This window comes from Sphingomonas sp. 1F27F7B, assembly GCF_005503355.1.
GTDB lineage: Bacteria > Pseudomonadota > Alphaproteobacteria > Sphingomonadales > Sphingomonadaceae > Sphingomonas.
The window spans coordinates 1-54873 of record NZ_SCMK01000002.1; the positions used below are offsets into that span (position 1 = coordinate 1).

Genomic DNA, 54873 nt, shown 5'->3' on the forward strand with positions numbered 1-54873 from the left:
CCGCAAAAGCCGCCGCGGCCGCCCCCGCCCGGGCCACCGCCGCCCGGGCCGCCGAAGCGGCGCGGACCGCCATCGCCGCCCGGACCCTGGCCCGGCCCGTCGGTCTGCACGCGTCCCTGGCCCTGGTCCTGCCCCGGCTGCGGCCCCTGGCCCTGCTGCCCCTCGGGGCGCGGGCCGCGGAACTGCTGGCTCAGCGTGCCGCCGAACAGGCTCGATTGCTGGCCCAGGCGGCGGAACTGGTCGAACATCGCCGTCATCTCGGCCGGCATCGGCTGGCCGGTGCGGCGCGATTCCTCGCGCGCCTTCATGAACGCCTCGCGGCGCTCGCGCATGCGCTTCTGCTGCGGCGAGGCGATCGGGATGAACAGGTTGAAGCCCCAGCGCAGCTCGGAATGCGCGGTCCGGTCATAGTTCACCGGGCGCGAATCGATGCTGAGCAGCCGTCCCGCGCCGTCGCGCACGAAGCGATCGGGGAAGGCCGCCTCGATCTCCTCCGAAGCGCCGGGGAAGGTCTGGATCGCATTGCGGTACCGCGTATTGGTATAGTTCACCACGATGCCGAGATTGGTCTCGGTGAACGGCCGGATGTTGAGCCCGAGGCGGAACACGTGGCGGCTGTCGGCACCGAGCAGCGGGTTGCCGCCGGTGATCTGGGTGATGTTCACGCTCTCGCCGCGCACGAAATCATAGACGGGCACGTTGGGCGTGGTGACCATGGGATTGCCGAGCTGGGCCGGCGTCGGCGCGTTGCTGTCGTTGATGAAGCTGACGATCGCCTGGACCTGCGTGATGGGCGACCAGTTGAAGCCATAGCCCGTGGTGGTCAGCCGGCCGAAGTCCGAAAGCTGCTCGATCTCGAAATTGGCGTTGATCGAGAAATCGCCGATCGCATCGAGCACCGCCCGGCGGCGGCTGGTGATCGGGATGCTGATATTGCCGCGCACCGCGCCGATGTCGCGCGAGATGTCGCTCGCGCTGTACAGGCCCGAGCGGAAGGACTTGCCCGAAAGATCGTTGGTGCGGCCCGCCACGCGGATGCTGGTGGTCACGTCGCCCGCCGGCAGCTTGAACAGCGGGCCGTTGGTGAGGAACTCGATATTGCCGACCTTGGTGGTCGACTGGGTCCGGTCGTCCGGACGGCTGCCGACCAGGCTGTAGGGGATCGGCGCGAACGGATTGAAACCGGGATCGCCGGCATTGAGCAGCGCCTGCATCAGCGACGGGTCGACGCCGCGCGTCGTGGTCGTGTCGCTGCCGGTCTGCTGGTAGTTGGCGTTGACCGACCAGCGCCAGCTGCCGATCCAGGGCGAGCTGTCGCCGTTGATCGTCACTTCGCCGCGCAGCGACTGGCTGCCGCTCGACCGCGTGAGCGGGTTGAGATTGTCGTAGTAGCGCAGCAGCTGCACGTCCTGCGCGAAGGGCGACCAGGGATTGCCCGCCGGCAGGCGCAGCGCCGCGCTGGGCAGGCCGAGCCAGGCCTCGCTCTGGTTCACGTCCAGGCTGACATTGGCAGTGGCACTCACCTTGGCCGAGAGCGCGCGGTTGTAGATGCCGCTGATCGTCAGGTTCTTCGCCGGGCCGACGAGCGTGCGATAGGGCGTGAGATCGGTGACGTTGGGATCGTTCGCATTGGCCGCATAGGCGGCTAGCGATTGCGGACCGCCCGCGGCACCCGCCGGCACCCCGGCGACCGTCACCGGCCTGCCGGCCAGCGCGCTCAACGCCGGGTCGATCTCCGCACCGCCGATGCCGGTGATGTTGCCGCGCGTGTCGAACAGTGCGTTCCCGACCCGGCTGACGCCGCGCTCGCTCTCGAGGATCGCGGAATTCTGGTTGTACTTGACGTCGAGCGTCACCCGCCCGTCGCGGTTGAGCTTGAGGATGTTGAGGTTGGCGCTCTCCGTCGCGTTGCCGCCGGCGGTGGGCATCTGCCCCTCCAGCACGGTGGTGACCGCGCGGAAGCGGTTGCGCAGCACGAAGTTGATCACCTTCTGCGTGGGGCCATAGCCATATTGCAGGGCGACTTCCTCGGGCAGGATGTCGATCCGGTCGATCGCCTCGGTCGGCAAGTCGCGGACTTCGTTCATGCTCGAACGGCGGCCGCTGATCAGGATCACCGGCTGCTCGTCGCCGCGCCCCGCGCTGCTGCCGAGCTGCGCCTGGAGCGCGGTGATCAGCTCCGAGACGTTCGAGGCGCCATAGGCGCGGATATCGGCCGGATTGAGCTGGACCTCGGGCTTGACGTCGGTCTTGACCGCGCCGGGCAGCACGCCGTTGACGACGATCGTGCCTTCGTCGCCCATGTCGTCCGGGCCCTGTTCCTGCGCAGGGGCGGGCTGCGGGGCGCGTTGCCGGGCGGGATGATCCTGAGTCGGCGAGGGCGCAGGCTGCTGCGCCTGAGCCAATGCGCCGCCCGGCGTCGCGCCGACAAGCAAACCGGCAACCGCGCAACCCAGCTTCAACGTCGAACGCATGAATTCCCCACCCTTTTCACAGGCCCCGCAATGCGCATCGCATCGCCGGCATGAACGCCGCGTGGCTACGCGCCACTTGTCGCAGAAGTTTGCCCGGGTCCCGAAAAAATTGCGGCACCGCGGCATGGGAGCCGGGTGCCTGCATTTTCACTGGTGCGGTCGAGAAGACTCGAACTTCCACGGCCTTTCGGCCACAACGACCTCAACGTTGCGCGTCTACCAGTTCCGCCACGACCGCACGTGAAATTCCGTCAGATGAAACCTGACGGCTGGTAAGGCAGCGGCCCCTAGCAACGCGTTCCGGACAATGCAAGCCATTGCCGCACGCTTTTCCAAACCGCGCGAAATCCGCTAAGCGCGCCCTCCCATGCGCCTCTCCCCCGATCTTTCCGCCGAGATGCGCCGAATCCTGTCGCTCGCCTGGCCGGTGGCGCTGACCAGCCTCAACTGGACGATCCTGCACGTCACCGACGTGATCGTCGTCGGCTTCACCGGCACCGAGGAAGTAGCCGCGCTGGGGGCAAGCCGCGCGCTCACTTTCCCCGGCATCGTGATGGGGCTGGGCGCGCTTTCGGGCGTGCTCGTCCATGTCTCGCGCGCCGATGGCGCGAAGGACCTGCCGGGCACCGGCCGCGCGCTGCACCAGGGGATGCTGCTGGCGATCGCGCTGGGCATGATCAGCGCGCTGCTGCTCTTCGCCTTCGCCGAGCCGATGCTGCGCGGGATCGGCGTGGCGGCGGAGATCACGCCGCTCGCCGCCGACGTCGTGCGGGTGATGGCGCTCGCCTATCCCTTCCAGCTGCTGATCGTCACCGCGAGCTTCTTCCTGGAAGGCGTGAGCCGGCCGCAGCGCGTGACCGTGGTCAACCTGTCGATCCTGCCGGTCAACGCACTGCTCGCCTGGGCGCTGTCGGCCGGGCATCTCGGGCTGCCGGCAATGGGCGCGACCGGCGCGGCGCTCGCTACTGCGATCGCATCGGCGATGGGCGCGGCAGGGATGATCGGCGCGGCCTGGACCCTGCCGCGGGCGAGACAGCGTGGCGTGCACGACCTGGCCGGCATCTTCAGCCGCGCCTCGCTGACGGGGGCGCTGGGCCTCGCCCTGTTCGGCCTGGTCCCCGCCATCGCCTCGGGCCTCGAGCTCGTCGGCTTCTCGATCCTGATCGCGCTCTCCACCGAGCTGGGCGAAGTCGCCACCCACGCCTTCCAGATCGTCTTCTCGATCCACAACGTCACCTTCTCGGTAGCGCTGGGCCTGGGGTCGGCGGCCGGCGTGCGCGCCGGGAACGCAGTGGGCGAGGGCGTGCCCCAGGCCGCCGCGCGCCGCGCCGCCATCGCCGCCGCGCTCGCAGCAGGCGCGACGGGCCTGCTCGCCGGCTTGCTGATCCTGGTTCCCCGCCCCTTTGTCGCGCTGTTCCCCGCGATACCCCAGGTGCACGATCTTGCGCTGGTAATGCTGCCCGTCTGGGCGCCCTTCATCCTGTTCGACGGGATACAGGTGGTATTCGTCTATGCCCTGCGCTCGCTGGGCGATCAGGTGGTGGCCGGGATCAACTCGGTGATCGCCTTCTTCCTCGTCACCGGCGGCGCGGGGCTGGCTTTCGTCCATCTCGCGGGCTGGGGCGCAACCGGCCTCGTCCTCGCCTCGGGCTTCGGCATGGTGGTGGCCGCGGCGCTGCACGGCACGCGGCTCTGGTGGGTCAGCCGCCGATTTCGGTAGCGAAGCTCAGCCGCACGGTGCTCGCGTTGCGCGGGGGATCGACCTGCGCCGAGTTGAAGTCGATCGCCTGTTTGGGGCCGATCTGGCGGACCTGCGGCGTCACGCGCCAGCTATAGACCAGCGCGCCCTGCGCATCGCGCAGCTCGATGCGGATGTCGGGCACGCGCTGCTTGTCCGAAGTGGGGTTGGCCACCTTGCCCGATATGATGACCAGCTCGCTGCCGTTGGTCTGGGTGCGCCGCTCGACGTTCCGATCGGTGAACAGCAGCGGCGTCTCGACTTCGCCGCCGATGCCGACACCGAACTGCGCGGCGAGCCCGGGCGCACCCGAATAGAGAATCGCGCCGGTGCCCAGCAGCATCGAGAAGCCCGCGACAAAGGCCGCGGCGGTCCAGCGCCGTGCCGGGTTGCGGCGCGGCTTGAACGGCGGCTGCGGCGCGAAGGGATCGTAATCCGGCGACGGCCCGCCGGCCGCAGCGCTGATCGAGGCATCGTCGAACACCCGCGGCGGCGCGGATGCCTCACGTTTCGGCGCCGAAGTGACCGGGCCGTCGGCCGTGGTGGCTCGCGTGGTCAGGTCGAGCGCGACAGGCGCCTGGAACCAGCTGTGCTTGCAGCTTGCGCAGCGCACGGTGCGGCCATCGGCGCCAATGGCGCTGTCGGGCACCAGATAGCGGGTACGGCACTGGCTGCATTCGAGGATCATTACGCGCGGCTCACGACACGGGCCCCTGTCGCCCCATTGTCACGATTCTAGACCCATCGATTCGCGCCCACAAGAGTCCCGTGCCCGAGTATCCCCAGCTTCTTGTGACCCGTCGGCGCCTGTGCGATGGCAGGTGCAGGGGAAGCGCCGGGAGCCCGATGGCCAGCATCGTTCAATTCGAGAATGTCGGCCTGCGCTATGGCTCGGGCGACGAGACTCTCTCGGACGTCAGCTTCTCGCTGAACACGGGCGCCTTCTATTTCCTCACCGGTCCCTCCGGCGCAGGCAAGACCTCGCTGCTCAAGCTCCTCTATCTCGCCCAGCGCCCGAGCCGCGGCACGGTGCGCCTGTTCGGCGAGGATGCGGGCGCCCTGCCCCGTGCCCGCCTGCCCGGCTTCCGCCGACGGATCGGCGTGGTGTTCCAGGATTTCCGCCTGGTTCCCCATCTCTCCGCCTATGACAATATCGCACTGCCCCTGCGCGTGGCGGGCGTGTCCGAAAGCGATATCGAGGCGCCGGTGCGCGAGATGCTCGCCTGGGTGGGATTGACCGATCGCGGCCGCGCCAGGCCACCGACGCTTTCCGGCGGGGAGCAGCAGCGCATCGCCATAGCCCGCGCCGTGATCGGCCGCCCCGAGCTGCTTGTCGCCGACGAGCCGACCGGGAACGTCGATCCGGACATGGCCGAGCGGCTGCTCCATCTGTTCGACAGCCTCAATCGCCTGGGCACCACGGTGGTCGTCGCAACGCACGACTTCCACCTGCTCAACCGCATTCCCAATGCACACATGATGCGGCTCGAAAAGGGCCGGCTCAACGATCCGACCGGCGCGCTGCGCAATCCGCCGGGGCGCGCATGAAGCTGAGCCTCAACCCGAATGCGCCCGATCGCCGCCTGCTCGACGAGAGCCGGCGCACCCGCGCCATGACCTGGATCATGGCGATCATGGTATTCCTCACCGTGCTCGCCGGCGCGCTGGGGCTCGGCATGTTCGCCGCCACCGCGCAGCTCGACCGCCAGCTCGCAGGCCGCCTCACCATCCAGATCGTCGAGCCCAATGCCGCGACGCGCGACGGCGAGGCGGCTGCGATCCGCACCGCAGTGGCCAGGATCCCGGGCGTGGTGCGCGCAGCCGAAGTCGATCGCCAGCGGCTCGCCGAGCTGCTCAGGCCCTGGCTGGGCGACACCGGGCTCGATCCCGATCTGCCGATGCCGGCCATGATCGACGTCGAGGTGCGCGGGAGCAATCTGGGCATTGTCGAGCGCACCGCCCGGGCCATCGCCCCCGGCGCCCGGATCGACCGGCATGCGCAATGGCTGTCGCCGGTGCGCAGCTTCATGACCACGATGAGCTGGCTGGCGGTGGGGCTGATGCTGCTCATCGCCAGCGCCACCGCCGCCGTGGTGCTGCTCGCCGCGCGTTCGGGGCTGGACACGCACCGCGACACCATCGATGTGCTGCACATGCTCGGCTCCACCGATGTCCAGATTGCCCGCCTGTTCCAGCGGCGGATCGCGTTCGACACGCTGCTGGGCGGCCTGCTCGGCACCGCGGCGGCGCTGGGGCTGGTCTGGTTCCTCCAGTCGCGCATGGCGCTGGTGGGCTCGGAGATGCTGAGCGGCGTGGCGCTGCAGCAGCGCGACTGGTTCCTGCTCCTGCTGCTGCCGCTGGGCTTTGCGCTGCTCGCCACCTTCGCGGCGCGGGGCACCGTGCTGCGCGCGCTGGGCCGAACGCTGTGATCCTGCGCCTCGTTGCCCTGGTGCTGATCGCCTGGCTGCTCGGCTTCGCAGCGTTCATGCTCTCGCTCGGCCATCCGCTGGAGAACCGCAAGACCGATGCGATCGTAGTGCTGACCGGCGGATCGAAGCGGATCGACCGCGGGCTCGAGGTGCTGCGCGCCGGCGATGCCCAGCGCATGCTCGTCAGCGGTGTCGATCCCGATGTGCGCCCCGGAGAATTCGCCGCGGAATACAAGATCGACCGCAAGCTGATGCGCTGCTGCGTCGACCTGGGCTGGCAGGCCGTCGACACCCGCTCCAATGCGGAAGAGACCGCCGAATGGGTGAAGGAGCACAAGTACAGGACCGTGCGCCTCGTCACGTCAGACTGGCACATGCCGCGTGCGCGGCTGGAACTCGCCCATGCTCTGAAGGGCGTGGAAGTGGTCGGCGATCCGGTGCGCAGCCAGCCGGGCTTCGCCATGCTCTTCCGCGAATATCACAAATATCTGGTGCGGCGGATCGCCCTCCTGCTGGGCGCGAACTGATGAACTTCCTCCGGACGCTGATCTTCTCGATCTTCTTCTATGGCCTGTCGCTGGTGCTGGTGCTGCTCGTGCCGCTGGTCGCGCTGCTCGGCGGCGACGCGCTGCGCACCTATGCGATGGCCTGGGTGGCGCTGATGACCTGGTCGGCGCGCTGGATCCTGGGCATCCGGGTGAAGATCGAAGGCGACATCCCCAAGGGGCCGGTGCTCTTCGCCGGCAAGCATGAATCGATCTTCGAAGCGCTGGAGCTGAGCCGGCTGCTGGGCTCGCCCGCCACGGTGATGAAGCGCGAGCTGGCACGCATCCCGCTCTGGGGCTGGGCGGCGCGGCGCTATGGCGTCATCATCGTCAACCGCACCGCCAATGCCACGGCACTGCGATCGATGATGAAGGACGCAAAGGCGGCGCTGGCGCAGGGTCGTTCCGTACTGATCTTCCCGGAGGGCACGCGCGTGAAGCCGGGCGAAGCGCCCGAGCTGCGCTCGGGCTTTGCCGGGCTCTATCGGATGCTCGACCTGCCGGTGGTGCCGATCGCGGTGCGCAGCGGCCATGTCTGGACCAAGCACGGCGTGAAGAAGCCGGGCGTGGTGACCTTCCGCTTCATGGGGCATATCCCGCCGGGCCTGCCGCGTGCAGAGGCCGAGGCGCGGGTTCATGCCGGGATCAACGCGCTGAACGGCTGAGCCCCGCCGCCGCGACTCGCGCCTTGCAATATGGGATTCTGACCGGCCGGGCTGGCCGGCCGCGCAAGGATGCTGCGAGATACGGCGCATTACCGGGGAAAATGGGAAAACAGGGCTTCCCCAGGGCCCCGCTTCCGGCACGAACCTGGCGAACTTGCGCGCGCCGCCCTCGTGCCGACGTAGCAAGCTCGTCAGTCGTGGCTGCGCCCGAAATCGGGGGCGGCATCGTCCTGCCCCTGCTCGATGATCGAGCGGCGGATCGTGCGGGTACGGCTGAACAGCTCGAACAGCTCGTCGCCCTTGCCCCAGCGGATCGCGCGCTGGAGCGCGGTCAGGTCCTCGGAGAAGCGCTGGAGCATGTCGAGCACCGCTTCCTTGTTCGCCAGGAACACGTCGCGCCACATGGTCGGGTCCGAGGCGGCGATGCGCGTGAAGTCGCGGAAGCCGCCGGCGGAGTATTTGATCACTTCGGACTGGGTGACTTCCTCCATGTCCGATGCAGTGCCCACGATCGTATAGGCGATCAGGTGCGGCAAATGGCTGGTCACCGCGAGCACGCGGTCATGATGGTCAGGCGCCATCGTCTCGACCTCGGCGCCCAGCCGCTTCCAGAATTCGCGCACCCGCTCGACCGCGAGCCCGTCCGTCCCCTCCACCGGCGTGACGATGCACCAGCGGCCGTGGAACAGCGAGGCGAAGCCGGCCTCGGGGCCGCTATTCTCGGTTCCCGCGACCGGATGGGCGGGGACGAAGACGGCACCCGGCAATGCCGCGCGCACTGCCTCGACCACGCTTTCCTTGCACGAGCCGACATCGCTGACGATCGCATCGGCGGGCAGGTCGGCGGCCAGGTCCGCCGCCGCCGCGCCCATCGCGCCGACGGGGACGCAGAGGATGACGAGATCGGCGTCGATCGCCGCGGTGCCGGCGGTATCGGCGATGTCGTCGCACAGGGCGAGGCGAACCGCGGTCTCGCGCACCGCCGGATCGGCGTCATGGCCGGTCACCCGCACGCTCGGCATGTGCTGCTTCACCGCGCGCGCGATCGACGAGCCGATCAGGCCCAGACCGATGATCGTCACCCGGGCGAAGGGCAGCATCAGGCCTCGCCCGCCAGCTTCCGCAGCGCCGCGATCACGCCGCGCGTCTCGTCCTCGGTGCCGATGGTGATGCGCAGGCCGTGCGGGAGCCCCTGCCCCGGCAGCCAGCGGACGATATAGCCGGCGTCCATCAGCCCCCTGTACGCCGCCTCGGCGGTGAGCTGGCCCTCGAACAGCACCAGCACGAAATTGGCCTGGCTCGGCACCGCGCGCAGGCCCTTGTTGCCCAGCTTGGCGATCTCGTCGGCGAACCAGCGGCGCCACTCGGCATTGTGCGCCTTGGTGTGCGCGACGAAATCGGTGTCGCCGAGCGCCGCGACTGCTGCCGCGGTGCCCGCGATGGTGATCGAGAAAGGCAGACGGATGCGGTGCATCGCCTCGATGATCGGCGCCGCGGCATAGCCCCAGCCGATCCGCTCGGCGGCGAGGCCGTACATCTTGGAGAAGGTGCGCGTCACCAGCACGTTGGGCGCGGTGCGGGCCAGTTCCATGCCGCCGTCATCGTCGTCGCCCTCGATATATTCGGCATAGGCGTGGTCGAGGACGAGCAGGACATGGCCCGGCAGGCCGGCATGGAGGCGCAGGATCTCGTTGCGCGGCGCATAGGTGCCGGTGGGATTGTTGGGATTGGCCACGAAGACGATCCTGGTCTTCTCGGTCACCGAGGCCAGGATCGCGTCGACATCGGTCGCATAGTCCTTGTCCGGCGCCACCACCGGCGTCGCGCCGACCCGGCGGGTGGCGATCGGGTACACGGTGAAGCCGTAATGGACGTAGATGATCTCGTCGCCCGGGCCGGCAAAGGCGCCGGCGGCGAGATGGAGCACTTCGTCCGAGCCGTTGCCATAGATGATCCGCCCAGGATCGAGGCCGTATCTGGCGGCGATCGTCTCGCGGAGTTCGACCGCGCTGGCGTCGGGATAGCGCTCGAGGCTGGTCGCGGCGGTGAGGAACGCCTCGCGCGCCCTGGGCGAAGTGCCGAGCGGATTCTCGTTGGACGAGAGCTTCGACACCTTGCGGCCGTCATCGGTGGTGGAACGCCCCGGTACATAGGGGGCGATTTCCATGATCCAGGGCTTGGGCCGAGGGCTATCGGAGTGTGCGGTCATGGCCGCGCGGCTTGGCGGAATGGTTACCGGATGGCAAGGGTCAGGCTCTAGGGCTTCATGGTTAAAGGGAGCCGGGGAGGGGCAATGCGGGGGAACGGCATCGTCTGGCGCGCACTGGAAGCGGCGCGGCGACGCAATCTGGAAGCGGCCGGCGAGCCGATGCCGGTCAAGGGCGCGAGCGGCGCGACGCGGCGCGCGGTGCTGCGGGCGATCACCGCGGCCGGCATGGCCGGCGCCCTGCCTCGTCCGGCCGCGGCGCAGCCCGCCGGACGCGTGGCGATCATCGGCGGCGGCATTGCCGGCCTGAGCGCGCTTCACCATCTGCGCCGGGCAGGCGTCGATGCCCATCTCTACGAAGGCCGTGCCCGCACCGGCGGGCGGATGTACACGCACAGGGCAGGCGACTGGACGTTCGAGGCCGGCGGCCAGCTGGTCAACACCGACCATTACGACATGCACGCGCTGCTCAAGCGCTTCGGCGTGGCGCTGATCGACCGCAAGAACGCGCCGCACGATACGCTGATCCTGGCGAATGGCCGGCTCGTCACCGACGCAGAGCTGGCCACCGCGCTGCGCCCGATCGCCGCGCAGATCGCCAGCGACGCCGACCGGCTCGACCGGGACCATGCCCGTGTCGCGCCCGACCTCGATCGCCTGTCGATCCACGACTATCTCGAAAGCCACGCCGCGCGGATTGGCGAGCCCTGGGTCCGCCAGCTGCTGGAGGCGACCAGCCGCACCGAATATGGCGTCGAGCCGAAGCGCGCCTCGGCCATCGAGCTGATCTTCAACTTGCCGACGGTGGACGGCCGGCGCGCCGAAGTGCTGGGCGGCGCCGACGAACGCTATGTGATCGAGGGCGGCAGTTCGGCACTGATCGAGGCGATGACCGCATTCCATGCCGACCGGATCACCACCGGCAAGCGCCTGCACCGCGTCGAGCCGGGACTGAAGCTTCATTTCCTCGACGGTTCGATCGCGCATGCCGACACGCTGATCGTCGCGGTGCCCGGGCCGCTCACGCGCCAGATCGATTTCCGGGTGCCCCTTCCCGCCGCGTGGCGCGCCTTCATCGGCGAGATGGAGCTGGGCTTCAACGAAAAGGTCCAGTCGGGCACCGACGCGACGCCGTGGCGCCATCCGATGGGCGTGGGCGGCGAGCTGTGGCAGACCGACCCGCAGGCCGGCTGGGCGCTGGGCTGGGACGGCAGCGTCCACCGCAAGGACGGGCTCTCGCCGGTGTGGACCTGGTTCCTGGGCGGCGACGAAGTGCGCCGCGCCGAAGCCGAAACGCCTTCGGCGCTGGCGGCACGCTTCGCCGCCAGCGCCGCCCCCGCCATCCCCGGGTTGATCGAGGCGGCCACCGGCCCCTTTACCCGCACCAACTGGCATGCCCAGGCACTCACGCTCGGCGCCTATTGCAACTATGCCCCGGGCCAGCTCACGCGGTTCTCGAACCTGCTGTGCGTGGAGGGCAAGGGCGGCAACCAGGTGCCGCATGCGGGGCGCATCTGGTTCGCGGGCGAACATCTCTCGGACGCCTTTCCGGGGTATATGAACGGCGCCGCGCAGACCGGGCGGATGGCCGCCGCCGCCATCCTCGGCAGCCCCATCGATGCCAAGGCCGCTTGAACCGCAGCGCGCAGCCTCCTAACGACCGCGGGATGTCCGAAGATCCGCGTTACGGCACTGGCCGCTCGGTGACGCTGCCGGGGCCGCTGCGCCTCGATGGCGGCGGACTGCTGTCGCCGCTCGACATCGGCTACGAGACCTATGGCACCCTCGCGCCCGATGGCGGCAACGCGATCCTGGTCTGTCACGCGCTGACCGGCGACCAGCATGTCGCTTCCGAACACCCGCGCACCGGCAAGCCCGGCTGGTGGATGCGCATGGTGGGACCGGGCAAGCCGATCGACACCGACCGCTATTTCGTCGTCTGCTCGAATGTGCTCGGCAGCTGCCTGGGCAGTTCGGGCCCGGCGACGGTCAATCCCGCTACCGGCAAGCCCTGGGGGATGGGCTTCCCGGTGATCACCATCCGCGACATGGTCCGCGCCCAGGCGATGCTGCTCGATCACCTGGGCGTGGGAAAGCTGTTCGCCGTGGTCGGCGGCTCGATGGGCGGCATGCAGGCGCTGAGCTGGGCGGCGACCTTTCCGGAGCGCGTCGCCTCGGCCGTGGTCATCGCCAGTGCGGCGCGGCACTCCGCACAGAACATCGCGTTCCACGAAGTCGGCCGCCAGGCGGTGATGGCCGATCCCAAATGGCGCGGCGGCGACTATTATGGCGACAATGATCCTCCCGCCGCCGGGCTGGCGGTGGCGCGGATGGCGGCGCACATCACTTATCTCTCCGAAGCCGGGCTCACTGCCAAGTTCGGGCGCAAGCTGCAGAGCCGCCCAGAGAAACCGGACGGCGCCAAGACCTTCGGCTTCGATGCCGATTTCCAGGTCGAAAGCTATCTGCGCCACCAGGGCCTGGCATTCGTCGACCGGTTCGACGCCAATTCCTATCTCTACATCACGCGCGCGCTCGACTATTTCGACCTGGCCGAGGAGCATGGCGGGCTGCTCGCCGATGCCTTCAGGGGCAATGGCACGCGTTTCTGCGTGGTGAGCTTCGACACCGACTGGCTCTATCCGACGAGCGAATCGCGCACCATCGTCCATGCGCTCAACGCCGCGGGCGCGCGGGCGAGCTTCGTCGAGTTGAAATCGCCGTTCGGCCACGACGCCTTCCTGCTCGACAGTCCGGAGCTCGACCGCGTGGTGCGCGGCTTTCTGGAAGCGGGGGCAGCATGAGCGACTATCGCATCTCGTTCGACAAGGCCGAGCTCGACCTCGACCTGATCCATGCATTCCTGAGCGGTTCCTATTGGGCCAAGGGCATCCCGCGCCACATCGTCGAGAACGCGATCCGCCATTCCTTCTGCGCCGCAGCCTTCGCCAAGGACGAGGCGGGCCAGGACGAGCAGGTCGGCTTTGCCCGGGTCATCACGGATCATGCCACCTTCGCCTATCTGGCCGATGTCTTCGTGCTGCCGGCGCACCGCGGCAAGGGCGTCGCCATGCAGATGCTCGAGGCGGTGCAGGCACATCCCGAGCTTGCGGGCCTGCGCCGCTGGCTGCTGTTCACGCGCGACATGCAGCCGCTCTACGCCAAGCTCGGCTGGACCCAGATCCCGCATCCCGAACGCTGCATGGAGCGGCACGAGGTGGACCTCTACACGCGATGACGATGGTCAGCGGCTCCCAGATTCCGACCCCGGCAGCGCTGCGCCCGGACCTCGCGATCATCGCGGGCAATGTCGAGCGCGGCAGCAAGGTGCTCGACATCGGCTGTGGCGACGGAGCGCTGATGGCGGCGCTGCGCGACACGCGCCAGGTCGATGCCCGCGGGCTGGAACTCGACGCGGGCGACGTGGCGGCGGCGGTGAGCCGCGGGCTCTCGGTGGTGCAGGGCGACGCGGATACCGACCTGGCCGATTATCCCGACGACAGCTTCGACTATGCCATCCTCAGCCAGACGCTGCAGACCACCCGCCACCCGGACATGGTGCTGGAGAACCTGCTGCGCATCGGCAAGCGCGCCTTCGTCTCCTTCCCCAATTTCGCCCATTGGCGCGTGCGCGCCTCGCTGCTGTTCGGCGGGCGGATGCCGGTGACGCGGCTGCTGCCGGTCGAATGGTATGCCACGCCCAACATCCATCACGTGACCGTCGACGATTTCCGCGCATTCGTGCACGGCCGCGGGATCGCATTGGAAGGCAGCTGGTTCCTCTCGGGCGACCAGCGCACGGGATCGGCGATGGCCAATCTGTTCGCCGAACATGCGGTGTTCCTGCTGAGGAGGTGATGCGATGCGGACGGTGAAGCGGGTGCATCCGGCCTTTCGCGACGACATCGGCGACCTGATCACGCGACGGCCGGTGCCGGGCCCGGCGATCGGGCATGTCGGCGCCTTCCTGTTCCTCAATCATCACGGCCCGCAGACCTATCCGCCGGACAATCGCGGCCTGCCCTTTGGCCCGCACCCGCATCGTGGCTTCGAGACGGTGACGTTCATCCTGGCAGGCGAGCTGGCGCATACCGACAGCGCCGGCCATGCCAGCGTCATTCGGGCCGGCGGCATCCAGTGGATGACCGCGGGCAGCGGCATCGTCCATGCCGAAGTCTCGCCGAGCGGCTTCAAGCGCGCCGGCGGACCAATGGAGATCCTCCAGCTCTGGGTAAATCTGCCCGCCCGGCTCAAGATGACTGCGCCGCGCTATATCGGCGCCCAGGCCGAGGCGATTCCGGCGATCGCTGCGGGCGGCGCCACCGTCCATCTGGTCGCCGGCAGGTTCGGCGGGGCCGAGGGCGTGGTCGCTTCGCTGACCGGCGTCTTCCTGACCTGGGTCGAGATCGCGACCGGCGGCAGCGTGACGTTCGACCGTCTCGAGGGGCGCGACGTGTTCCTCTATGGCGTGCGGGGAGCGTTCCACGTGGAAGAGACGCGTGTCGAGCACTTCCATCTCGCCGAGCTGACCCCGGGCGATGCAGTGACCATCACCGCTTCCGAGCCGGCGCTGCTCCTGTTCGGCCATGCCGCGCCGATCGACGAGCCGATCGTGGCGCACGGGCCTTTCGTGATGAACAGCGAAGCCGAGATCCGCCAGGCTTTCGCCGATTACCAGGCGGGCAGGTTCGGCGTCGCCGAGATCGTCGAAGCCTGAACTTCCGGACCTTAGCGCTTCACGCCCCAGTTGACGGTGACGTTGGTGACCGCAGTGCCCGATTCGGCCATCACGCGCAGCGTGCGCCGGTCGCCCTCCACCGCGCTGAACGACTTGCCGTCCTCGACTCCGAGCGACATTCCGGAGGCGAGCGCCCGCTGCTTCGACCAGGCCAGGATCGTCGAGGGCGAAGCGAAATCGGTGTAGATCACCGTGCCGCTGCGCTTCCCCGTCACTGCGACTTCGCCACTGGTGCAGCTGATGATCTTGGCTTCCTTGTAGACCGGCACGAAATCGGGCTTGTCGTTGCAGGTGCCGGCGGCGACCTTGGCGGGCACGCCCTTCGAGGTCGCCTCGATCACATTCTGCGCGGCGGGATCGTTGGTCGTCTTGGGGCCGCCACAGGCCGCCGCCAGCAAGGCCAATCCAGTCACCGCGCCACGCATGGAGATCCTTTCGCAGTTCAGAACGGAACGTCGTCGTCCAGATCGTCCGGGAAGCCGCCGCCGAAGCTGCCGCTGCCGCCACCGCCCGAACGCTGGCCGCCGCTGTTGAAATTGCCGCCGCCGCGACTGGAGGACTGACCGGCAAACTCGTCGCCGCCGCCCGAGTTCCAATCGTCACCGCCCGAGGAACGGCCGCCACCACCACCGCCACCGCCGGGCGCGCCGTCGAGCATGGTGAGCACCGAGTTGAAGCCCTGGAGCACGATCTCGGTCGAATAGCGGTCCTGGCCGTTCTGGTCCTGCCATTTGCGGGTGGTCAGCGCGCCTTCGATATAGACCTTGCTGCCCTTGCGCAGATAGCGCTCGGCGACATTCGCCAGGCCTTCGTTGAAGACCTTGACCGTGTGCCACTCGGTCTTTTCCTTGCGCTCGCCCGAGTTGCGATCCTTCCAGCTTTCCGAGGTGGCGATGCGCAGCTCGACCACCTTGCCGCCATTCTGGAAGCTGCGGCTCTCCGGATCGCGCCCGAGATTGCCCACCAGGATCACTTTGTTGACGCTGCCCGCCATGGAAACTCCGCTTCGAAAATCGTATCGGCGGCAATGCGTGCTGCACTCCGCCCGTGAACGAATGGGGTACTATCCTTGGCCGAGATCATCAACCTGAACCGGGCGCGGAAAGCCAAGGCACGTGTGGACAAGTCCGCCCGCGCCGACGAAAATCGCGCGCGCTTCGGCCGGACCAAGGCCGAGAAGCAGGCCGATGCCGCCGAAAAGGCGCGGATCGCCAGGACATTGGACGACGCCCGACGCGACTGACCCGGCCATTCCGCCTCTCCTCCAGGGGGAGAGGACAACGGACGAAGTCCTGCATTGCAAGGCCGGCGATGCCCGACGGGGACGGCCATGGGAAATTCGCGTACCGCGCCTAGAGCCCCAGCGCCACCGCGCTCCAATAGGTGAGCCCGGCCGCGACATAGGCGAGCGTGAAGAGATAGCCGATCATGAACATCGGCCATTTCCAGCCATTGGTCTCGCGCCGCGTCACCGCGATCGTCGAGATGCACTGGGGGGCGAAGACGAACCACATCAGGAAGGCGAGCGCGGTCGGCAGGCTCCAGCGCTTGCGCAGATTCTCGGTGATCGTCGCCTCACCCTTGGCATCCTCGGGATTGTCGACGGCATAGACGGTGCCGATCGCCGCCACCGCCGCCTCGCGCGCGGCCATCGCCGGAAGCAGCGCCAGCGAAATGTCGTGGTTGAAGCCGATCGGCTTCACCACCATTTCGATCCCGCTCGCGATGCGGCCGGCGATGGAATATTCGCTCTGCTTCACGCCCGCCGGCGCCTGGGGGAAAGTGGCGAGCACCCACAGGATCGCCACCGTGGCGGCGATGGTGGTGCCGGCCCGCTTCAGGAAGATCTCCGCGCGCTGCCACAGGCCGAGCGCGATGTCGCGCAGGCGGGGCAGCTGATATTTGGGCATCTCCATCATGAAACCCGAAGTCGCGCCCTTGGTCACCGTGCGGCGGAGCAGCAGCGCCGCGCAGAAGGCCCCGGCGATGCCAAGGATGTAGAGCCCGAACAGCACCAGTCCCTGCAGCCCGATGCCGGGGAGCACGGCACGATCGGGAATCAGCGCACCGATGATGATCGCATAAACCGGCAGGCGCGCCGAGCAGGTCATCAGCGGCGCGATCAGGATGGTGGTGAGCCGATCCTTGTCGTCGGCGATGGTGCGCGTCGCCATGATGCCTGGCACGGCGCAGGCGAAGCTGGAGAGCAGCGGGATGAAGGCCCGGCCGGAAAGGCCGACGCCGGCCATCACCCGGTCCATCAGCATCGCCGCGCGCACCATGTAGCCGGTCGCCTCCAGCACCAGGATGAAGGCGAACAGGATCAGGATCTGCGGCAGGAAGACCACGACCGCGCCGACGCCGGCAATCAGGCCCTGGACCAGGAAGTCGCGCAGGAAACCATCGGGCAGCGCGCCGGCGACGGCGCTCTCGATCCATGCCATGCCCGCCTCGATCCAGCCCATCGGCGCCTCGGCCCAGGCGAAGACCGACTGGAACATGACGAACATCAGCGCGAGCAGGATGATCGGGCCGGCGACCGGGTGGAGCACGACGGCGTCGATCCGGTGCGTCCAGCGGCGCGCCGCCGTCTCCGAGACGGTGACCGCCGCGGCGATCTGGCGGGCGCGGCGCTGGAGGAGAACGATGTCGTGCTGGACGCCGGCGCCCTCGCGCAGCCTGTGGCTGCCCCTGACCGCCTCGCCCAGCCGCTCCTTGAGCATGTCGATCCCGCGCTTGCGCACCGCGACGGTGGCGACCACGGGCACGCCGAGCTCGCGCTCCAGCGCCTCGGCATCGAGGATCAGGCCGTCGCGCTCGGCCATGTCGACCATGTTGAGCGCGACCACCATCGGCAGGCCCAGCGCGGCCAGCTGGAGCGTGAAGCGCAGGTGATTGTCGAGATTGGTGGCATCGACCACCACGATGATCGCATCGGGCAGCTTCTCGCCTGCCTGCTTGCCGAACAGCACGTCGCGCGTCACCGCCTCATCGGGCGAGGAGGGGTCGAGGCTGTAGGTGCCCGGCAGATCGAGCAGCTCGACCGGGCGGCCATCGGGCAGCGACAGCCGGCCGGCATGACGCTCGACGGTGACGCCCGGATAATTGCCGACCTTCTGCCGCGCGCCGGTCAGCGCGTTGAACAGGGCGCTCTTGCCGGCATTGGGATTGCCGACGAGCGCAACCAGCGGCGCCGCGTTCATGGCCGCGGGCTGACATGTATCGCCGAAGCGACGTGACGCCGCAGCGCCACGATCATCCGGCCGATGCGGCAGGCGATCGGCCCACCTCCAAGCAGGCCCGACTTGTGGAGCAGCTCCACCTCGACGCCCTCGTCCAGCCCCAGCTCGCGCAGGCGCCGGCCCTCGGGCTCGCTCAGCTTGCTCCAGTCGATCGTGGCGACGGCAGCGGGCTTGTGGCGGGGCAGGCTGGCGAGCGGTACGGGCACAGGAATCGCAGCGGGGGCATTCATGCTGCGAGTCATTATCAATTGCGGAAGGCTGGCGCCAGTGGGATATGTCCCGCCCTTCCCCTCTCCGCCATTCCGGCCCTGTGCCGGACAGGAAGTTCACGGGCATCGGGCACGGCGCGATACTCCCCGGAACCGGGGGATGGTCGGTGATTGCGAGCGTCCGCGCTCAGACCGCGGGGTAGCGCAGCCGGCCGACGAAGCGGGAGAGGCTGAAGCGATGCTCGGGCGGCGTCAGCCACTTCGCCTTGGCGCGCTCGAACTGCATGATGTTCTCGATCCGGCGGGCGAGAAAGGCGCGCGTATCGGCATGGCCTTCGCTCTCGTCGTCGAGGAACACCGCGATCGTCGCGGCATAGACGGCGCCGAGCGTCATGCGCTTGGAATAATGGTTGTAGTCGGTCGCCGTGTCGCCGGCGGCGCGCCACATCGCGTCCGCGGCGCGCCAGCCGAGCCTGGCCCCCCGCGCCGCGTTCTGCGGCATGGCGAGAATGGCAAGCGCGCGGCGCAGTGCCTCGCGGTGCGGGGCGGCAAGCTCGAGCCGCGCCTCGACCAGCGCCGTGATGCGCGCGCGGATCTTCATGCCGCCAAGCTGCTGCGGCGTGAAGCGGGCGAGCATCGCGGCATCGATCGCGGCGAACCAGGCATCGATCATCGCCACGGGCCCGTCGGTGAAGGCGAGGCGGGCGACGTCGCGATCGACACCGAGGCCGTCGGCCGCCGCATCGAGCGCGCGGTTGTTCCAGCCGTCGAACGCCGCATTGGCCGCCACTTCCGGCGCGAGCGCGGCGCGCAGTTCGTCGAGAGTCGCGTCCTTCAGGTCCATCATGCCGGTTTAGCCCCCTCAGCTTCCGGCGCAACCCGCGCGCCGCCGCCGCGCACCAGCACCAGCGCGATCGCGACCAGCACCGCGCCGATGAAATCGGCGAGGCCGAGCCGCTCGCCATAGACGATCCAGCCCACCGCGCCCGCGACGATCGGCTGCGTGAGCAGGGCGATGCCGACGACGAGGGGCGAGAGATGGCCGATCGCATAGATCATCAGCCCCTGCCCGATCACCTGGCTCGCCAGGGCCAGGCCGATCAGGATACCCCAATGTTCCGGCCAGAATTTCTCGCCGAACAACAGCGCCGCGAGCAGGAGGGGGAGCAGACTGGCGAGCGTGGAGAGCGCGAGCGCGGGGAGCGGCGCCATCGCTTCGCGCACCTTGCTCATCAGCACGAAATAGACGGTGTAGAGCGTGCCCGCGAGCAGGCACAGCAAGTCGCCGACCAGGTGCTCGGGCGAAAGCTGGTAGGAGCGGCCGAGCAGCAGCCCGGCCCCGGCCGCCGCGAGCGCCAGCGCGATTCCCTGGGTCTGCGTCGGCCACATGCGCGCGACGAGGAAGCCGTAGATCGGGTACATCAGCGTTGCCGAGTTGCCGAACAGCGTCGCATTGGCCAGCGTGGTCTGGAGGATGCCGACATGCCAACTCGCCAGGTCCGCGGCAAAGGCGATGCCGCCGAGCGCGATCGGCAGCCACAGCCCGCGCGCCGGCGCGAAGGGACGTCTCTGCCCGGCAAAGGCCAGCGCGACCAGGATCGGCGCGGCAAGCGCGATCCGCCAGAAACCTGCCGCCACCGGCCCGACATCGGCCAGCCGCACGAACCACGGCCCGAAGGCAAGCGCGACGTTGCCGGTGAGCAGCGCCGCAATCGGCAACGCAGAGCCGATCTGCGGTGCGGTAGCTTTTCTTGGGGACCCGGGCCGATGCATGCGCCCCCTTAGCCACCTATTTGGCCGCCGTCACAGTCGTTAGGAGTTCGCGACGATGCCGAGCCTGTTCGATCCAATCCAGCTGGGCGCGATCCCCGCGCCGAACCGCATGCTGATGGCCCCGCTGACGCGCGGTCGCGCAACGCGCGCGCACGTGCCGACGCCGATCATGGCCGAATATTATGCGCAGCGGGCAAGCGCCGGGCTGATCATCTCCGAGGCCACCGGCATCAGCCGGCAGGGCCTGGGCTGGGCCTATGCGCCCGGCCTGTGGAGCGACGCGCAGACCGACGCCTGGAAGCCGATCGTGGAAGCGGTGCACCAGGCCGGCGGGCGCATCGTCGCGCAACTCTGGCACATGGGCCGGCTGGTCCATTCCGATTTCCTGGACGGTGCGCAGCCCGTCTCGGCTTCCGCCACCACTGCGCCGGGCACCGTCCGCACCTATCCGGCGGAGGAGAGCGGCGAGATCAAGCGCCCCTATGGCGCGGCGCGAGTGCTGCACACCGACGAGATCCCCGGCATCCTGGACGACTATGCCATCGCCGCCCGCAATGCGATCCGCGCAGGCTTTGACGGCGTGCAGATCCACGCCGCGAACGGCTATCTGATCGACCAGTTCCTGCGCGACAATGCCAACTTCCGCGACGACGATTATGGCGGCTCGGTGGCCAACCGGGTGCGGCTGCTGCGCGAAGTGACGCAGCGGGTGGTCGACACGGTCGGCGGTGACCGCACCGCCGTGCGGCTTTCCCCCAACGGCGAAGTGCAGGGTGTCAACGACAGCAGCCCGCATGCGCTGTTCGAGGCGGCGGCGGCGACGCTCGACGAGATCGGCATCGCCTTTCTCGAGATGCGCGAGCCGCGCCCGGGCGGCACCCGCGGGTTGCCCGATCATCCGCCGGTGCATCCGGTGATGCGCAAGGTGTTCAAGCGCCCGCTCGTGCTCAATGCGGACTATCGCTTCGACGACGCCCAGGCCGCGCTGGATGCGGGCGAGGCCGATGCGATCGCCTATGGCCGCACCTTCCTAGCCAATCCGGACCTGCCACGGCGGCTGCGCGAGGGACTGCCGCTCAATCCGCAGCGCGAGGACCTGTTCTATATCGGCGGGGCCGAGGGCTATACCGACTATCCGGCGGCGGCCTAGGCAGTGAACCCAAACAAATATCTGATGTTCCTTCGTCATCCCCGCGCAGGCGGGGATCCAGAGTTATGCGTGGAGCGGGCGCGGCACGTCCTGCCCTCTTCGGACAGCGTTCGCATGATGGCGCCGGTATCCCCTGCTACCCTGGATCCCCGCCTGCGCGGGGATGACGGAGTTAGCTGAATGAGTCCCCAACCTAGCCTTCGTCCGCGTTCAGCGCGGTGAGCCAGGTGGTGGCGGCGGTGCGGAGGCCGCCACGCGTCTTGGGATTGAGCGCGAGAAAGCCCAGCACGAACATGACCGGCCAGCCGATGATCGCGATGCAGACGATCGCCACCACCAGCAGGATCGCGGCGACGATGGCGATCTGGCCCTGACCCTCCTGGTCGATGCGGATCGTGCGCGGGCCTTCATCGTCGAACCAGCGCGCGGTGGTGAAGCCCAGCCCGTCCCCATTTGCATGAGGGCCGCGCGGCTCGGGTTTCCGGAGCCGCGGCGCGACCCGATCCCGCGGGCGCGGCGCTTCCATGCGCCGCCGCCGCTCGCCCGGCATTTCCGGGGCGCCGGGAACCGGGCGGACCGGCCCGCCCGCCAGCGTGTCGATCACGACGAGCCGGCGCCCCTGCTCCACTACGCGGTAGCGGGTCGGGGGCATGTCCATGGGATCAGCCGAACCTGCCCTTGAGCGCGAGCATCGCCAGCGCGGTCTTGGCGGCCTCGCCGCCCTTGTCCTTCTCGTCCGGCCTGGCGCGGGTGAGCGCCTGCGCCTCGTTTTCGACCGTGAGGATGCCGTTGCCGATCGGCAGCGAATCCATCGCCAGCGCCATCAGGCCGCGCGCGCTTTCGTTCGAGACGACTTCGAAATGATAGGTCTCGCCGCGGATCACCACGCCGAGCGCCACGAACGCATCGTAGCGGCCGGTCTCGGCGGCCATCGCCACCGCGCCCGGAATCTCGAGCGCGCCGGGGACGGTGACGGTCTCGTGGGCATGGCCCGCGGCCTCGATCGCGGCACGGGCGCCATCGAGCAGCAAGTCATTCAGATGCGCGTAGAAGCGCGCTTCGACGATCAGGACACGTGCCAAGTCATTCTCCGGTATCGATGGGCCGCTCGCCGACGATCGACAGGCCATAGCCGTCGAGCCCGACCAGCGTGTGATGGGTGTTGGTAAGCAGGATCATGTCCTGTACGCCGAGTTCGGTGAGGATCGTCGCGCCGACGCCGTAATCGCGCAGCTCGTCCATGTCCTTGGCCTCCAGCTTGCCTTCGCGGGCCTGGAGCGCGACGCTGAACTGGTCGGGTCGCGGCTTGTTGATCACCACGACCACGCCCGCGCCTTCCTCGGCGATGATTTCCATCGAGCGGCGCAGCAGCCCGCCACGCGCGCCGCCTTCGCCGAAAATGTCGGAAAAGGGCGAGAGCGCGTGCATGCGCACCAGCGTGGGCCTGGCCGGATCGATCCTGCCCTTCACCAACGCGACCTGCTCGCTCCCGGTGGCCTTGTTCCAGAAGGTCATCGCGGTCCACTCGCCGCCCCATTCGCTCTCGAAGCGCGTCTCGGCCCGCTTCTCGACGAGATGATCGTAGCGCCGGCGATAGGCGATCAGGTCGCGGATCGTGCCGAGCTTCAGATTGTGGAACTGGGCAAAGGCGATGAGATCGTCGAGACGGGCCATCGTCCCGTCGTCCTTCATGATCTCGCAGATCACGCCCGACGGGTTGAGCCCGGCGAGCCGCGCCAGGTCCACCGCCGCCTCGGTATGGCCGGTGCGGACGAGGACGCCGCCGTCGCGCGCGATCAGCGGGAAGACATGGCCGGGCGACGTGATCGCGTCGGGACCGTTGGCCGCGTCGATCGCCACCGCCACGGTGCGCGCGCGGTCGGCGGCGGAAATGCCGGTCGAAATGCCTTCCTTCGCTTCGATCGAGACCGTGAACGCCGTGCCGAGCGGCGTGCCGTTCACGCGCGCCATCGGCTCGAGCTGAAGCTGACGCCCGCGCTCGGCAGTGAGCGCTAGGCAGATCAGCCCACGCCCGAAGCGCGCCATGAAGTTGACTGCGTCGGGCGTCGCCATCTGGGCGGGGATGACGAGGTCGCCTTCGTTCTCGCGATCCTCGTCATCGACCAGGATCACCATCCGGCCGTTGCGGGCCTCGTCGATCAGCTCCTCGGGCGAGGAAAGGAAAGCGTGCTTCAACCGCCCAAGTTCATTGGCTCGTTCAGGCTTTGCCACGAAGGGACTCCATGCGCTGCAGATAGCGGGCGAGCACGTCGATCTCGAGATTGACGGCCTGCCCGGCTTCCAATGTCCCGAATGTAGTGACGGAAGCGGTGTGGGGAATGATGTTGACGTCGAATTCGACGCCGGCATCGGTATCGTGCACCGAATTGACGGTGAGCGAGATGCCGTCGATGGTGATCGAGCCCTTGGGCGCGATATACGGCGCCAATTCGGGGCCCGCGGCGATCACGACATGATGCGAGCCGCCGACCTCCTCGATCGACTTGACGCTGCCGATGCCGTCGACATGCCCGGTGACGATATGCCCGCCCAGCTCGTCGCCCAGGCGCAGCGCGCGCTCGAGATTGAGCTTGCGGCCCGAGGCCCACATGCCGGGCGCGGTGCGGCTGATCGTCTCGCCCGAGACGTCGAAGGCGACCCAGCCGGCGCCCCCCTCTCCGACGCCTCCGCCTCCAACGCCCTTGTCGACCACCGTCAGGCAGATGCCAGAGCAGGAGATCGACGCGCCGAGGTCGATCCCCGCGATTTCATAGGCGGTGGAGACGCGGACGTGCAGGTCGCCCTGCTTCTCCGTCGCCTCGACCGTGCCGATATCAGTGACGATTCCCGTGAACATCAGGAGTCCTTGCTGTGCCGTGTGCGGGCGGAAAACCGGAAACCATTTTTCCTCATGAGGCGGCCTCGTAGACCTCCATCCTGTCACTGCCAAGCATGCGGCTGTCGATGAGCCGCCAGCGGCCATGCGCATCCCCCAGCCGGGCCAGCCCGATATCGCCGAGCGCCGCCATGCCTGCGCCGACCAGGATCGGCGCGCGATAGAGCAGCAGCCGGTCGACCAGATCGGCGCGGAGAAAGGCCGCGGCAGTCTCGGCGCCCCCCTCGACGAAGAGATGATCGACGCCCTCGAGCGCAGCGATATCCTCGGGGCGGGCGAGCGTGCCGGTCGAGGAGAGCATCAGGCGGCGGGGAGAACGCGCCTCCAGCCCGGGCAGGCGAACGTCGAGCCGGGGCCGATCGATCTCCATCGTCCGGCGGCCGACCAGGATCGCCTCGTGCCGGCTGCGTTCCAGATGCGTATGGGCGCGGGCCCCTTCGCCGGTGATCCACCGGCTTTCGCCGGAAGCCAGCGCGATCCGGCCATCGAGCGAAGTCGCGAGCTTGAGCGTGACGAAAGGACGATGCCTTGCGAGCCGGGTCAGGAAGCCGGCCATCGCGCGACGCGCATCCTCGGCACGAACGCCTTCGGTCACTTCGATCCCCGCGGCGCGCAGGCGGGCGGCTCCCGCTCCATTGGTCCGGGGATCGGGATCGCCGAGCGCGATCACCACCCGGGCGACGCCGGCTGCGACCAGCAGGCCGGAACAGGCCGGGCCGCGCGGGGACTCATGTGCGCAAGGCTCGAGCGTGGCGTAGCAAGTCGCGCCGCGCGACTTCTCCCCCGCCTGAGCGAGCGCCATCGCCTCGGCATGCGGGCGGCCCCCGGGCTGCGTCCAGCCGCGGCCGACCACCTTGCCGTCCCGCACGAGCACGCAGCCGACATTGGGATTGGGCGCGGTCCGCCCCCGCCCGCGCTCGGCCAGCGCGAGCGCGGCGCCCATCCGGCGCGCATCGCTCAGAAGCCGTGGCTGGTCAGCCAATCGTCATATTTCTTGAATTCGGCCTGGCGCTTCTTCTGCGCCGCCTCGATCGCCGCCTTGCGCTTCATCTCCTCGGGCAGGTCCTTGGCCTGCTGTGCCTTGATGTCCGCGTCGCTGCGATCGAGCCGCCATTGCTGCACATAGATGATGTCGCGCTTGTAGGGCGTGGCGACGTTCGAATCCTTCACGAACATCCACAGGATCACCAGCGTGACCGCCATGGCCAGCATCATGAACCACAGCTCATAGGGCTTGCGGGTGGCAAGCCAGCGCCGCAGGTCGCCGAATGCGCGCAGGGGGTTGAATCTCTGAAGGTAGCTCATCTCGCCGCCGAAGATAGGAGCGCGGAGGCCCGAGAGCCAGCCCCCGCGCTCCATCAAGGACGTTCCGTTACTGGTCCTTGATCTGGAAGGTGACGCTGAGCGTCATCCAGCTCTCCTCGGCCACGCCGCCGCGCGTCGCCGGCTTGAACCGCCATTTGGACAGCGCCTGCTGCCTGGTCGCCTCGAAGAAGGCGGGGCTGGTGGCGCTGACCTGCTCGACTGACTTGACCCGACCATCGGCGCCGACCAGCACCCGGACCGAGACGCGCCCGTCGCGCTGGGCGCGCAGTTCCGAAGCCGGATAGTTCGGCTGGAAGGCGTCGGCATAGCGCGGATCGCGCTTCGCGCCGATCAGGGACGAGACCGGCCTGGGCGGATCGACCGTGACCGGCGGGCCAGACTCGACCGGCTTGGCGATGTCCGGCTGCACCGGCGGGATATCCGGCGTGGTCTTCAGCGTCACGATGCTGTCGGTCTTCAGGACCGGATCGGGCGCAGTGATCTGCGGCTGGGTTCGCGTCTCCGCCTTGATCTTGGGTTTCTCGACCGGCTTGATCTCCGGCGGCACCGGATCGAGCGGGATCTGCCTCGCCTCGAAGGTCGGCGCGATGTGTTTGATGATGTTCGGCGCCGAGTAGATCATCCCGGTGATGATCGCCCCGCTGATGAGCAGCGACGCCCCGATGCTGACGGCGCGCGATTGCTGGGGCTGGTAGCGATGTTCGGCATACATGGCGTTGCACTCCATCTCCAACGCCGGTCCAGGCCGGCAAAAGCGATGATACATCATTACATATCCGGCGCAAATGCTTTGTCGATCATGCGCTCTCCAGGCGCGCCAGGGCATTTTCCTTGCCGATCAGCGGAAGCAGGGCGCCCATGTCCGGCCCGTGCTCGCGGCCGGTAAGGGCGAGTCGCAGGGGGAGAAAGAGCGCGCGGCCCTTGCGCCCGGTCGCCGCCTTGAGCGCGCCGGTGAGTTCGGGCCAGGGGTTCGACCAGTCGATGTCCCTGGCGATCCCGGCGGCCAGGGCGAGGAAGGCGCGATCCTCTTCCGGAATCGTCGCGGAGACCGGTCCCTCGACCACCTGCCACCAGCCCGCCGCCTCGGCGACGGTCGACAGATTGGGGCGGATCGCTTCCCAGCCGGCCTCGGTCATGCCGGCAGGCAAGCGGCTCTTCGCTGCCGCAAAGCCGAGCTGGTGAACGATGCGGGCATTGAGCTGGGCCAGTTCCTCCTCGTCGAAGCGCGCCGGCGCGCGGCCGAAGCGCGCGAAGTCGAAGCGCTCGATCAGCGGCGCCGGATCGACGAACGGTTCGACGGGATCGCTGGTGCCAAGCCGGGCGAGCAGCGCGATCAGCGCCTGGGGCTCGATGCCCGCTTCCCGGAAATGGGCGATGCCGAGCGAGCCCAGCCGCTTGGAAAGCTTGCCCTCGGCGCCGGTGAGCAGCGCCTCGTGCGCGAACCGCGGCGCGGCGGCGCCGAGCGCCGCGAACATCTGGAGCTGAGTCGCGGTGTTCGAGACATGGTCCTCGCCGCGCACGACATGCGAGACGGCCATGTCGACATCGTCGATCACCGAGGGGAGCAGATAGAGCCAGGAGCCGTCGGCGCGGCGAACCACCGGGTCGCTCATCGTCTTCGGATCGAAGCGCTGGGGCCCACGGACCAGATCGTCCCATTCGATCATGGCGTCATGATCGAGCCTGAAGCGCCAGTGCGGGCGGACACCCTCGGCTTCCAGCCTTGCCCTGTCGGCGTCGCTCAGCGCCAGCGCGGCCCGGTCATAGACCGGGGGCAGGCCGCGGCCGAGCAGCACCTTGCGCTTGAGATCGAGTTCCTGCGCGGACTCATATGCCGGATAGACGCGGCCGGCGGCCTTCAATTCCTCGAAACGCGCCTCGTAGCGGCCGAAGCGGGCGGACTGGCGCTCCTCGCCATCGGGGTTCAGCCCCAGCCAGGCGAGATCGGCACGGATCGCCTCGACGAAGCGCTCTTCCGAACGCTCGCCATCGGTGTCGTCGATACGCAGCAGGAAACGGCCGCCCTGGCCTTGCGCGAACATCCAGTTGTGGAGCGCGGTGCGGATATTGCCGACATGGAGCGTGCCCGTGGGGCTCGGCGCGAAACGGGTGATGACGGTCATCCGCTGCCCTTAGCCCCGCCACCAGGCATGCGCCACCGGCGGATTTGCCGTGTATAAGCCAACTCCCCGGCTTGCCCCGCCGGGAATCGGCTGACAAAGGGGGCCACGAGCGAACGCGGGAGACTTTCGATGAAATTGATGGCCGGCAATTCGAACCTGCCGCTCGCCAAGGCGATCGCCGAGTATCTCGAGATCCCGTTGACCCAGGCGAACGTCCGCCGCTTCGCCGACGAGGAGATCTTCGTCGAGATCCTCGAGAATGTCCGCGGCGAGGACGTGTTCGTGATGCAGTCGACGTCGTTCCCCGCGAACGACAATCTGATGGAAATGCTGATCATGATCGATGCGCTGAAGCGCGCATCGGCGCGGCGGATCACCGCGGTGCTTCCCTATTTCGGCTATGCCCGCCAGGACCGGAAGCCCGGCCCGCGCACCCCGATCTCGGCCAAGCTGGTCGCCAACCTCGTCACAACCGCAGGCGCCGACCGCGTCCTCTCGGTCGACCTGCACGCCGGGCAGATCCAGGGCTTCTTCGACATCCCGACCGACAATCTCTTCGCCGCCCCGGTGATGAGCGCCGACATCCACAGCCGCTTCCCGGGCAAGCAATGGATGGTCGTCTCGCCCGACGTGGGCGGCGTGGTCCGCGCCCGCGCGCTGGCCAAGCGGCTCGACAACGCCCCGCTCGCCATCGTCGACAAGCGCCGCGAGCGCCCGGGCGAATCGGAAGTGATGAACATCATCGGCAATGTCGAGGGACGCTTCTGCATCCTGATCGACGACATCGTCGATTCGGCGGGCACGCTGTGCAACGCCGCCGCCGCGCTGAAGGCATCGGGCGCCGAGGACGTGGTCGCCTATTGCACGCACGGCGTGCTCTCCGGCGGCGCCGTCGCCCGCGTCGACGGATCGGCGCTGGCCGAGCTCGTGATCACCGACTCGATCGGCAATCACGCTGTGATCGCCGAAAGCAGCAAGATCCGTCACCTGACGATCGCGCCCCTGCTCGCCGAGGCGATCAAGCGGATCGCCGACGAGAGCTCGGTCTCCTCGCTGTTCGACTGATCCCGAACCCGGCAAAGTGAAGGGAGTCGACCGACATTCCTTCACTTTGCCGCTCGCGCCGCGCCGCCGCGTGAAACGGGCGAAAGGCGCAGCGCAGGTCATGGCGACGACCGCAGCACGCGAAATCCTACATTGAAAGCCTAAAGCGCCGCCTCGGCGAAAACCTAGAGCGTCGCCTCGGCGACGAGCGCGGTGCCGACCAGGATCATCAGCACATGGATCGCGGTGTAGAAGCGCGCCGCATCGACGCGCCGCACCAGCCACACCCCGGCCACGGTGGAGACCAGCGCCAGCGGCAGCAGCGCGGCCGACGTCATGACGTTGGCCGCCGTGAACTGGCCGAGCGCCCAATAGGCAGGCACCTTGATCCAGTTGGTCGCGGCGAAGAAGAGTGCGGTGGTGCCGACCAGCATGTCGCGCGGCAGGTTCCGCGGCAGCACCCAGAGCTGGAAGGGCGGCTGGCCGGCATGGGCGATCTGGCTGGTGAAGCCCGAGGCGATACCGAACAGCGACCCGATCCAATCGGGCCAGCGCGCGCGGTCGCGCGGCGCGGCATGGCGGGCGCCCCGGAGCCGATAGGCGCCGAACAGGATCGAGATCGCCCCGACCATCGCCATCACCGCGGCGGAGGAAACGCTCGCCGCGAACCAATAGCCGAGCGCGATGCCGAGCATCGAGCCGGGCAGCATCCAGCCCAGCAGCCGCCAGTCGACCGTGCGGCGAAAGGCCCAGACCCCCACCACGTCCTGCGCGATCAGGATCGGCAGCGTGATCGCGGCGGCGCGCACCGGATCGATCGCCAGGGCGAGCAGGGGGAGCGAGAGGGCGCCCATACCGGCAAACCCGCCCTTGGACAGGCCGAGCAGAATCACCGCGGGCACCGCGAGCGCATAGAAATGCCAGTCGGCGATCATGGGGTGGCGCTTTAGCGTCACCCGCCATCCCGGCGAAAGCCAGGATCTCGTGCCATGGGCGCACGTCGCCGGCTCCTGCCGGCAAGCCTCACCCTGAACTTGTCTGGCGCCTATCCCCTCGAAACAGGGATGGTCCGATAACCGTCCTCCCCGCGCAGGCGGGGCCCCAGGGTTTCTACGCGGTATCGTCGGTGCCTCTGGATCCCCGCCTGCACGGGGAGGACGGAAGAGGGGTATTTGTCGCCGGGGATGGGCGCCAAGCGAGTTCGGGGTGATGGGGATGACGATCGCACCCGCCATCGCTCGAGGCCCGGCTTTACCCGCGGCGACGATGTGGGGTGACGAAGCGAAACAACCGGCCTAATCCCCTCGTCCATGGCAGAGGATCGCACCGGGCAAGTCGCCGTCCTGTTCATCTCCGAACGCACGGGGGAAGATACCGAGGGCTATGCCGTGGCCGCCGCGGCGATGGACGCGCTTGCCGCCGAGCAGCCCGGCTATCGCGGCGTCGACCATGTCGGCGACGCCCAGGGCCAGGCAATCACGCTCAGCTACTGGGCCGACGAAGCGAGCGCCGTCGCCTGGCGCAAGCATCCCGAACATGCCGCAACGCGCGAGGCGGGGCGGGGACGCTGGTACAAATGGTATATGCTGCACGTCGCCGAGATCGGGCGCAGCTACGGCTGGGAGCGCAAATGAGGTTCCGGCATTTCGACCGGACCTTCGGCCTGCTCTTCACGATCATGCTCGTCATCGCGGCGGGCAACACTGCGCTGCAATCGGTGCTCCCCGCGCTCGGCCGCTCACTCCACGCGCCGGACAGCGCCGTCGCCGCGGTCTTCTCGGTCTCCGCCCTGCTCTGGGTGATCGCCGCACCCTTCTGGGCCAACCGGTCGGACCGGCACGGGCGCCGCGCGATGGTCCTGGTCGGCATTGCCGGCTTCACCGTGTCGCTGGGACTGTGCGGGCTGTGCCTCGCCATGGGCATCAACGGCCTGCTCGGCCCGGCGGCGACGTTCATCGCCTTCATCGCCGGCCGGGTGATCTACGGCACCTTCGGCTCCGCGGCGCCCCCCGCGGTGCAGGCGATCGTCGCCGGGCGGACCAGCCGCGAGGAACGGACCGGCGCGCTCACGCTGCTCGCCTCGGCATTCGGGCTCGGCACCATCCTGGGCCCGGCGATCGCGCCCTATCTGGTCATGGGCAGCCTGTGGGACGGGGGGCCGATGATCGGGCTCGCCGGCCCCGCATTCGCGGCGAGCGCGATCGGCGTGGTGATCTGGATCGCGGCGGCGCGCGGCCTGCCCAAGGACGAAGGCGACGCACATGGCGCCGCGATCTCCTATCCCTCCATCGGCGGGCAGGGGACCGGCGCCACCGTGACTGCCGCCACCGCCGCCGAGACGCACGAGAACATCCGCTATTTCGACCCGCGCATCCGGCCGTGGATCGTGACGGGGCTGATCATCGGCCATGCCCAGGCGATGACCGGCCAGGCGATCGGCTTCCTGATCATCGATCGGATGCACCTGCCCCCGGCCGAGGCGCTGCACCCGACCGGGCTGGTGCTGATGATGGGCGCGGGCGCGTCGCTGCTCGCCCAATGGGGGCTGATCCCGATGCTCGACCTGCGCCCGCGTGCGCTGGTGCTGACCGGCGCGGCGCTGGGCGCGATCGGCTGCGTCGCAACGGGCACGGCGACGACGCTCTACGGCATCGCGCTCGGCTATGCGCTCACGGCGCTCGGCATGGGTTTCGCGCGGCCGGGCTTCACCGCCGGCGCCTCGCTGGGCGTGGGTCCGGAAGCGCAGGGATCGGTGGCCGGCAAGGTCACTTCCGTGAACGGCGCAGCCTTCGTGCTGGGGCCGTCGATCGGAGTCGGGCTGTACGAGCTGTGGCGGCCGCTGCCCTATCTCACTGCGGCGGGATGGCTGGCATGCCTGCTGGTCTATGCGTGGGTGGCGACGCGGAGGGCGAAGGCCTGAGCTTCCCCTCCCTGGAAGGGAGGGGATCGAGGGGTGGGTGTGGTCCAGGCGATATAGCGACCACCAGCGCGGCGCATCCGTTTCGCGTATATCCACCCACCCCCAGCCCCTCCCCTGCAGGGAGGGGAGCGACAGGGATCAATCGGCGCCCTTCGGCCCATGCCCGCGCAGCATGCCCGGCGCGATGAAGCCGATGGGCTGGATCGCCGAGGCCTGCTGCTTCAGCCGGCCCGACATCGCCTGATATTCGTCTTCCATCTCGGGCGTGACCGTGGCGCGCGAATCGGCGAGCGCCTCGTCGAAATGCGCCATCGTCACTTCGCGCGTGTCGAGCGACTGCCGCAGCGCGATCAGGCCGGCGCGGCGAACCACGTCCTCCAGATCGGCGCCCGTATAGCGCTCGGTCTGCCCGGCGACCGACTGCAGGTCGACGTCCGCGGCAAGCGGCATCCTCTCCGTCTGGATCTTCAGGATCCGCTCGCGTCCGGCGGCATCGGGCACGCCGACATAGATCAGCTCGTCGAACCGGCCCGGACGCAGCAGGGCGGGATCGATCAGGTTCGGCCGGTTGGTGGCACCGATCACCACCACCGACTGCAGCTCTTCGAGCCCGTCCATCTCGGAAAGGATCGTGTTGACCACGCGCTCGGTCGCCTGGGGCTCGCCCAGCCCGCCGCCGCGCGCGGGCACCAGCGAATCGAGCTCGTCGATGAAGAGCACGCAGGGCGCGACCTGGCGGGCGCGGGCGAAGAGCCGGGCGATCTGCTGCTCGGATTCGCCATACCATTTCGACAGCAGGTCGCTGGACTTGGTGGCGATGAAGTTCGCCTCCGCCTCGCGCGCGACTGCCTTGGCCAGCAGCGTCTTGCCGGTGCCGGGGGGGCCATAGAGCAGGAAGCCCTTGGCGGGGCGGATGCCGAGGCGGCGGAACGCGTCGGGATCCTTGAGCGGCAGCTCGACGCCTTCCCGCAGCCGCATCTGCGCATCGTCGAGCCCGCCGACATCCTCCCAGCGAACGCGCGGCGCCTCGACCATTACTTCGCGCATCGCCGAGGGCTGGACGCGCTTCAGCGCCTCGAGGAAATCCTCGCGCGTCACCGACAGCGTATCGAGCACCTCGTGCGGAATCGTGCCTTCCGCCAGGTTGAGCTTCGGCATGATCCGGCGCACCGCCTCGATCGCCGCCTCGCGGGCGAGCGCGGAGAGATCGGCGCCGACAAAACCATAAGTGGTGCGCGCCAGTTCGCCGAGATCGACCTTGTCGCCGAGCGGCATGCCGCGCGTGTGAATGCCCAGAATCTCGCGGCGGCCGCGCTCGTCGGGCACGCCGACGATGATCTCGCGGTCGAACCGGCCCGGCCTGCGCAGCGCCTCGTCGATCGCATCGGGCCGGTTGGTCGCGGCAATGACCACGATGTTGGCACGCGATTCCAGCCCGTCCATCAGCGTGAGCAGCTGGGCGACGAGACGCTTCTCCGCCTCGCCCGACACCTGGCCCCGCTTGGGCGCAATCGAATCGATCTCGTCGATGAACACGATCGACGGCGCCGCCTTCGCCGCTTCCTCGAAGACCTGGCGCAGCCGGCCTTCGGACTCGCCATAGGCGGAGCCCATGATTTCCGGCCCGTTGATCAGGAAGAACTGCGCGTCCGATTCGTTGGCGACGGCGCGGGCGAGGCGGGTCTTGCCGGTGCCGGGCGGGCCATGCAGCAGCACGCCCTTGGGCGGATCGACGCCCAGGCGCTGGAACAGCTCGGGATAGCGCAGCGGCAGTTCGACCATCTCGCGCAGCTGGTCGATCGTGCCGGCCATGCCGCCGATATCGTCATAGGTGACGTCGGCGCGCCGGCCGTCGCCCGCCGCCTCTTCAAATTCGGGGCGCAGCTCCACTTCGGTATTCTCGTCGATATGGACGATGCCCTTGGGGCTGGCCGAAACGACGGTGAGGCGGATCTCCTGCAGGGCATAGGCGGGCGCGCGCAGGAACTGGGCGACCTGGGGCGGGATGTCGGCGCGCTGCTGGCCGGCGGTGGCAACGACGTCCCCCTGCGCCAGCGGGCGCTGGAAGAAGACGCGCTTCAGTGCCTCGCCGCTGCCCTGGAGACGCAGATTCTGCTGAGCGGGCGCGAACACCACCCGCGTCGCCGGCTTGGACGCGGCCTTGCGCACTTCGACGAAATCGCCCGAGCCGACGCCGGCATTGGCGCGCTGGAGGCCGTCGATGCGCAGGATCTCGAGACCCTCGTCCTCGGCATAGGGGAGCACGGCGAGCGCGGGGGTGGCGCGCTTGCCGACGATCTCGATCACATCGCCTTCGGCAAGCTCGAGCCGCGCCATCAGCGCGCGCGGCAGATGCGCCAGGCCGCGGCCGCTATCCTCGGGCCGGGCATTGGCAACCTGTAACCGGAAGGGCTGCGTTTCTTCGTCCGCCATGTTCTATTTCTCCGCAGGCGTGTGAGACGCGGAACGTGGGGGATTGGTTGCGCAAAAAAAAGGCCGATCACGAGGACCGGCCGGGAAAGTTTTAGGAGAGGATGCCTGAAAGGCACGTGCTTTGTGCAGTGCGGCCGGTTTTTGTGCAAGTGCGAAAAGAAACATTAACGCGTGCACACCTTGCAATCGCGCTTGTGAAGAACGATAACTGCTCACGAGTGTGAAAACCCATTGGCGCGGGCGAAAACCCGCGCCAAGGATCGTGACGCAGCGCAACAAAAAAGAGAGCGAGATGCGACGACTACCCCCGCTTACGGCAATCGAGGCCTTCGTGCAGGTGGCGCGGCTCGGCTCGATCAAGGCCGCCGCGGAGGAGCTGGCGCTTTCCTCGCCGGCGCTGAGCCGCCGCGTCCAGGCGCTCGAGCGCTTCATCGGCAAGCCCCTGTTCGAGCGCCGGCACCAGGCGCTGCGCCTCAACGACGATGGCGAGCGGCTGCTCGGCATGATCGCACCGGCGCTCGACACCATGGCCGATGCCGTGGAGACGATGACCAGCGGCACCGAGCTGCTGCGCCTGCGCCTGGGCATCCTGCCGCTCTTCGCGACGCAGCGGCTGATGCCGCACATGGGCAACCTCAAGCGCAGGCATCCCGAGCTGCATCTCGACGTCGATACCGGCGCGCACGCCGTGGCGCGGCTCGGCGACGGGCTCGACGCGGCGATCGTGGTGGCGCGCGACATCGACCCTACGCTGTATTCGAAGCGGCTGGACCGCAACCGCGTCTATGTGATCGGCGCGCGTTCGCTGGTGGAGGGCCCCGATCCGATCACCCGGCCCGAGCAGCTTTCGAAGCTGACCGCGCTGGTGCACCGCGACATGGCGGACACTTTCACTGCCTGGCGCGCGGCGGCGGGGCTGTCGCACCTGGAAATCGAGCCCGCGGCGATCGATCATTTCGATTCGGGCACGCTGATGCTCGAGGCGGCGGCACAGGGGCTCGGCGTCGCCTTCATGCTCGAATCGCATTTCGAGGCGGCGCGCGACGACCGGCTCGTCCAGCTCTTCGACCTGACCGTGGAGAGCGACTACAGCTATTGGTTCGTCTGCCGGCCGCGTGCGTTGGCAACGCGACCGGTCAAGCTGTTCCACGACTGGCTGATCGAAGTGCTCCACGCCGAACGGGTGGAGTAGATACGAAAAACCCCTCCCGGACGGGGAGGGGCTGTTCGGCCGGGCCTTACGCTTCGGTGCGGGCCTTGACGATCTTGCCCGGATTGCGCGGCGGCTCGCCCTTGGGCAGCGCGTCGACATGCTCCATGCCCTCGGTCACCACGCCCCAGACGGTGTACTGGCCGTCGAGGAAGGTGGCGTCGTCGAGGCAGATGAAGAATTGCGAGTTGGCGCTGTTCGGATCCATGGTACGCGCCATCGAGCAGACGCCGCGGACGTGCGGCTCGCGGCTGAACTCGGCCGGCAGGTCGGGCAGCTTCGAGCCGCTCATGCCGGTGCCGGTGGGATCGCCGCCCTGGGCCATGAAGCCGTCGATGACGCGGTGGAAGATCACCCCGTCGTAAAAGCCCTCATCGGCGAGCGTGGCGATGCGCTCGACATGCTGGGGCGCGAGATCGGGCCGGAGCTGGATCTGCACGTCGCCAGTATCGAGGGTCATGACGAGCTTGGTGGGTTCGGACACGAAGTTACTCCTGAGAACGATTTGCACCCTGCCTAGGCGGGCTTCCGGCGACTTGCAAATCGCGCCCGGCAATGGCAGCGGCGGAAGGGGGCCAACAAGGGAGGTCGAACCTTGAGCGAGACCGAACTTCAAACGGATAGCGGCGCCCCGGAGCCCCAGCTCGACGAGGACGACCGGCTGCGGCCCGCGTTCGTCCATGCTGTGCTCGATGCCGTCCATGCCGGCGATTCCGCCCGCGCCCATGCGCTGGCCGAGCCACTCCACCCCGCCGACATCGCCGACTTGGTCGAGCTTACGCCCACCGAGGATCGCGCCGCACTGGTCGCCGCGATCGCCGACCTGATCGATGGCGACGTGCTCGCCGAAATGAACGACTGGGTGCGCGAAGCCCTGGTCGAATCGCTCACCGCCACCCAGGTGGCGGACATCGCCGCCGAGCTCGACACCGACGACGCTGTCGCGATCATCGAGGACATGGATGTCGAGGACCAGCGCGAAGTGCTGCGCGCGCTCGACCCGGACGACCGCGCCGCGATCGAGGAAGCGCTTTCCTATCCGGAGGAATCCGCCGGCCGCCTGATGCAGCGCGAGCTGATCGCGGTGCCGGAGCATTGGACCGTCGGCGACGTGCTCGACTATCTGCGCAAGAACGAGGATCTCACCACCGATTTCTGGGAGATCTTCGTCGTCGATCCGGCGCACAAGCCGGTGGGCACCTGCCAGCTCTCCTGGGTACTGCGCACACCCCGCGTCGTCTCGATGAGCGACGTGATGAAGCGCGAGCAGACGCTGATCCCGGTCGACATGGACCAGGAGGAAGTGGCGCTGCGCTTCCAGAAATACGCGCTGATCTCGGCCGCGGTGATCGATCCGAGCGGGCGGCTGGTCGGGATGATCACGGTGGACGACATCGTCCACATCATCTCCGAAGAGGCGGGCGAGGACATTCTCCGCCTGTCCGGCGCCGGCGAAGGCGACATCAACGAGCCCGTGGTGGACAGCTACAAGGGCCGGGTGCGCTGGCTGCTCACCAACCTGCTTACCGCACTGGTGGCGGCCACGATCATCAGCCTGTTCGAAGGCACGATCTCGAAGATGGTCGCGCTCGCGGCACTGATGCCGATCGTCGCGGGCGTGGGCGGCAATGCCGGCACCCAGACCATGGCGGTGACGGTGCGCGCGCTCGCCACCAACCAGCTCACTCAGTCCAACACGCTGCGCGCGATCCGGCGCGAGATCTCGATCGCCGTGCTCAACGGGCTGACCGTGGCCTTCGTGATCGGCACCGCCGTGGCGCTGTTCTTCCACCATCCGGCGCTGGGCGGCGTGATCGCCGCCGCGATGCTCACCAATATCGTGATCGCGGGGCTGGCCGGCGTGATCGTGCCGCTCACGCTCGACCGGTTCAATGCCGATCCTGCGGTGGCGAGTTCGATCTTCGTGACGATGACCACCGATTCGATGGGCTTCCTCGCGTTCCTGGGCCTCGCCACCGCGAGCGGGCTGGTCGGTTGATCGCAAGCGCCGCAGCGCCCAGATTGGCCGCGTGCCGCTGCATCTCACCAAAGTCGCCTTTGCCTGCGACTCCGTCGATCATCTCGCCCAGCGCCTTGGCGCGCGCCGCAGTCCGTGGGCGCTGACCACGCGCTATCTGCCCAAGCGCCACGAGGAGATTGGCGGCCAGGGTTCGCTCTTCTGGATCCTCAAGCACCAGCTGGTCGGCCGCACGCCGATCCTGGGGTTCGGCGAGGCCGAGGGCGGGCGGACCGCGATCCTGATGGAACCGCGGCTGATCCTGGTCGCCGCCCGCCCCAAGCGCGCGCATCAGGGCTGGCGCTATCTCGAAGCGAAGGATGCGCCGCCCGACCTGGGCGAAGCCGGGGCGGGGCTGGACGAACTGCCGCCCGCGCTGATGGGCGAGCTCGCCGGACTGGGGCTGATCTGACGCGCGCCGGGAGGCGGCCTTCAGTTCACCAGCAGCGGATAGGCGTTGCGGAACGCCGCGACCTTGGGCTTGTCCCACCGCACGATGTAGGGATGCGTCGGGTTCCGCCAGAAGAAGTCCTGGTGATAGGCCTCGGCCGGATAGAAGGTCCCGGTCTCCAGCCTGGTCACGATCGGCCGGGGAAACGCCTTGGCCCGGGTCAGCTGATCGATATACGCCGTCGCGACGCGGCGCTGCTCCTCGTCCTGCGGGAAGATCGCGGAACGATAGGAGGGGCCGCGATCCGGGCCCTGGCGGTTGAGCTGGGTCGGATCGTGCGCGACCGAGAAATAGACCCGCAGCAGCGTGCCGTAGCTGACCTTCTTCGGGTCAAAGACGATGCGCACCGCCTCGGCATGGCCGGTCTTCTCGGTCGAGACCTGGGCATAGGCGGCGGTGGCGGCGGTGCCGCCCGCATAGCCCGACGTCACCGAATGCACGCCCTTCACCGACTGGAAGACTGCTTCCATCCCCCAGAAGCAGCCGCCGGCAAGCACCGCGACCTGCTCGCCCTTGCTGGGCTTCACGTCGAGCGCGGGGACGGGCACCGGCACCGCGCGTTCGACCACGCCGGCGCCCGACAGCGCGCCGGGCGCGAGGAACAGTGCGGCTCCGAGAAGCGCGGCAGCGGGGAGCGACCATTTGAGCATGGCCGCAATGTCGTGCGAGTCGCGGCTCAGCGCAAGGCCGCGCAGGCTTCCTGGATCCGCCCGCACGCTTCGGTGAGCAGAGCCTCCGACGTCGCATAGCTGATCCGCAGCGCCGGCGAGAAGCCGAACGCCCCGCCATGCACCGCCGCGACTCGCGCCTCGTCGAGCAGATAGCCGACCATTTCCTCGTCGGTGGCGATCACCTGGCCCTTGGGCGTGGTCTTGCCGATCAGCTGGCCGAACTCGGGATAGACGTAGAAGGCGCCTTCCGGACGCGGACAGTGCATGCCGTTGATCTGGTTGAGCATCGACACGACGAGATCACGGCGCCCCTGAAAGGCGGCCACGCGCTCCTTGAGGAAGCTCTGGTCGCCGTTCAGCGCCGCGACCGAGGCCGCCTGGCTGATGCTCGACGGATTCGAAGTCGACTGCGACTGGAGCTTGCCCATCGCCTTGATCAGCCAGGCCGGGCCGCCCGCATAGCCGATGCGCCAGCCGGTCATCGCATAGGCCTTGGACACGCCATTGGCCGTGAGCGTGCGATCGTAGAGCGCGGGGCAGACCTGGGCGATCGTCGCGAATTCGAAGCCATCGTACAGGATGTGCTCGTACATGTCGTCGGCATAGATCAGCACGTGCGGGTGCCGCTCGAGCACTTCGCCCAGCGCCTTGAGCTCGGCGGCCGAATAGGCGGCGCCGGTCGGGTTGGACGGCGAATTGAGCACCACCCACTTGGTCCTGGCGGTGATCGCGGCCTCGAGCTGCTCGGGCTTGATCTTGTAGCCCTCGGCCGCACCGGCGGCGATGAACACCGGCTTGCCCCCGGCGAACTCGACCACGTCCGGATAGCTCACCCAATAGGGTGCCGGAATCACGACTTCGTCGCCCGCGTCGATCGTCGCGCAAAAGGCGTTGAACAAGGTGTGCTTGCCGCCCGAGTTCACGCTGATCTGGTTCTCGGCATAGGCAAGGCCGTTGTCGCGGCCATATTTGGCGATGATCGCCTGCTTCAGCTCGGGGGTGCCGTCGACATTGGTGTATTTGGTCTTGCCCGCGCGGATCGCCTCGATCGCCGCTTCCTTGACGAAATCGGGCGTGTCGAAATCGGGTTCGCCGGCGCCGAGGCCGATCACGTCGATCCCCTGGCGCTTCAGCTCGAACACCCGGCTCGTCATCGCGAGCGTGGCGGAGGGCTGGATGCGATTGAGCGCGGCCGAGGTCTGCATGAATGGCGCCTTTTCCGAAGGGGAGACGGCGCGCCTATAGGACCGGGCTCGCGGCCTCCGCAACCGTTACCGCTGAAACCAGTCCCCGCAGCGCGTTGCCGACATAGAAGCCGCCCGCCAGATCGGCCGGCATCAGATCGCCCTCCACCGCCCGGCCGGTCTCGATCAGTTCCGCACGCAGCACGCCCGGAAGCAGCCCGCGGGCCAGCGGCGGCGTGACGAGCATGCCGTCGCGCTCCACGAAGATCGACGTGAAGCTGCCTTCGGTGAGATAGCCCTGCGCGTCCGTGAACAGCACTTCCCAGGCGCCCGAATCGCGGCGCGGCGCATCATGAAAGGCACGGCGGCTGGTCTTGTGCGCCAGGCGGAAGTCGTCCCGCGCGACTTTCCGTGGCGCGATCGCGACCGGCACCGGGCGGGCCGGCGCCTCGGGCAGGGGCGCGATGCCGATGGCAATGGCGCCCGAAGGCGCGAGCAGCAGCCGCACGCGCGCAGGCGCGCGGAGACGGAACGTGGCCGCCTGCAGCTCGTTGCGCGCCGCGTGGCGATCGAACTCGAAGCCGAAGACCCTGGCGCTCGCCTTCATGCGCGCGAGGTGCCGCTCGAGCAGGGGCAGGCCGGCAAGGGGATCGAAGCGCATCGTCTCGATCAGATCGAACGGCACCTCATCGGACGTGACGAAGGCGCCCTTGGCAAGGCACTCTTCCCATTCCTCGGCGGCGTTCGAATCGGCAACCACGCCCGAACCTAACCCGAGCAACGCGCGATCCGCACCCGTTTCGATCGCCAGCGTGCGGATCGCGACGTTGAACAGGGCGGAGCCGTCGGGCTCGATCGCGCCGATCGCGCCGGTATAGACGCCCCGGGCGTCCCGCTCGACCTCGGCGATCACTTCCATCGCGCGCAGCTTGGGCGCGCCGGTGACCGAGCCGCAGGGAAACAGCGCGGCGAGCGCGTCGAGCGCCGTCACGCCCCCTGCCGGCTCGGCAGTAACGGTGGAGACCATCTGGTGGACAGTAGGATAGCGCTCGACCGCGAACAGCGCCGGCACGCGCACCGTCCCCGGCCGCGCGATGCGGGCGAGATCGTTGCGCATCAGGTCGACGATCATCAGATTCTCGGCGCGCTGCTTGATGTCGGCGGCGAGATGCGCGGCAAGGGCATCGTCCTCGGCAGCAGTGGCGCCGCGGCGGGCGGTGCCCTTCATCGGCTTCGCGGTGAGGCCGGTCGCGTCGAAGGTGAAGAACAGCTCGGGCGAGAAGGAGAGGATCCAGCGCGCGCCGGTGAAGATCAGCGCCCCATAGCCCGCGCATGCGCGCGACCGCAGCAGCGCGTAGAGCGCCGCCGGGTGCCCCGCAAAGGGCACTTCGGCGCGGAAGGTGAGGTTCGCCTGATAGATGTCTCCGGCGCCTATATAGCCGGCGATACGAGCGAACTGCTCCCGATAGCCGGCGGGGGCGATGCCCGGGATCGGCGTGCCGGCCCAGGCGCCGGCCGGGTCCGGGAGCAGCGCGGCGAGGTCCACCGGGTCCCGCCTGGCAAATTTGCCGAACCAGAGGCACCCGGCCGGCGCGTCTCGCGTCGCGGCACGCAGCTCGAGGCCGGGGGCAGCCTCATAGCCGAGAAAGCCGGCGACATGGCTCTCGCCGCCGCGCAGCTGCTCCAGCGCATCCCTCACCTCGCCGGGCCTGTCCGCCCGCACGATTTCCCGGACGCCGTGATAGAGGCGCGCTCCCGCGCCATCCGGACGGGCATCGTCGAGCAGCACGAAGGGAGTGTCGGGCAGGATCATGCCGGTCCCCGCATGCAGCCGCGCGGCCGCCACGGCAAGCCCGAGTTGCCGCCGCGGACCGCTGCGCCTATCTCCGCGGCATGTCCAATCCTCCGATGCGCGCCGCGGTGATCCCGGTTACGCCGCTCCAGCAGAACTGCACGCTCCTGTGGTGCACCGAGACGATGCGCGGCGCATTCGTCGATCCGGGCGGCGACCTCGACAAGCTGCGCGCCGCCGCGAAGCAGCAGGGCGTGACCATCGAGAAGATCCTGGTGACGCATGGCCATATCGATCATTGCGGCGCTGCGGGCGAGTTCGCCAAGGAACTGGGCGTGCCGCTGGAAGGACCGCACGAGGCGGACCGGTTCTGGATCGCCCGGCTCGACGAGGACGGGCGCAACTACGGCATTCGCGGCACCGTGTTCGAGCCCGATCGCTGGCTGGTGAACGGCGACCGGGTGACCGTGGGGAAGCTGACCCTCGACGTCTATCATTGCCCCGGCCACACGCCGGGCCATGTCGTGTTCCACCATCCCGAATCGAAGTTCGCCTGTGTCGGCGACGTGCTGTTCCAGGGCTCGATCGGCCGCACCGACTTTCCGATGGGCAACCACCAGGACCTGATCGACGCGATCACGCAGCGGCTGTGGCCGCTCGGCGACGAGACGGTGTTCGTGCCTGGGCACGGTCCGCTCAGCAATTTCGGCCACGAACGGAAGACCAACCCCTTCGTGGCCGATTCGGCGCTGGCAAGGGCCTAGCTTCGCGGCCCGATCTTGAAGACGGTGGTCGGCGCGTCGCGATACTGGCTGCCGATATAGATGCCATAGGCAGCGAGGCCGAGCATGGTCAGCATGGTCAGCGCGATGCCGATGCGGCGGCCCAGGCCCCAGCCGTCCATGCCGAAGGCGTGAAGGATACGGCCGAGAATCAGCGCCGCGCCGGCCCCCCACAACCAGATGCTCGTTCCCGTCGCCAGCTCGACCAGGGCGAGCAGCACGAGAATCAGCGGCACATATTCGACGAAGTTGAGCTGCGCGCGCATGCGGCGGACGAGTCGGTCGTCGCCGCCATCGCCGACAAAGATCTTTTCGGACATGCGGAGCCGGGCGATTCGCAAGGCCAGCCAGAAATTGACCACGGCGGCGGCGCCGGCGGTGCAGAGCGTCACGGGAAGAATGAGCATATATAGAGTCCCCTCCAGGGCGTACCTCCTACACTCCCTTGCGTCCCCTGCAAGAATCGCTATACGCGCGCACTCGCTTTCGTGACCGTCCGCTGGTCCGGCGAGCGCCGGATCCTCCGTCGCTTGCCCGCTGGGCCATGCGGGCGTATCGCGATTTTGACTTTGGTTTCGTTAGAAGGTGCCGAAATGGCCGTTCCCAAGAGAAAGACCTCGCCGTCGCGGCGTGGCATGCGTCGCGCTCACGACGCTCTGACGCCCCAGGCGTTCCAGGAGTGCCCGAACTGTGGCGAGCTGAAGCGTCCGCACGTGCTGTGCGGTTCGTGCGGCCACTATAACGGCCGCGAGATCGTCTCGGCCGAAGACTGATCGGCAACGATTGGGCCGAATCGCGCGGGGGCATGCGAGTATGACGAATTCCTCTCGAATCGCCGTCGATGCGATGGGCGGTGACGAGGGAATTGCAGTCATGCTCGCCGGTGTCGCGCGCGCGCGCCGCCGGTTCGAGGGCATGGAATTCATCCTCGTCGGAGACGAGGCGCAGATCCGCGAGGGTCTGAAGAACCATCCGAACCTGACGGCCGCCTCCGAAATCGTCCATGCGCCGGACGTCGTCGCCTCGGAAGAGAAGCCGAGCGCGGCGATTCGGCGCGCCAAGACCACATCGATGGGAATCGCCATCGACCTGGTGAAGCAGGGCAAGGCCGGCGCCGCCGTCTCGTCGGGCAACACCGGCGCGCTGATGGCGATGGCCAAGCTGTCGCTGCGCACCATGCCGGGGATCGACCGGCCCGCACTCGCCGCGCTGATGCCGACGCTGGGCGAGAACGACACGGTGATGCTCGATCTGGGCGCCAATACCGAAGTCGATGCCCGCAACCTCGTCCAGTTCGCAGTGATGGGCGCCGCCTATGCGCGCACCGCGCTCGACCTGGAGAATCCGCGCGTCGCGCTGCTCAACATCGGCACCGAGGAGATGAAGGGCACCGACTCGATCCGCGAAGCCGCGGCCGAGTTGCGCGCCGCAGAGCATCTTCGCCTCGACTTCCGCGGCTTCATCGAAGGCAACAAGCTCTCGCGCGGCGATGTCGACGTGATCGTATGCGACGGCTTCTCGGGCAATATCGCACTCAAGACGGTCGAGGGCACCGCGCGGTTCGTGGCGGATCTGCTCAAGCGCGCCTTCTCCAGTTCGACTCGATCGAAGATCGGCTTCCTGATCTCCAGACCGGCGACGGAGCTGCTGCGCACGCATCTCGATCCCAACAACCATAATGGCGCGGTCTTCCTCGGCCTCAACGGCATCGTCGTGAAGAGCCATGGCAGCGCCAACGAACTCGGCGTCGACACTGCGATCGGCTTCGCAGCCAAGATGCTGCGCGATGATCTTAATCGCCGCATCGCCGAGGATCTCGGGAACTTCGAAGCAAAGGCGGCGTAGACACCTCAAGATGACCCTGCGTTCCGTCATCATCGGCACCGGTTCCGCCCTGCCGCCCCGCCGCGTTTCCAACGCCGAACTCGCCCAGGAAGTGGATACGAGCGACGAGTGGATCGTCGAGCGCACCGGCATTCGCTTTCGCCACATCGCCGGACCGGACGAGACCACCGGCACGCTGGCCGCCGACGCCGCCAAGGCCGCGCTCGCCAATGCGGGAGTCGCCGCGCGAGGCATTGATCTGATCGTGCTCGCCACTGCGACGCCCGACCAGACCTTCCCGGCCACCGCCACCAAGGTGCAGGCGCTGCTCGGCATCGACGACTGCGTGGCGTTCGACGTCGCCGCGGTCTGCTCAGGCTTCCTCTATGCCGTGCAGGTTGCCGATTCGATGCTGCGCGCCGGCGTCCACAAGCGGGCGCTGGTGATCGGCGCGGAGACGTTCAGCCGCATCCTCGACTGGGAGGATCGCGCGACCTGCGTCCTGTTCGGCGACGGCGCCGGCGCAATCATCCTGGAAGCCCAGGATACGGATCACGAAGAGGGCCGCGGCATACTCGCGACCAAGTTGCACGCGGACGGCCGCCATAACGCGCTGCTCTACGTCGATGGCGGGCCCTCGACCACGCAGACCGTGGGCAAGCTGCGCATGAAGGGCCGCGAGGTATTCCGCCACGCCGTGGTCAACCTCGCCACGGTGATGCAGGAATCGCTCGCTGCCGCCGGGCTCGCGCCGTCCGACGTCGACTGGGTGGTGCCGCACCAGGCCAATGCCCGCATCCTCGACGCCACCGCCCGCAAGCTCGACCTGCCGGCCGAGAAAGTGATCGTCACCGTCGACCAGCATGCCAACACCTCCGCCGCGTCGGTGCCGCTCGCGCTCGATACCGCAGTGCGCGACGGCCGCATCAAGCAAGGCGACCTGCTGGTGCTGGAAGCGATGGGCGGTGGCTTCACCTGGGGTGCCGCAGTGGTGCGCTTCTGATAGCTGCGAAAAATCGCAGATAATCGTTCCGGAGCCTCAATGTTCCCGTTTGCTGTGTCGAAACAATCTGATACGACCGACTCGATACAGTAGAACGCAAGGGGGAATTGCCTCATGATGGCTGCGGGCACGCTGACCAGGGCCGATCTCGCCGAATCGCTGCATCGCGAGGTAGGGCTTTCGCGCGCCGACGCTGCCCGGCTGGTCGAGCAGATCCTGAGCCATATGTGCGAAGCGCTGGCCAAGGGCGAGAACGTCAAGATCTCCGGCTTCGGCAGCTTCATCCTGCGCGACAAGGGCGAGCGTGTCGGCCGCAATCCCAAGACCGGCGTCGAGGTACCGATCGCACCCCGCCGGGTCCTTACCTTCCGAGCAAGCCAGATGATGCGCGACCGCATCGTCTCGGCCGGCTGAGGGAAGCCGGAATGCCGGGGGCCGAAAAGGCTGCTGGCGCGCTACGGACGATAGGGGAACTCGCCCAGGAGATCGGGCGCCCCCAACACATATTGAGATATTGGGAAACCCGATTCCCCCAGCTGCGCCCGCTCACCCGGGCGGGCAACCGGCGCTATTATCGGCCCGAGGACGTCGCGTTGGTACGGCGGATCCACGATCTCCTCTCCAACCAGGGCTACACCATCCGCGGCGTGCAGAAGCTGCTCGCGGCGGAGAGGGGAAACCGCGCCGCGCGTGCCGCCGCGGGCACCGGCCCCGCCACGGGCACGAGTGGAGGCAGCGGCGACAAGCGCGGGCTGAAGATCCTCCGCGATTCGCTCGCCCAGGCGCTGGACGAGGACGGCTGAAGGCCGGGGTTGCGACAGAAGATATGGGTCCTGACCCTAGGTTGGGGACTCATATTCCTTCAATCGTCATCCCCGCGCAGGCGGGGATGACGACGGAAAATCAGATACTTGTTTGGGTTCTCAACCTAGCGGTAGTCCGGCCCCAATGTCGGATCGAGATCGCGGGGCCGAGTGAAGCGTACCAGCGCGCCCTTGCCCGGCTTCACGTCCGCCCAGCGCGCCACGTCGAAGCGCAGTTCGGCCAGGCTCGCGGTAGGGAACTTCATCTCGACCGAATCGCGCAGCGCATTCGCACCCGCCAGCAGCAGCACCAGTTCCTCCAGCCCCGGATTGTGCCCGGAGAACAGCACCTGCCCGGCACCGTCGGGCAGCTCGTGCACCAGATCGAGCAGCGTGGCGGCGGAGGCGAGGTAGAGACGCTGGTCCCAATGCGGCGCCAGCTCGCTGCCATAGCCGGTGGCGACCTGGGCCAGCGTCTCGACCACGCGCGCCGCGGGTGAGGCGAGGACGTGATCGAACTCCAGCCCCTCGGCCTTCAGATACCGTCCCATCATCGCGGCGGCGCGCTGTCCCTTGGGGTTGAGCGGCCGATCGAAATCGCGCGCGACCGGATCATCCCATCCCGACTTGGCGTGGCGCAGCAGCGTGAGCGTCTTCATGGAATCCCCGGTCAGGCGTTCGCGGGGGCCTCTTGCCCCAGCTTGGCGGCCAAGGAAAGCCGCACGCGCTCCACTGCCTGATCGAGCGTGACGCGCGTCACCCGGGTGCCCGCCGGAAAGGCGTCGAGCAGCCGCGAGGGGCTGGCCGCGGAAAGCAGCACGAAGGTGCCGCGATCGTCGGCGCGGCGAATCAGCCGGCCGAACGCCTGGGCGAGTCGCGCCCGGACGATCCGGTCGTCATAGGCAGTGCCGCCCCCCGCCAGCCGGCGCGCGGCATGGAGCACGGTCGGCTTGGGCCAGGGAATCCCCTCCATCACCACCAGCCGCAGCGAATCGCCGGGCACGTCCACTCCGTCGCGCAGCGCATCGGTGCCGAGCAGCGACGCGCGCGGATCGTCGCGGAAGATGTCGACCAGCGTGCCGGTATCAATCGGATCGACATGCTGGGCGAGCAGCGGCAGCCCCTCACGCGCCAGCCGGTCGGCGATTCGCGCATGGACGGCGCGCAGCCGTCGGATCGCAGTGAACAGCCCCAGCGTGCCGCCCTCGGCCGCGACGATCAGCCGGGCATAGGCATTGGCGAGCGCGGGCATGTCGCCGCGCTTCACATCGGTGACGATCAGCACTTCGGCCTGTTCGGCATAGTTGAACGGGCTGAGCGCCTCGAAGCGCTGGGCGGGGCGCATCAGATGGACTGCGCCCGATCGCGCCTCGGCCACGTCCCAGTCGCCGCCGGCGCGCAGGGTCGCCGAGGTGATCAACGCGCCATGCGCCTGTTTGAGCACGGTTTCGGCGAAGGGCTTGGAGGGATCCAGCCAATGGCGGTGGAGCCCGACATCATATTCGCGCCCCTCGACGCGATCGACCGCCAGCCAGTCGACGAACGCCGAATCGGCCGGCCCGCCGATGCGCGCGATCAGCGCCAGCCAGGCGCCCACCGTGTCGGCCCGCCAGCCGAGCGACGCGACCGCGCCTTCGATCCGCGCGCGGGCCGGGCCGTCCATCCAGTCGGGCGCCTCGGTGAGCACCGCTTCCAGTCGGCGGCCCAGATGGACGAGCGGGCGGAGCAGCGCGTCGAGCGCTTCTCCGGCCGGACCGGCAGCTTCGACCAGCGCGGCATCGGGCTCGGCCAACTCGGTCTCCAGCCCATAGCCGGCATCGGCGGCGCCGTTGACGTCGCGGGCATAGACCAGCCCCCGCACCGCCGCTAGCAGTTGCTCGACCGGGCCGAACGGCTCCCCTTCGTTCAGGCGCTGGAGCCAGCCCTCGCTGGGCAGGGCGCGGGCGGCATCCACGGCCTCGGCGATCGCCCGGCCGCCCTCCTCGTCATAGCTGGCGACGTCCGATAGCCGCGCCGCCAGGCCGCGCCGGCGGCCGCGCGACCCCGATTCGGGGCCGGTCACCCAGCGGCGGATCTCGATTGCTTCCTGGCCCGTCAGCGCCGCGGCGAACATCGCATCGGCCGCATCGAACAGATGATGGCCCTCGTCGAAGACATAGCGGGTGGGGCGACTCGCCGTCTCGCGGCCGCGCGCGGCATTGACCATCACCAGCGCATGGTTGGCGATGACGATGTTCGCATCCGCCGAGGCGCGGACCGCGCGCTCGATGAAGCATTTCCGGTAATGCGGGCAACCGGCATAGATGCATTCGCCCCGCCGATCCGTGAGCGCGGTCGAGCCGTTGCGGCGAAACAGGGTGGGGAGCCAGCCGGGCAGATCGCCGCCGATCATGTCGCCGTCGGCGGTATAGGCGGCCCAGCGCGCCACCAGCTGCGCCAGGATCGCGGCGCGCCCCGCAAAGCCGCCTTGCAGCGCGTCCTCGAGATTGAGCAGGCAGGCATAGTTCTCGCGGCCCTTGCGCGTGACGATCCGCTGCTTGCGCAGCTCGGGATCGGGGACGAGCCGCTCGCCCTCATGCCCCAATTGCCGTTGCAGCGCCTTGGTGAAGGTGGAGACCCACACCGCGCCGCCCGCCTGCTCGGCCCAGAGCGAGGCTGGCGCGAGATAGCCGAGCGTCTTGCCGATGCCGGTGCCCGCCTCGGCCAGCACCAGATTGGGCGATTCGCGCATGTCGCGCGGGGCAAAAGCGCCCGCGACGGCGGCGGCATAGTCACGCTGGCCCTGGCGGCGCTCGGCGGCACTGCCGGTGAGGCGGGCGAGGCGATCGGCGACGTCCGCATCGCTGAGCGTCACGGTGCGCGGCGCCGCGCGCGGCGGCTGCTCGTTCCATTCGGGCAGCTTCGAGAAGAGCCAGCGCTCGGCCTGGGCCGGCTTGGCGACCATCTGCGACACGATCGGCGCCCAGGGCCAGCGCAGGCGGAACAGCGACTGCGCGGCGTTCCACGCGCCCTCGCGCTCGGGCCAGTCCCCCTCGGCGATCGCGAGCAGCTTCGCCGCGGCGGCGCGAAGGAAGGGCGCGACATCGGCATCGCTTCCCGGCGCTTCCAGCCCGGCGGCGCGGGCGAGCCCCTTGGGCGTCGGCACCATGAAGCGGGCGGGGTGGAGAAAGGCGAACAGCTCGAGCAGGTCGAGCCCCGACAGCTCCGAATAGCCGAGCCGCTGCCCGACCAGCGGCGCATTGAGCAGGATCACCGGCGTGTCCGCCGCGATCCGGATCGCCTCGCCCCGGCTCATCGCACGGCACTCGCCCTCCGGCGTGGCGAGCCAGACGCCGCCATGGCTGGCGTGGAGAGCGGGATAGGGAAGCATGTACGCCTTTCGTTCCCGACCTTCCTAGCCCCGGCCGCGGGGTAAAGTGAAGGGAGCGGGGCCAAATCATTTCACTTTGCGCGGCTCCGCCCGGGCGGCTCGGTGAACATGGCGCGGACCGCGGCCGGCGCGACCTTGGGATCGACGCGGTGGATCGTGCCGACGAACCGGCCGCGATAGAAGCGCGGGCGCGTCTCGCCATTCACCTACATGCTCCTGGACTCAGGCCAGCGCCCGGTCGCGCGCCTCGCGCCGGCAATCCGCCGCGAATTTTCGTCGCGACCAGTTCCATATGGGACTGAGTCGGGCCGGCGGCGATCGGCTATCGCCCTGCCCGTCGCACTCCGCCCACGGCCTTCGCGCCGGGCGGCCCCAGAAAAGAAACAGATCCGCACATCCTTTCCCATGGGGAGTCTCATCATGTCCGATACCCTTCCTGCCTTTCCGAACATCGACAGCACCGACTGGTCGCCGCCGGCCCAGACCGACCCGATCGAGATGGTGCGCGTGACCAAGCCGCTCATCATCTATGCCGATGCCGACAACGCCAACTACCAGGACAATGTGTGGGACGAGCCGCGCGCTTCGGGCTGGCCGCGCCTCAACAACTGGTGGGACAACAGCGCACCGCAGCCGCACCAGTTGGTGCTGCGCAAGTTCTGGAAGCTGGTGCCCGGCACCTTCACTCATCTCTATCCCGGCACGCACCTGCAGAAGAGCTGGGCCTATGAGCATGGCATCTCGACGACCGACACCGAATCGCTGACGGTGCAGATGGGCTTTTCCGGCGGCGGCGTCAGCGCGGGGGTGAGCGCCACGCTCTCGCATTCGGTGACGATCAACGACAAGCAGACCTCCACCATCCAGTTCAACGTCGATCCGCCCGCCTCGGGCACGCGCGTCTGGATGCTCTGGGACCTGATGTACGAATTCATGATCGTGAAGACGGGCACCAACGACGTCATCCCGACGGGCCGCTATCATGGCGATGTCGATTTCAACAATGACGACCATTATTCGGGCGCCTATCTCGACTATCGCTGGACGCACCTGACCATCTCGTCGGGCATATTGTGCCCGCAGGACAAGGTGTTCGCCTGATCCCGGCACCGGTCTCCCGCCCGGCGCGGGAGACCGGATTCGCCGCGGCGCTGGCCCCGCGCGCCCGTCTCCGCTAGAGGCGCGCGGTTATGACCGACACGAACGCCCTGCGCGCCGCCGCATTCGACTCCAAGGCCTGGCCCTATGAAGAGGCGCGCAAGCTGGTGAAACGCTATCCGGAGGGCAAGCCCGACGGATCGCCGATGCTGTTCGAGACCGGATACGGCCCGTCGGGCCTGCCGCATATCGGCACCTTCCAGGAAGTGCTGCGCACCACCATGGTGCGCCACGCCTATGAAGAGATGACGGGCCTGAAGACCCGGCTGATCGCGTTCAGCGACGATATGGACGGGCTGCGCAAGGTGCCGGACAATGTGCCGAACCAGGCGCTGCTGGCCGCGCATCTCGGCAAGCCGCTGTCGCGCATCCCCGATCCGTTCGGGAAGTTCGAGAGCTTCGCCGCCCACAACAATGCGATGCTGCGCGAATTCCTCGATCGCTTCGGCTTCGAATATGAATTCGCCTCCTCGACCGATTATTACGGCTCGGGCCGCTTCGACGAGACGCTGCGCAAGGTGCTGCGCAACTACCGGGCGATCATGGACGTGATGCTGCCCACGCTGCGTGCCGAGCGCGCGGCGACCTATTCGCCGGTGCTGCCGGTGAGCCCCGCGTCGGGCGTCGTCCTCCAGGTGCCGGTGGAAGTGGTCGATGCCGAGGCGGGGATCATCCGTTTCGAGGACGAAGGCGAGACGATCGAGCAGTCGATCTTCGGCGGCAAGGCCAAGCTCCAGTGGAAGCCCGACTGGGGCATGCGCTGGGCGGCGCTCGGCGTCGATTACGAGATGTATGGCAAGGACCTGATCGACAGCGGCGTGCAGAGCGGCAAGATCGCCCAGGTGCTCGGCGGCCGGAAGCCCGAGGGGCTGATCTACGAGCTGTTCCTCGACGCCAAGGGCGAGAAGATCTCCAAGTCCAAGGGCAACGGCCTGTCGATTGAGGAATGGCTGACCTATGGCCCGGACGAGAGCCTGGCCTTCTACATCTATCGCGAGCCGAAAAAGGCCAAGTCGCTGCACCTGGGCCTGATCCCGCGCGCGATCGAGGAATATTGGCAGTTCCGCGCCAATTACCCGGCGCAGGAAGTGGCGCAGCAGCTCGGCAACCCGGTCCACCACATCCACAATGGGAAGGTGCCGGCCGAGACGCTGCCGGTCACCTTCGGGCTGCTGCTCAACCTGGTCAGCCTGCCGGGCGTGGGCAATCGCGAGACGATCTGGGGCTTCCTGCGCCGCTATTCGCCGGAGCTCTCGCCCGAATCGCATCCCGAGCTCGACCGGATGGTGGGCTATGCGATCCGCTATGCCCGCGACTTCGTCGAGCCGACGCTCCGGCGCCGGGCGCCGAGCGAAGCCGAGGCGGGGGCGCTGCGCCAGCTCGACGAACAGCTCGCGGCGCTGCCGGAGCATGCCTCGGCCGAGGATATCCAGAACATCGTCTACGAGATCGGCAAGACCGACGCGTTCGAGAATCTGCGCGACTGGTTCAAGGCGCTCTACGAGACCTTGCTGGGCAGCGAGCAGGGGCCGCGCATGGGCAGCTTCATCGCGCTTTACGGGATCGAGAACAGCCGCAAGCTGATCGCCGAGGCGCTGGCCCGGGCCTGAACGCTCAGGGCGCGGGCGCCTGCCAGGCGAGCACCGCCTGCGCGCCGGTGCCGGACAGGCGCGTGGCGGAAATGCCGGCCGCCTCCAGCCGCGCGATCACCGTATCGGCGTGCCGCCCGGCGACGCCGATCGGCAGATGCAGGCGCCGCGCGCCCCAGATCGCGGTGTCGATCGCAGCGATTCCCGCGGCATCGGGCGCATCGCCCTCGAAGCTGACCGGCGGCAACGGCGCTGCGGGCGGGAGCAAAGTCACCTGCCAGTCCGGCGCAGTGGCGGCAACGCGCTGCTCGAGCGCGCGATAGCTGGCGAGCGAGGCGCCCGGCAGCGGGGCGGCACGCACTTCGGCACGGCGCGCCGCGCCGTCGAGCAGGATGCCGTTCTCGTCGCCCGCGACCAGCGCCAGCCGATCGCGCAGAAGATCGGCCTCGGAGCGCTCGCGCTCGCGCGACTGGGCGGCCGCGATCTGCGCCGATTCGCTGGCGCCGCTCTCGCCGCCGACGCGGACCTGGTCGACATGCACCTCCACCGGATGGCCGAGCGCCGCCTGGATCGCCACGCCGGCACGGGCATCGCCGTCCGCGCGCAGCGAGGGCGTGAACACCACCGCGCGGATCCGCTCGGGCCTTCCTTCGAAATCGATGTCGAGCTGGCTGATCCGTGCCTCTCGCGGGAAGCTGGCGCGGATCGCCTCGCGCACCTGGCGCTGGGCCAGCGCTTCCCAGGCGATCTGCCGCAGCGCGACGCCGAGCGGCACCGCCAGCGCCACCATGCCGACGATGATCAGCAGCCCCTGCAGCCGGGTCTGCGACGGCGAGAGATGCCCGCCAAAGCCATAGAGCCGCGCCATGATCGCCGCGGTGAGCGCGATGGTGACGAGATTGGTGAAGAACAGCAGCAGCGCGCCGCCGGCCACCGTGCCGTTCAGCGTGGCGATGCCGAAGCCCACCACGGCGAGCGGCGGCATCAGCGCGATGGCGATGGCCACGCCCACCACCGTCTCGCCGCGCCCGCGGATCAGCGCATAGCCGCCCGCCATCGCCGAGAGCAGCGCGACGAGCAGATCGAACAAATTGGGCTTGGTGCGCGCCGCGATCTCGCTCGTCACCGTCTGGACCGGCGAAAGCGCGACGAAGCCCGCGCACAGCAGCACCGCGATCGCCGCGCCGGCGGCCAGCGCGAAGGCGGCGCGGCGGATCTCGGCCAGGTCGAAGGTGGCGATGCCGAAGCCGAGGCCGATGATCGGCATCATCAGCGGCGAGATCAGCATCGCGCCGATCAGCACCGCGGAGGACGGCAGCAGCAAGCCGAGGATCGCGATCAGCCCCGAGACGACGACCAGGAAGGCATAGCGCCCGCTGAACCCCGAATCGGCATGCACCCGCGCGAGCACCGCGCCATGCTCGACCGAGCCGACCACTACGCGGCGCCACCAGCGCCAGGGCAGGGCGCGGCCGGCCGAGGGGAAGGGCCTGTCCATTCGCCATCGGTACGGGCTTTGCAGCGCGACATCCACCCCATAGAACCGCCGCATCGGCAAGCAGGAGGGCGACGGGCCGCGCATGAGCAGAATCGAAGACGCAGCCGAGACGATCGCCGAGGCACCGGTCCGCATCGAATCGGCGCTGCGCAGCTTCCTGAAGAGCGAAGCCTCGGGCGGCATCATCCTGATCGCCGCCGCCATCCTCGCGATGATCGCGGCCAATGTCCCCGGCGTCTCGGAGACCTATTTCCACACGCTCCACCGCGAGATCGGACCCACGCTCTCCGCCGTGCATGGGCCGATGACGGTGCATCTGTGGATCAATGACGGGCTGATGGCGCTGTTCTTCCTGCTCGTCGGGCTCGAGATCAAGCGCGAGTTCGTCGACGGCCGGCTCGCCAGCTGGGAGCGCCGCCGCCTGCCGGTGGTGGCCGCCGCCGCCGGCATGGTCGGCCCGGCGATCTTCTATCTGGCCGTCGCCGGTACGACGCCCGGCCTTGCCCGGGGCTGGGCAATCCCGGCCGCGACCGACATCGCCTTCGCCATCGGCGTGCTCGCGATCCTGGGCAGCCGCGCGCCGGCGTCGCTCAAGCTGTTCCTCACCACCGTCGCGATCGTCGACGACATGGGCGCAGTGGCGATCATCGCGCTTGCCTATACCGCGCACATCAGCACGCTGGCGCTGGCCGGCGCGGCGCTGGTGCTCGCCGCCATGTACGTGCTCAACCGCAGCGGCGTGCGGCAGCTCTGGATCTACCTGCTGCTCGCCGTGCTGCTCTGGTACCTCGTGTTCCTCTCCGGCATCCACGCGACCGTCGCCGGCGTGGCCGCCGCGATGACGATCCCGATCGTCAAGTCGCCCGGCCATCCCGACGATGCCGGCTCGCCGCTTCACCGGCTCGAGCACGCGCTGCATCCCTGGTCGGCCTATCTGATCGTGCCGCTGTTCGGCTTCGCCAATGGCGGCGTCTCGCTGGCCGGGGTCTCGCCTTCGGTGCTGCTCGATCCGCTGCCGCTCGGCATCGCGCTCGGCCTGTTCCTCGGCAAGCAGCTGGGCATCTTCGGCAGCATCTGGATCGCGGTGCGGACCGGCTTCGCGACGCGCCCGGGCGGCTGGCGCCAGATTTACGGGGTGTCGCTGCTCGCCGGCATCGGCTTCACGATGAGCCTGTTCATCGGCGGCCTGGCCTTTCCCGACCGGCCCGAGCTGATCGACCATGTGAAGATCGGCGTGCTCGCCGGATCGATCCTTTCGGCGGCGGCGGGCTATCTCGTTCTGCGCTCGGCGAGCACCGCCGCCACCAGCACCAGGAAGCCACCCAGCGAGAGCAGCGCGCCGACCCAGCCGGTCGACGTCCAGCCATAGCCGGCCGCGATCGCGAGCCCGCCCAGCCAGGGCCCGAGCGCGTTGGCGAAGTTGAACGCCGAGTGGTTGAGCGAGGCGGCGAGCCCCTGCGCCTCGCCCGCCACGTCCATCAGCCGAGTCTGCAGCACCGCGCCCAGCGCGCCCAGGAAGCCGATCGCGAAGATGTCGAGCGCGATGCTCCACAGCTGCCCGGCGGCGAAGGGATAGAGCGCGAGCGCGACGGCGCTGCCGAGCAGCAGCA

The 54873-nt window shown here is 68.5% G+C and carries 57 protein-coding genes and 1 tRNA gene (1 of these 58 only partly in view); 27 read left to right on the plus strand and 31 right to left on the minus strand.

Annotation, left to right across the window (positions count from 1 at the left end):
• A partial coding sequence (locus FFS08_RS01680; protein ID WP_137871804.1) for a TonB-dependent receptor occupies positions 1-2474 on the minus strand: 2474 nt, incomplete at its 3' end.
• 151 nt (positions 2475-2625) lie between these two features.
• Positions 2626-2712, minus strand: a tRNA-Leu gene (locus tag FFS08_RS01685).
• A 129-nt stretch (positions 2713-2841) separates the two neighbouring features.
• Between FFS08_RS01685 and FFS08_RS01690 the strand changes: the two genes are divergently transcribed.
• Positions 2842-4194, plus strand: a complete 1353-nt coding sequence (locus tag FFS08_RS01690; RefSeq protein WP_137862902.1) for an MATE family efflux transporter — start codon at positions 2842-2844, stop codon at positions 4192-4194.
• On the opposite strand, the gene FFS08_RS01695 is transcribed toward FFS08_RS01690, so the two are convergent.
• Complete coding sequence (locus FFS08_RS01695; RefSeq protein ID WP_137862901.1) at positions 4175-4900, minus strand: MJ0042-type zinc finger domain-containing protein; 726 nt, start codon at positions 4898-4900, stop codon at positions 4175-4177. The genes FFS08_RS01690 and FFS08_RS01695 overlap by 20 nt on opposite strands.
• 158 nt (positions 4901-5058) lie before the next feature.
• On the opposite strand from FFS08_RS01695, the gene ftsE reads away from it, so the two are divergent.
• The 4 genes from ftsE to FFS08_RS01715 are packed head-to-tail and all read left to right on the plus strand — an operon-like array spanning position 5059 to position 7851.
• Positions 5059-5760: a cell division ATP-binding protein FtsE gene (ftsE, locus tag FFS08_RS01700; protein ID WP_137862900.1), complete on the plus strand. Its 702-nt coding sequence runs from the start codon at positions 5059-5061 to the stop codon at positions 5758-5760.
• Entirely contained in the window at positions 5757-6641 is an 885-nt protein-coding gene (locus FFS08_RS01705; RefSeq protein ID WP_137862899.1) for a cell division protein FtsX, read from the plus strand. Before ftsE ends, FFS08_RS01705 begins: the two co-directional genes overlap by 4 nt.
• A complete protein-coding gene (locus FFS08_RS01710) occupies positions 6638-7168 on the plus strand; it encodes a YdcF family protein (RefSeq protein ID WP_137862898.1) in 531 nt (176 codons plus the stop codon). The genes FFS08_RS01705 and FFS08_RS01710 overlap by 4 nt, the downstream gene beginning before the upstream one ends.
• The gene (locus FFS08_RS01715) at positions 7168-7851 is read left to right on the plus strand and encodes a lysophospholipid acyltransferase family protein (protein WP_137862897.1); all 684 of its coding nucleotides are present in this window, start codon (positions 7168-7170) and stop codon (positions 7849-7851) included. The genes FFS08_RS01710 and FFS08_RS01715 overlap by 1 nt, the downstream gene beginning before the upstream one ends.
• A 191-nt stretch (positions 7852-8042) precedes the next feature.
• On the opposite strand, the gene FFS08_RS01720 is transcribed toward FFS08_RS01715, so the two are convergent.
• Together FFS08_RS01720 and hisC are read right to left on the minus strand one after the other, a co-directional pair.
• On the minus strand, positions 8043-8951 hold the full coding sequence (locus tag FFS08_RS01720) for a prephenate/arogenate dehydrogenase family protein (RefSeq protein ID WP_137862896.1): 909 nt from the start codon (positions 8949-8951) through the stop codon (positions 8043-8045).
• Positions 8951-10060 (minus strand): histidinol-phosphate transaminase, encoded by a 1110-nt coding sequence (gene hisC, locus FFS08_RS01725; protein WP_137862895.1) that lies wholly within the window; start codon positions 10058-10060, stop codon positions 8951-8953. Before hisC ends, FFS08_RS01720 begins: the two co-directional genes overlap by 1 nt.
• Positions 10061-10144: 84 nt before the next feature.
• Between hisC and FFS08_RS01730 the strand changes: the two genes are divergently transcribed.
• Genes FFS08_RS01730 through FFS08_RS01750 form a run of 5 tightly spaced genes read left to right on the plus strand, consistent with a single transcriptional unit; the run spans position 10145 to position 14774 of the window.
• Positions 10145-11692 (plus strand): flavin monoamine oxidase family protein, encoded by a 1548-nt coding sequence (locus tag FFS08_RS01730; protein WP_137862894.1) that lies wholly within the window; start codon positions 10145-10147, stop codon positions 11690-11692.
• Between the two features lie 32 nt (positions 11693-11724).
• Complete coding sequence (gene metX, locus FFS08_RS01735; protein WP_137862893.1) at positions 11725-12861, plus strand: homoserine O-acetyltransferase MetX; 1137 nt, start codon at positions 11725-11727, stop codon at positions 12859-12861.
• Positions 12858-13295 (plus strand): GNAT family N-acetyltransferase, encoded by a 438-nt coding sequence (locus FFS08_RS01740; RefSeq protein WP_137862892.1) that lies wholly within the window; start codon positions 12858-12860, stop codon positions 13293-13295. Before metX ends, FFS08_RS01740 begins: the two co-directional genes overlap by 4 nt.
• Before the next feature lie 2 nt (positions 13296-13297).
• Complete coding sequence (gene metW, locus FFS08_RS01745; protein ID WP_137862891.1) at positions 13298-13915, plus strand: methionine biosynthesis protein MetW; 618 nt, start codon at positions 13298-13300, stop codon at positions 13913-13915.
• A gap of 4 nt (positions 13916-13919) precedes the next feature.
• On the plus strand, positions 13920-14774 hold the full coding sequence (locus FFS08_RS01750; RefSeq protein WP_137862890.1) for a pirin family protein: 855 nt from the start codon (positions 13920-13922) through the stop codon (positions 14772-14774).
• Positions 14775-14785: 11 nt separating this feature from the next.
• On the opposite strand, the gene FFS08_RS01755 is transcribed toward FFS08_RS01750, so the two are convergent.
• Positions 14786-15220 carry a hypothetical protein gene (locus tag FFS08_RS01755; RefSeq protein ID WP_171015319.1) on the minus strand — a complete coding sequence of 145 codons (435 nt, stop codon included), beginning with the start codon at positions 15218-15220 and terminating at the stop codon, positions 14786-14788.
• 17 nt (positions 15221-15237) lie between these two features.
• Entirely contained in the window at positions 15238-15789 is a 552-nt protein-coding gene (gene ssb / locus FFS08_RS01760; protein WP_137862888.1) for a single-stranded DNA-binding protein, read from the minus strand.
• Between the two features lie 75 nt (positions 15790-15864).
• On the opposite strand from ssb, the gene FFS08_RS01765 reads away from it, so the two are divergent.
• Entirely contained in the window at positions 15865-16038 is a 174-nt protein-coding gene (locus FFS08_RS01765) for a DUF4169 family protein (RefSeq protein ID WP_137862887.1), read from the plus strand.
• 109 nt (positions 16039-16147) lie between these two features.
• Here FFS08_RS01765 and feoB read toward each other — a convergent pair whose 3' ends face one another.
• From feoB to FFS08_RS01785, 4 genes are all read right to left on the minus strand, one after another.
• A complete protein-coding gene (gene feoB / locus FFS08_RS01770; protein ID WP_137862886.1) occupies positions 16148-17998 on the minus strand; it encodes a ferrous iron transporter B in 1851 nt (616 codons plus the stop codon).
• Positions 17995-18267, minus strand: a complete 273-nt coding sequence (locus FFS08_RS01775; protein WP_137862885.1) for a FeoA family protein — start codon at positions 18265-18267, stop codon at positions 17995-17997. Before FFS08_RS01775 ends, feoB begins: the two co-directional genes overlap by 4 nt.
• Positions 18268-18433: 166 nt before the next feature.
• On the minus strand, positions 18434-19093 hold the full coding sequence (locus tag FFS08_RS01780) for a COQ9 family protein (RefSeq protein ID WP_502701993.1): 660 nt from the start codon (positions 19091-19093) through the stop codon (positions 18434-18436).
• Complete coding sequence (locus FFS08_RS01785; protein ID WP_137862884.1) at positions 19090-20019, minus strand: DMT family transporter; 930 nt, start codon at positions 20017-20019, stop codon at positions 19090-19092. Before FFS08_RS01785 ends, FFS08_RS01780 begins: the two co-directional genes overlap by 4 nt.
• Positions 20020-20074: 55 nt before the next feature.
• On the opposite strand from FFS08_RS01785, the gene FFS08_RS01790 reads away from it, so the two are divergent.
• Entirely contained in the window at positions 20075-21169 is a 1095-nt protein-coding gene (locus FFS08_RS01790; protein ID WP_137862883.1) for an alkene reductase, read from the plus strand.
• Between the two features lie 193 nt (positions 21170-21362).
• Here the strand turns inward: FFS08_RS01790 and FFS08_RS01795 are convergent, their stop codons facing one another.
• The 8 genes from FFS08_RS01795 to FFS08_RS01830 all read right to left on the minus strand — a co-directional run bounded on the left by FFS08_RS01795 (position 21363) and on the right by FFS08_RS01830 (position 27514).
• Positions 21363-21827 (minus strand): hypothetical protein, encoded by a 465-nt coding sequence (locus FFS08_RS01795; RefSeq protein WP_137862882.1) that lies wholly within the window; start codon positions 21825-21827, stop codon positions 21363-21365.
• Positions 21828-21831: 4 nt separating this feature from the next.
• A complete protein-coding gene (ribH, locus tag FFS08_RS01800) occupies positions 21832-22251 on the minus strand; it encodes a 6,7-dimethyl-8-ribityllumazine synthase (RefSeq protein WP_137862881.1) in 420 nt (139 codons plus the stop codon).
• A 1-nt stretch (position 22252) separates the two neighbouring features.
• Positions 22253-23365, minus strand: a complete 1113-nt coding sequence (gene ribB, locus FFS08_RS01805) for a 3,4-dihydroxy-2-butanone-4-phosphate synthase (protein WP_283214628.1) — start codon at positions 23363-23365, stop codon at positions 22253-22255.
• Between the two features lie 22 nt (positions 23366-23387).
• The gene (locus FFS08_RS01810; protein WP_137862880.1) at positions 23388-24026 is read right to left on the minus strand and encodes a riboflavin synthase; all 639 of its coding nucleotides are present in this window, start codon (positions 24024-24026) and stop codon (positions 23388-23390) included.
• 52 nt (positions 24027-24078) lie between these two features.
• A complete protein-coding gene (gene ribD, locus FFS08_RS01815; protein ID WP_137862913.1) occupies positions 24079-25008 on the minus strand; it encodes a bifunctional diaminohydroxyphosphoribosylaminopyrimidine deaminase/5-amino-6-(5-phosphoribosylamino)uracil reductase RibD in 930 nt (309 codons plus the stop codon).
• 14 nt (positions 25009-25022) lie between these two features.
• Positions 25023-25370 carry a hypothetical protein gene (locus tag FFS08_RS01820; RefSeq protein WP_137862879.1) on the minus strand — a complete coding sequence of 116 codons (348 nt, stop codon included), beginning with the start codon at positions 25368-25370 and terminating at the stop codon, positions 25023-25025.
• A 67-nt stretch (positions 25371-25437) separates the two neighbouring features.
• Positions 25438-26103: an energy transducer TonB gene (locus FFS08_RS01825; protein WP_137862878.1), complete on the minus strand. Its 666-nt coding sequence runs from the start codon at positions 26101-26103 to the stop codon at positions 25438-25440.
• Between the two features lie 85 nt (positions 26104-26188).
• Positions 26189-27514: a glutamate--tRNA ligase gene (locus FFS08_RS01830; protein ID WP_137862877.1), complete on the minus strand. Its 1326-nt coding sequence runs from the start codon at positions 27512-27514 to the stop codon at positions 26189-26191.
• A gap of 129 nt (positions 27515-27643) precedes the next feature.
• Between FFS08_RS01830 and FFS08_RS01835 the strand changes: the two genes are divergently transcribed.
• Positions 27644-28579 (plus strand): ribose-phosphate pyrophosphokinase, encoded by a 936-nt coding sequence (locus tag FFS08_RS01835; protein WP_086127735.1) that lies wholly within the window; start codon positions 27644-27646, stop codon positions 28577-28579.
• 164 nt (positions 28580-28743) lie between these two features.
• Here the strand turns inward: FFS08_RS01835 and FFS08_RS01840 are convergent, their stop codons facing one another.
• Complete coding sequence (locus FFS08_RS01840) at positions 28744-29493, minus strand: sulfite exporter TauE/SafE family protein (RefSeq protein WP_137862876.1); 750 nt, start codon at positions 29491-29493, stop codon at positions 28744-28746.
• A 375-nt stretch (positions 29494-29868) separates the two neighbouring features.
• Here FFS08_RS01840 and FFS08_RS01845 point away from each other — a divergent pair, with 375 nt between their 5' ends.
• Positions 29869-30192: an antibiotic biosynthesis monooxygenase family protein gene (locus tag FFS08_RS01845; protein WP_137862875.1), complete on the plus strand. Its 324-nt coding sequence runs from the start codon at positions 29869-29871 to the stop codon at positions 30190-30192.
• Positions 30189-31478: an MFS transporter gene (locus FFS08_RS01850; RefSeq protein ID WP_137862874.1), complete on the plus strand. Its 1290-nt coding sequence runs from the start codon at positions 30189-30191 to the stop codon at positions 31476-31478. Before FFS08_RS01845 ends, FFS08_RS01850 begins: the two co-directional genes overlap by 4 nt.
• 138 nt (positions 31479-31616) lie before the next feature.
• On the opposite strand, the gene FFS08_RS01855 is transcribed toward FFS08_RS01850, so the two are convergent.
• A complete protein-coding gene (locus FFS08_RS01855) occupies positions 31617-33911 on the minus strand; it encodes a CDC48 family AAA ATPase (protein ID WP_137862873.1) in 2295 nt (764 codons plus the stop codon).
• A 292-nt stretch (positions 33912-34203) separates the two neighbouring features.
• Here FFS08_RS01855 and FFS08_RS01860 point away from each other — a divergent pair, with 292 nt between their 5' ends.
• Positions 34204-35103, plus strand: coding sequence for a LysR substrate-binding domain-containing protein (locus FFS08_RS01860; RefSeq protein ID WP_137862872.1), 900 nt, complete (start codon positions 34204-34206; stop codon positions 35101-35103).
• 46 nt (positions 35104-35149) lie between these two features.
• On the opposite strand, the gene FFS08_RS01865 is transcribed toward FFS08_RS01860, so the two are convergent.
• Positions 35150-35581 carry a peptidylprolyl isomerase gene (locus FFS08_RS01865; RefSeq protein WP_502701996.1) on the minus strand — a complete coding sequence of 144 codons (432 nt, stop codon included), beginning with the start codon at positions 35579-35581 and terminating at the stop codon, positions 35150-35152.
• 135 nt (positions 35582-35716) lie between these two features.
• On the opposite strand from FFS08_RS01865, the gene mgtE reads away from it, so the two are divergent.
• Positions 35717-37120, plus strand: a complete 1404-nt coding sequence (gene mgtE / locus FFS08_RS01870) for a magnesium transporter (RefSeq protein WP_137862870.1) — start codon at positions 35717-35719, stop codon at positions 37118-37120.
• Between the two features lie 31 nt (positions 37121-37151).
• A complete protein-coding gene (locus FFS08_RS01875) occupies positions 37152-37550 on the plus strand; it encodes a DUF1489 family protein (protein ID WP_137862869.1) in 399 nt (132 codons plus the stop codon).
• Between the two features lie 20 nt (positions 37551-37570).
• On the opposite strand, the gene msrA is transcribed toward FFS08_RS01875, so the two are convergent.
• From msrA to pabB, 3 genes are read right to left on the minus strand one after another with little or no spacing between them, the layout of a single operon-like run.
• Positions 37571-38239: a peptide-methionine (S)-S-oxide reductase MsrA gene (gene msrA / locus FFS08_RS01880; protein WP_137862868.1), complete on the minus strand. Its 669-nt coding sequence runs from the start codon at positions 38237-38239 to the stop codon at positions 37571-37573.
• A 26-nt stretch (positions 38240-38265) separates the two neighbouring features.
• The gene (locus FFS08_RS01885; RefSeq protein WP_137862867.1) at positions 38266-39465 is read right to left on the minus strand and encodes a pyridoxal phosphate-dependent aminotransferase; all 1200 of its coding nucleotides are present in this window, start codon (positions 39463-39465) and stop codon (positions 38266-38268) included.
• A gap of 34 nt (positions 39466-39499) precedes the next feature.
• A complete protein-coding gene (gene pabB / locus FFS08_RS01890) occupies positions 39500-41257 on the minus strand; it encodes an aminodeoxychorismate synthase component I (protein WP_137862866.1) in 1758 nt (585 codons plus the stop codon).
• 80 nt (positions 41258-41337) lie between these two features.
• Here pabB and FFS08_RS01895 point away from each other — a divergent pair, with 80 nt between their 5' ends.
• Positions 41338-42000 (plus strand): MBL fold metallo-hydrolase, encoded by a 663-nt coding sequence (locus tag FFS08_RS01895; RefSeq protein ID WP_137862865.1) that lies wholly within the window; start codon positions 41338-41340, stop codon positions 41998-42000.
• Here FFS08_RS01895 and FFS08_RS01900 read toward each other — a convergent pair.
• Positions 41997-42425 carry an MAPEG family protein gene (locus FFS08_RS01900; RefSeq protein WP_137862864.1) on the minus strand — a complete coding sequence of 143 codons (429 nt, stop codon included), beginning with the start codon at positions 42423-42425 and terminating at the stop codon, positions 41997-41999. The genes FFS08_RS01895 and FFS08_RS01900 overlap by 4 nt on opposite strands.
• Positions 42426-42611: 186 nt before the next feature.
• Here FFS08_RS01900 and rpmF point away from each other — a divergent pair, with 186 nt between their 5' ends.
• The 5 genes from rpmF (at position 42612) to FFS08_RS01925 (ending at position 45648) form a co-directional block, all read left to right on the plus strand.
• A complete protein-coding gene (gene rpmF / locus FFS08_RS01905) occupies positions 42612-42791 on the plus strand; it encodes a 50S ribosomal protein L32 (protein WP_137862863.1) in 180 nt (59 codons plus the stop codon).
• A 40-nt stretch (positions 42792-42831) separates the two neighbouring features.
• Positions 42832-43863, plus strand: coding sequence for a phosphate acyltransferase PlsX (gene plsX, locus FFS08_RS01910; RefSeq protein ID WP_137862862.1), 1032 nt, complete (start codon positions 42832-42834; stop codon positions 43861-43863).
• Between the two features lie 10 nt (positions 43864-43873).
• A complete protein-coding gene (locus FFS08_RS01915; protein ID WP_137862861.1) occupies positions 43874-44845 on the plus strand; it encodes a beta-ketoacyl-ACP synthase III in 972 nt (323 codons plus the stop codon).
• Positions 44846-44959: 114 nt separating this feature from the next.
• A complete protein-coding gene (locus FFS08_RS01920; protein ID WP_086127751.1) occupies positions 44960-45259 on the plus strand; it encodes an integration host factor subunit alpha in 300 nt (99 codons plus the stop codon).
• A gap of 11 nt (positions 45260-45270) precedes the next feature.
• The gene (locus tag FFS08_RS01925) at positions 45271-45648 is read left to right on the plus strand and encodes a MerR family transcriptional regulator (RefSeq protein ID WP_137862860.1); all 378 of its coding nucleotides are present in this window, start codon (positions 45271-45273) and stop codon (positions 45646-45648) included.
• A gap of 125 nt (positions 45649-45773) precedes the next feature.
• Here FFS08_RS01925 and FFS08_RS01930 read toward each other — a convergent pair whose 3' ends face one another.
• The 3 genes from FFS08_RS01930 to FFS08_RS24175 all read right to left on the minus strand — a co-directional run bounded on the left by FFS08_RS01930 (position 45774) and on the right by FFS08_RS24175 (position 49224).
• On the minus strand, positions 45774-46307 hold the full coding sequence (locus FFS08_RS01930) for a SixA phosphatase family protein (RefSeq protein WP_137862859.1): 534 nt from the start codon (positions 46305-46307) through the stop codon (positions 45774-45776).
• An 11-nt stretch (positions 46308-46318) separates the two neighbouring features.
• Positions 46319-49018, minus strand: coding sequence for an ATP-dependent DNA helicase (locus FFS08_RS01935; protein WP_137862858.1), 2700 nt, complete (start codon positions 49016-49018; stop codon positions 46319-46321).
• 71 nt (positions 49019-49089) lie between these two features.
• Positions 49090-49224 carry a hypothetical protein gene (locus FFS08_RS24175; protein WP_283214627.1) on the minus strand — a complete coding sequence of 45 codons (135 nt, stop codon included), beginning with the start codon at positions 49222-49224 and terminating at the stop codon, positions 49090-49092.
• Positions 49225-49438: 214 nt separating this feature from the next.
• Here FFS08_RS24175 and FFS08_RS01940 point away from each other — a divergent pair, with 214 nt between their 5' ends.
• Positions 49439-50119, plus strand: a complete 681-nt coding sequence (locus FFS08_RS01940; RefSeq protein WP_137862857.1) for a hypothetical protein — start codon at positions 49439-49441, stop codon at positions 50117-50119.
• A gap of 89 nt (positions 50120-50208) precedes the next feature.
• A complete protein-coding gene (locus tag FFS08_RS01945) occupies positions 50209-51786 on the plus strand; it encodes a lysine--tRNA ligase (protein WP_137862856.1) in 1578 nt (525 codons plus the stop codon).
• Between the two features lie 4 nt (positions 51787-51790).
• Here the strand turns inward: FFS08_RS01945 and FFS08_RS01950 are convergent, their stop codons facing one another.
• Complete coding sequence (locus tag FFS08_RS01950; RefSeq protein WP_137862855.1) at positions 51791-53263, minus strand: DUF389 domain-containing protein; 1473 nt, start codon at positions 53261-53263, stop codon at positions 51791-51793.
• Positions 53264-53345: 82 nt separating this feature from the next.
• Here FFS08_RS01950 and nhaA point away from each other — a divergent pair, with 82 nt between their 5' ends.
• The gene (gene nhaA / locus FFS08_RS01955) at positions 53346-54632 is read left to right on the plus strand and encodes a Na+/H+ antiporter NhaA (protein ID WP_137862854.1); all 1287 of its coding nucleotides are present in this window, start codon (positions 53346-53348) and stop codon (positions 54630-54632) included.
• Here nhaA and FFS08_RS01960 read toward each other — a convergent pair.
• Positions 54533-54873 carry the 3' portion of an MFS transporter gene (locus tag FFS08_RS01960; RefSeq protein WP_137862853.1) on the minus strand. It continues 835 nt past the right edge of the window, so only the last 341 of its 1176 coding nucleotides appear in the window; the start codon falls outside the window, past its right edge; it ends in the stop codon at positions 54533-54535. The two genes, nhaA and FFS08_RS01960, sit on opposite strands and share 100 nt — an antisense overlap.

Excerpts from the sequence above, each read along its gene's own strand:
- FFS08_RS01930 (WP_137862859.1), bottom strand. The coding sequence starts at position 46,307 with ATGAAGACGCTCACGCTGCTGCGCCACGCCAAGTCGGGATGGGATGAT.
- FFS08_RS01885 (WP_137862867.1), bottom strand. The coding sequence starts at position 39,465 with ATGCAGACCTCGGCCGCGCTCAATCGCATCCAGCCCTCCGCCACGCTC.
- ribD (WP_137862913.1), bottom strand. The coding sequence starts at position 25,008 with ATGGGCGCCGCGCTCGCGCTGGCCGAGCGCGGGCGGGGGCGGACCGCG.
- FFS08_RS01825 (WP_137862878.1), bottom strand. The coding sequence starts at position 26,103 with ATGTATGCCGAACATCGCTACCAGCCCCAGCAATCGCGCGCCGTCAGC.
- ftsE (WP_137862900.1), top strand. The coding sequence starts at position 5,059 with ATGGCCAGCATCGTTCAATTCGAGAATGTCGGCCTGCGCTATGGCTCG.
- FFS08_RS01715 (WP_137862897.1), top strand. The coding sequence starts at position 7,168 with ATGAACTTCCTCCGGACGCTGATCTTCTCGATCTTCTTCTATGGCCTG.
- FFS08_RS01695 (WP_137862901.1), bottom strand. The coding sequence starts at position 4,900 with ATGATCCTCGAATGCAGCCAGTGCCGTACCCGCTATCTGGTGCCCGAC.
- nhaA (WP_137862854.1), top strand. The coding sequence starts at position 53,346 with ATGAGCAGAATCGAAGACGCAGCCGAGACGATCGCCGAGGCACCGGTC.
- FFS08_RS01855 (WP_137862873.1), bottom strand. The coding sequence starts at position 33,911 with ATGGCGGACGAAGAAACGCAGCCCTTCCGGTTACAGGTTGCCAATGCC.
- FFS08_RS01790 (WP_137862883.1), top strand. The coding sequence starts at position 20,075 with ATGCCGAGCCTGTTCGATCCAATCCAGCTGGGCGCGATCCCCGCGCCG.
- metX (WP_137862893.1), top strand. The coding sequence starts at position 11,725 with ATGTCCGAAGATCCGCGTTACGGCACTGGCCGCTCGGTGACGCTGCCG.
- FFS08_RS01895 (WP_137862865.1), top strand. The coding sequence starts at position 41,338 with ATGTCCAATCCTCCGATGCGCGCCGCGGTGATCCCGGTTACGCCGCTC.
- FFS08_RS01730 (WP_137862894.1), top strand. The coding sequence starts at position 10,145 with ATGCGGGGGAACGGCATCGTCTGGCGCGCACTGGAAGCGGCGCGGCGA.
- FFS08_RS01920 (WP_086127751.1), top strand. The coding sequence starts at position 44,960 with ATGATGGCTGCGGGCACGCTGACCAGGGCCGATCTCGCCGAATCGCTG.
- feoB (WP_137862886.1), bottom strand. The coding sequence starts at position 17,998 with ATGAACGCGGCGCCGCTGGTTGCGCTCGTCGGCAATCCCAATGCCGGC.
- FFS08_RS01925 (WP_137862860.1), top strand. The coding sequence starts at position 45,271 with ATGCCGGGGGCCGAAAAGGCTGCTGGCGCGCTACGGACGATAGGGGAA.
- FFS08_RS01840 (WP_137862876.1), bottom strand. The coding sequence starts at position 29,493 with ATGATCGCCGACTGGCATTTCTATGCGCTCGCGGTGCCCGCGGTGATT.
- FFS08_RS01740 (WP_137862892.1), top strand. The coding sequence starts at position 12,858 with ATGAGCGACTATCGCATCTCGTTCGACAAGGCCGAGCTCGACCTCGAC.
- FFS08_RS01860 (WP_137862872.1), top strand. The coding sequence starts at position 34,204 with ATGCGACGACTACCCCCGCTTACGGCAATCGAGGCCTTCGTGCAGGTG.
- FFS08_RS01830 (WP_137862877.1), bottom strand. The coding sequence starts at position 27,514 with ATGACCGTCATCACCCGTTTCGCGCCGAGCCCCACGGGCACGCTCCAT.
- FFS08_RS01780 (WP_502701993.1), bottom strand. The coding sequence starts at position 19,093 with ATGATGGACCTGAAGGACGCGACTCTCGACGAACTGCGCGCCGCGCTC.
- msrA (WP_137862868.1), bottom strand. The coding sequence starts at position 38,239 with ATGCTCAAATGGTCGCTCCCCGCTGCCGCGCTTCTCGGAGCCGCACTG.
- hisC (WP_137862895.1), bottom strand. The coding sequence starts at position 10,060 with ATGACCGCACACTCCGATAGCCCTCGGCCCAAGCCCTGGATCATGGAA.
- FFS08_RS01915 (WP_137862861.1), top strand. The coding sequence starts at position 43,874 with ATGACCCTGCGTTCCGTCATCATCGGCACCGGTTCCGCCCTGCCGCCC.
- metW (WP_137862891.1), top strand. The coding sequence starts at position 13,298 with ATGGTCAGCGGCTCCCAGATTCCGACCCCGGCAGCGCTGCGCCCGGAC.
- FFS08_RS01720 (WP_137862896.1), bottom strand. The coding sequence starts at position 8,951 with ATGCTGCCCTTCGCCCGGGTGACGATCATCGGTCTGGGCCTGATCGGC.
- FFS08_RS01810 (WP_137862880.1), bottom strand. The coding sequence starts at position 24,026 with ATGTTCACGGGAATCGTCACTGATATCGGCACGGTCGAGGCGACGGAG.
- plsX (WP_137862862.1), top strand. The coding sequence starts at position 42,832 with ATGACGAATTCCTCTCGAATCGCCGTCGATGCGATGGGCGGTGACGAG.
- FFS08_RS01850 (WP_137862874.1), top strand. The coding sequence starts at position 30,189 with ATGAGGTTCCGGCATTTCGACCGGACCTTCGGCCTGCTCTTCACGATC.
- FFS08_RS01785 (WP_137862884.1), bottom strand. The coding sequence starts at position 20,019 with ATGCATCGGCCCGGGTCCCCAAGAAAAGCTACCGCACCGCAGATCGGC.
- rpmF (WP_137862863.1), top strand. The coding sequence starts at position 42,612 with ATGGCCGTTCCCAAGAGAAAGACCTCGCCGTCGCGGCGTGGCATGCGT.
- FFS08_RS01775 (WP_137862885.1), bottom strand. The coding sequence starts at position 18,267 with ATGAATGCCCCCGCTGCGATTCCTGTGCCCGTACCGCTCGCCAGCCTG.
- FFS08_RS01705 (WP_137862899.1), top strand. The coding sequence starts at position 5,757 with ATGAAGCTGAGCCTCAACCCGAATGCGCCCGATCGCCGCCTGCTCGAC.
- pabB (WP_137862866.1), bottom strand. The coding sequence starts at position 41,257 with ATGATCCTGCCCGACACTCCCTTCGTGCTGCTCGACGATGCCCGTCCG.
- FFS08_RS01900 (WP_137862864.1), bottom strand. The coding sequence starts at position 42,425 with ATGCTCATTCTTCCCGTGACGCTCTGCACCGCCGGCGCCGCCGCCGTG.
- FFS08_RS01865 (WP_502701996.1), bottom strand. The coding sequence starts at position 35,581 with ATGACCCTCGATACTGGCGACGTGCAGATCCAGCTCCGGCCCGATCTC.
- FFS08_RS01935 (WP_137862858.1), bottom strand. The coding sequence starts at position 49,018 with ATGCTTCCCTATCCCGCTCTCCACGCCAGCCATGGCGGCGTCTGGCTC.
- ssb (WP_137862888.1), bottom strand. The coding sequence starts at position 15,789 with ATGGCGGGCAGCGTCAACAAAGTGATCCTGGTGGGCAATCTCGGGCGC.
- FFS08_RS01940 (WP_137862857.1), top strand. The coding sequence starts at position 49,439 with ATGTCCGATACCCTTCCTGCCTTTCCGAACATCGACAGCACCGACTGG.
- FFS08_RS01755 (WP_171015319.1), bottom strand. The coding sequence starts at position 15,220 with ATGCGTGGCGCGGTGACTGGATTGGCCTTGCTGGCGGCGGCCTGTGGC.
- FFS08_RS01845 (WP_137862875.1), top strand. The coding sequence starts at position 29,869 with ATGGCAGAGGATCGCACCGGGCAAGTCGCCGTCCTGTTCATCTCCGAA.
- FFS08_RS01835 (WP_086127735.1), top strand. The coding sequence starts at position 27,644 with ATGAAATTGATGGCCGGCAATTCGAACCTGCCGCTCGCCAAGGCGATC.
- FFS08_RS01945 (WP_137862856.1), top strand. The coding sequence starts at position 50,209 with ATGACCGACACGAACGCCCTGCGCGCCGCCGCATTCGACTCCAAGGCC.
- FFS08_RS01795 (WP_137862882.1), bottom strand. The coding sequence starts at position 21,827 with ATGGACATGCCCCCGACCCGCTACCGCGTAGTGGAGCAGGGGCGCCGG.
- FFS08_RS01690 (WP_137862902.1), top strand. The coding sequence starts at position 2,842 with ATGCGCCTCTCCCCCGATCTTTCCGCCGAGATGCGCCGAATCCTGTCG.
- FFS08_RS01950 (WP_137862855.1), bottom strand. The coding sequence starts at position 53,263 with ATGGACAGGCCCTTCCCCTCGGCCGGCCGCGCCCTGCCCTGGCGCTGG.
- FFS08_RS01750 (WP_137862890.1), top strand. The coding sequence starts at position 13,920 with ATGCGGACGGTGAAGCGGGTGCATCCGGCCTTTCGCGACGACATCGGC.
- FFS08_RS01820 (WP_137862879.1), bottom strand. The coding sequence starts at position 25,370 with ATGAGCTACCTTCAGAGATTCAACCCCCTGCGCGCATTCGGCGACCTG.